General features: G+C 68.3%; 54 protein-coding genes (2 of these 54 running past the window's edge). 29 read left to right on the top strand and 25 right to left on the bottom strand.

Annotated elements, in window-relative coordinates; all coding sequences use genetic code 11:
* The 8 genes in view from O9Y01_RS10960 to O9Y01_RS10925 are tightly spaced (at most 52 nt apart) and all read left to right on the top strand, a layout consistent with a single transcriptional unit that may run on beyond the window.
* On the top strand, positions 1–1,067 hold the 3' portion of the coding sequence (locus O9Y01_RS10960) for a DegT/DnrJ/EryC1/StrS family aminotransferase (protein WP_269632117.1). It extends 31 nt beyond the left edge of the window; 1,067 of the gene's 1,098 nt are visible here — the last part of the coding sequence; its start codon lies off the left edge, out of view; its stop codon occupies positions 1,065–1,067.
* Positions 1,068–1,076: 9 nt separating this feature from the next.
* Positions 1,077–1,631, top strand: a complete 555-nt coding sequence (locus O9Y01_RS10955) for an acyltransferase (RefSeq protein ID WP_269631627.1) — start codon at positions 1,077–1,079, stop codon at positions 1,629–1,631.
* Positions 1,628–2,863 carry a DegT/DnrJ/EryC1/StrS family aminotransferase gene (locus tag O9Y01_RS10950; RefSeq protein ID WP_269631626.1) on the top strand — a complete coding sequence of 412 codons (1,236 nt, stop codon included), beginning with the start codon at positions 1,628–1,630 and terminating at the stop codon, positions 2,861–2,863. The genes O9Y01_RS10955 and O9Y01_RS10950 overlap by 4 nt, the downstream gene beginning before the upstream one ends.
* The gene (locus O9Y01_RS10945) at positions 2,860–4,161 is read left to right on the top strand and encodes a lipopolysaccharide biosynthesis protein (RefSeq protein ID WP_269631625.1); all 1,302 of its coding nucleotides are present in this window, start codon (positions 2,860–2,862) and stop codon (positions 4,159–4,161) included. The genes O9Y01_RS10950 and O9Y01_RS10945 overlap by 4 nt, the downstream gene beginning before the upstream one ends.
* Positions 4,158–5,249, top strand: a complete 1,092-nt coding sequence (locus tag O9Y01_RS10940; RefSeq protein WP_269631624.1) for a glycosyltransferase — start codon at positions 4,158–4,160, stop codon at positions 5,247–5,249. Before O9Y01_RS10945 ends, O9Y01_RS10940 begins: the two co-directional genes overlap by 4 nt.
* A 9-nt stretch (positions 5,250–5,258) precedes the next feature.
* Complete coding sequence (locus O9Y01_RS10935; RefSeq protein WP_269631623.1) at positions 5,259–6,491, top strand: glycosyltransferase family 4 protein; 1,233 nt, start codon at positions 5,259–5,261, stop codon at positions 6,489–6,491.
* A gap of 52 nt (positions 6,492–6,543) precedes the next feature.
* Complete coding sequence (locus tag O9Y01_RS10930; protein WP_269631622.1) at positions 6,544–7,722, top strand: DegT/DnrJ/EryC1/StrS family aminotransferase; 1,179 nt, start codon at positions 6,544–6,546, stop codon at positions 7,720–7,722.
* Positions 7,723–7,739: 17 nt separating this feature from the next.
* Complete coding sequence (locus O9Y01_RS10925) at positions 7,740–8,333, top strand: sugar transferase (RefSeq protein WP_269631621.1); 594 nt, start codon at positions 7,740–7,742, stop codon at positions 8,331–8,333.
* Positions 8,334–8,393: 60 nt separating this feature from the next.
* Here the strand turns inward: O9Y01_RS10925 and O9Y01_RS10920 are convergent, their stop codons facing one another.
* The 23 genes from O9Y01_RS10920 to O9Y01_RS10810 form a co-directional block, all read right to left on the bottom strand.
* Positions 8,394–9,197, bottom strand: coding sequence for a hypothetical protein (locus O9Y01_RS10920; protein WP_269631620.1), 804 nt, complete (start codon positions 9,195–9,197; stop codon positions 8,394–8,396).
* Positions 9,198–9,271: 74 nt separating this feature from the next.
* On the bottom strand, positions 9,272–10,963 hold the full coding sequence (locus O9Y01_RS10915; RefSeq protein ID WP_269631619.1) for a GspE/PulE family protein: 1,692 nt from the start codon (positions 10,961–10,963) through the stop codon (positions 9,272–9,274).
* Positions 10,964–11,071: 108 nt separating this feature from the next.
* Positions 11,072–12,790 carry a hypothetical protein gene (locus O9Y01_RS10910; protein WP_269631618.1) on the bottom strand — a complete coding sequence of 573 codons (1,719 nt, stop codon included), beginning with the start codon at positions 12,788–12,790 and terminating at the stop codon, positions 11,072–11,074.
* Positions 12,791–13,053: 263 nt separating this feature from the next.
* A complete protein-coding gene (locus tag O9Y01_RS10905) occupies positions 13,054–15,513 on the bottom strand; it encodes a secretin N-terminal domain-containing protein (protein ID WP_269631617.1) in 2,460 nt (819 codons plus the stop codon).
* Positions 15,510–15,980, bottom strand: a complete 471-nt coding sequence (locus O9Y01_RS10900) for a hypothetical protein (RefSeq protein WP_269631616.1) — start codon at positions 15,978–15,980, stop codon at positions 15,510–15,512. The genes O9Y01_RS10905 and O9Y01_RS10900 overlap by 4 nt, the downstream gene beginning before the upstream one ends.
* On the bottom strand, positions 15,977–16,636 hold the full coding sequence (locus O9Y01_RS10895; protein WP_269631615.1) for a hypothetical protein: 660 nt from the start codon (positions 16,634–16,636) through the stop codon (positions 15,977–15,979). The genes O9Y01_RS10900 and O9Y01_RS10895 overlap by 4 nt, the downstream gene beginning before the upstream one ends.
* Positions 16,633–17,775, bottom strand: coding sequence for a hypothetical protein (locus O9Y01_RS10890; RefSeq protein WP_269631614.1), 1,143 nt, complete (start codon positions 17,773–17,775; stop codon positions 16,633–16,635). Before O9Y01_RS10890 ends, O9Y01_RS10895 begins: the two co-directional genes overlap by 4 nt.
* Positions 17,772–18,767 (bottom strand): general secretion pathway protein GspK, encoded by a 996-nt coding sequence (locus tag O9Y01_RS10885; protein ID WP_269631613.1) that lies wholly within the window; start codon positions 18,765–18,767, stop codon positions 17,772–17,774. Before O9Y01_RS10885 ends, O9Y01_RS10890 begins: the two co-directional genes overlap by 4 nt.
* On the bottom strand, positions 18,764–19,414 hold the full coding sequence (locus O9Y01_RS10880) for a type II secretion system protein (RefSeq protein ID WP_269631612.1): 651 nt from the start codon (positions 19,412–19,414) through the stop codon (positions 18,764–18,766). Before O9Y01_RS10880 ends, O9Y01_RS10885 begins: the two co-directional genes overlap by 4 nt.
* Positions 19,411–19,857 carry a type II secretion system protein gene (locus O9Y01_RS10875; protein ID WP_269631611.1) on the bottom strand — a complete coding sequence of 149 codons (447 nt, stop codon included), beginning with the start codon at positions 19,855–19,857 and terminating at the stop codon, positions 19,411–19,413. Before O9Y01_RS10875 ends, O9Y01_RS10880 begins: the two co-directional genes overlap by 4 nt.
* Positions 19,854–20,315: a type II secretion system protein gene (locus O9Y01_RS10870; RefSeq protein WP_269631610.1), complete on the bottom strand. Its 462-nt coding sequence runs from the start codon at positions 20,313–20,315 to the stop codon at positions 19,854–19,856. The genes O9Y01_RS10875 and O9Y01_RS10870 overlap by 4 nt, the downstream gene beginning before the upstream one ends.
* Positions 20,299–20,757, bottom strand: a complete 459-nt coding sequence (gene gspG, locus O9Y01_RS10865) for a type II secretion system major pseudopilin GspG (RefSeq protein WP_269631609.1) — start codon at positions 20,755–20,757, stop codon at positions 20,299–20,301. The genes O9Y01_RS10870 and gspG overlap by 17 nt, the downstream gene beginning before the upstream one ends.
* A gap of 2 nt (positions 20,758–20,759) precedes the next feature.
* Entirely contained in the window at positions 20,760–21,977 is a 1,218-nt protein-coding gene (locus tag O9Y01_RS10860; protein ID WP_269631608.1) for a type II secretion system F family protein, read from the bottom strand.
* A 3-nt stretch (positions 21,978–21,980) separates the two neighbouring features.
* Positions 21,981–22,796, bottom strand: a complete 816-nt coding sequence (locus tag O9Y01_RS10855) for an FkbM family methyltransferase (RefSeq protein WP_269631607.1) — start codon at positions 22,794–22,796, stop codon at positions 21,981–21,983.
* A gap of 41 nt (positions 22,797–22,837) precedes the next feature.
* Complete coding sequence (locus tag O9Y01_RS10850; protein ID WP_269631606.1) at positions 22,838–23,899, bottom strand: DUF1972 domain-containing protein; 1,062 nt, start codon at positions 23,897–23,899, stop codon at positions 22,838–22,840.
* 3 nt (positions 23,900–23,902) lie between these two features.
* On the bottom strand, positions 23,903–25,135 hold the full coding sequence (locus O9Y01_RS10845; RefSeq protein ID WP_269631605.1) for a glycosyltransferase: 1,233 nt from the start codon (positions 25,133–25,135) through the stop codon (positions 23,903–23,905).
* Between the two features lie 33 nt (positions 25,136–25,168).
* Positions 25,169–26,419 carry a glycosyltransferase family 4 protein gene (locus O9Y01_RS10840; protein WP_269631604.1) on the bottom strand — a complete coding sequence of 417 codons (1,251 nt, stop codon included), beginning with the start codon at positions 26,417–26,419 and terminating at the stop codon, positions 25,169–25,171.
* A gap of 3 nt (positions 26,420–26,422) precedes the next feature.
* The gene (locus tag O9Y01_RS10835; RefSeq protein WP_269631603.1) at positions 26,423–27,715 is read right to left on the bottom strand and encodes a hypothetical protein; all 1,293 of its coding nucleotides are present in this window, start codon (positions 27,713–27,715) and stop codon (positions 26,423–26,425) included.
* The gene (locus O9Y01_RS10830; protein WP_269631602.1) at positions 27,715–28,746 is read right to left on the bottom strand and encodes a hypothetical protein; all 1,032 of its coding nucleotides are present in this window, start codon (positions 28,744–28,746) and stop codon (positions 27,715–27,717) included. Before O9Y01_RS10830 ends, O9Y01_RS10835 begins: the two co-directional genes overlap by 1 nt.
* 3 nt (positions 28,747–28,749) lie before the next feature.
* Positions 28,750–30,051 carry a hypothetical protein gene (locus tag O9Y01_RS10825; RefSeq protein WP_269631601.1) on the bottom strand — a complete coding sequence of 434 codons (1,302 nt, stop codon included), beginning with the start codon at positions 30,049–30,051 and terminating at the stop codon, positions 28,750–28,752.
* Entirely contained in the window at positions 30,044–31,183 is a 1,140-nt protein-coding gene (wecB, locus tag O9Y01_RS10820) for a non-hydrolyzing UDP-N-acetylglucosamine 2-epimerase (protein WP_269631600.1), read from the bottom strand. The genes O9Y01_RS10825 and wecB overlap by 8 nt, the downstream gene beginning before the upstream one ends.
* Positions 31,184–31,218: 35 nt before the next feature.
* On the bottom strand, positions 31,219–32,394 hold the full coding sequence (locus O9Y01_RS10815; protein WP_269631599.1) for a Wzz/FepE/Etk N-terminal domain-containing protein: 1,176 nt from the start codon (positions 32,392–32,394) through the stop codon (positions 31,219–31,221).
* Between the two features lie 27 nt (positions 32,395–32,421).
* On the bottom strand, positions 32,422–34,311 hold the full coding sequence (locus tag O9Y01_RS10810) for an SLBB domain-containing protein (RefSeq protein ID WP_269631598.1): 1,890 nt from the start codon (positions 34,309–34,311) through the stop codon (positions 32,422–32,424).
* 212 nt (positions 34,312–34,523) lie between these two features.
* On the opposite strand from O9Y01_RS10810, the gene O9Y01_RS10805 reads away from it, so the two are divergent.
* Together O9Y01_RS10805 and O9Y01_RS10800 are read left to right on the top strand one after the other, a co-directional pair.
* A complete protein-coding gene (locus tag O9Y01_RS10805; RefSeq protein ID WP_269631597.1) occupies positions 34,524–35,672 on the top strand; it encodes an MraY family glycosyltransferase in 1,149 nt (382 codons plus the stop codon).
* A gap of 24 nt (positions 35,673–35,696) precedes the next feature.
* Positions 35,697–37,160, top strand: a complete 1,464-nt coding sequence (locus O9Y01_RS10800; RefSeq protein WP_269631596.1) for a DEAD/DEAH box helicase — start codon at positions 35,697–35,699, stop codon at positions 37,158–37,160.
* Positions 37,161–37,221: 61 nt separating this feature from the next.
* Here the strand turns inward: O9Y01_RS10800 and O9Y01_RS10795 are convergent, their stop codons facing one another.
* Positions 37,222–38,001: an SAM-dependent methyltransferase gene (locus tag O9Y01_RS10795; RefSeq protein ID WP_269631595.1), complete on the bottom strand. Its 780-nt coding sequence runs from the start codon at positions 37,999–38,001 to the stop codon at positions 37,222–37,224.
* The gene (locus O9Y01_RS10790; protein ID WP_269631594.1) at positions 37,998–38,621 is read right to left on the bottom strand and encodes a Maf family protein; all 624 of its coding nucleotides are present in this window, start codon (positions 38,619–38,621) and stop codon (positions 37,998–38,000) included. Before O9Y01_RS10790 ends, O9Y01_RS10795 begins: the two co-directional genes overlap by 4 nt.
* A 60-nt stretch (positions 38,622–38,681) precedes the next feature.
* Here O9Y01_RS10790 and O9Y01_RS10785 point away from each other — a divergent pair, with 60 nt between their 5' ends.
* The 19 genes from O9Y01_RS10785 to acpS form a co-directional block, all read left to right on the top strand.
* Entirely contained in the window at positions 38,682–39,242 is a 561-nt protein-coding gene (locus O9Y01_RS10785) for a YceD family protein (protein WP_269631593.1), read from the top strand.
* Positions 39,243–39,592: 350 nt separating this feature from the next.
* Positions 39,593–39,775, top strand: a complete 183-nt coding sequence (gene rpmF / locus O9Y01_RS10780; RefSeq protein ID WP_183103007.1) for a 50S ribosomal protein L32 — start codon at positions 39,593–39,595, stop codon at positions 39,773–39,775.
* A 229-nt stretch (positions 39,776–40,004) separates the two neighbouring features.
* On the top strand, positions 40,005–41,150 hold the full coding sequence (gene plsX / locus O9Y01_RS10775; protein WP_269631592.1) for a phosphate acyltransferase PlsX: 1,146 nt from the start codon (positions 40,005–40,007) through the stop codon (positions 41,148–41,150).
* The gene (locus O9Y01_RS10770) at positions 41,147–42,148 is read left to right on the top strand and encodes a beta-ketoacyl-ACP synthase III (protein WP_269631591.1); all 1,002 of its coding nucleotides are present in this window, start codon (positions 41,147–41,149) and stop codon (positions 42,146–42,148) included. Before plsX ends, O9Y01_RS10770 begins: the two co-directional genes overlap by 4 nt.
* Positions 42,149–42,183: 35 nt before the next feature.
* Positions 42,184–43,125 carry an ACP S-malonyltransferase gene (gene fabD / locus O9Y01_RS10765; RefSeq protein ID WP_269631590.1) on the top strand — a complete coding sequence of 314 codons (942 nt, stop codon included), beginning with the start codon at positions 42,184–42,186 and terminating at the stop codon, positions 43,123–43,125.
* 29 nt (positions 43,126–43,154) lie between these two features.
* Positions 43,155–43,898 (top strand): 3-oxoacyl-ACP reductase FabG, encoded by a 744-nt coding sequence (gene fabG, locus O9Y01_RS10760; RefSeq protein ID WP_269631589.1) that lies wholly within the window; start codon positions 43,155–43,157, stop codon positions 43,896–43,898.
* Positions 43,899–44,089: 191 nt separating this feature from the next.
* Positions 44,090–44,329: an acyl carrier protein gene (acpP, locus tag O9Y01_RS10755; RefSeq protein ID WP_183103012.1), complete on the top strand. Its 240-nt coding sequence runs from the start codon at positions 44,090–44,092 to the stop codon at positions 44,327–44,329.
* Positions 44,330–44,407: 78 nt separating this feature from the next.
* Positions 44,408–45,652 carry a beta-ketoacyl-ACP synthase II gene (fabF, locus tag O9Y01_RS10750; protein WP_269631588.1) on the top strand — a complete coding sequence of 415 codons (1,245 nt, stop codon included), beginning with the start codon at positions 44,408–44,410 and terminating at the stop codon, positions 45,650–45,652.
* Between the two features lie 26 nt (positions 45,653–45,678).
* On the top strand, positions 45,679–46,194 hold the full coding sequence (locus O9Y01_RS10745) for a hypothetical protein (protein WP_269631587.1): 516 nt from the start codon (positions 45,679–45,681) through the stop codon (positions 46,192–46,194).
* A gap of 212 nt (positions 46,195–46,406) precedes the next feature.
* The gene (locus tag O9Y01_RS10740; protein WP_269631586.1) at positions 46,407–47,867 is read left to right on the top strand and encodes a DegQ family serine endoprotease; all 1,461 of its coding nucleotides are present in this window, start codon (positions 46,407–46,409) and stop codon (positions 47,865–47,867) included.
* A gap of 526 nt (positions 47,868–48,393) precedes the next feature.
* Entirely contained in the window at positions 48,394–50,202 is a 1,809-nt protein-coding gene (gene lepA, locus O9Y01_RS10735) for a translation elongation factor 4 (protein WP_269631585.1), read from the top strand.
* Positions 50,203–50,213: 11 nt separating this feature from the next.
* Complete coding sequence (gene lepB, locus O9Y01_RS10730; protein WP_269631584.1) at positions 50,214–51,188, top strand: signal peptidase I; 975 nt, start codon at positions 50,214–50,216, stop codon at positions 51,186–51,188.
* Between the two features lie 46 nt (positions 51,189–51,234).
* Complete coding sequence (locus O9Y01_RS10725) at positions 51,235–51,594, top strand: DUF4845 domain-containing protein (protein ID WP_269631583.1); 360 nt, start codon at positions 51,235–51,237, stop codon at positions 51,592–51,594.
* Positions 51,595–51,624: 30 nt separating this feature from the next.
* Positions 51,625–52,317 carry a ribonuclease III gene (gene rnc, locus O9Y01_RS10720; protein ID WP_269631582.1) on the top strand — a complete coding sequence of 231 codons (693 nt, stop codon included), beginning with the start codon at positions 51,625–51,627 and terminating at the stop codon, positions 52,315–52,317.
* Positions 52,318–52,447: 130 nt separating this feature from the next.
* Positions 52,448–53,356, top strand: coding sequence for a GTPase Era (gene era / locus O9Y01_RS10715; protein WP_183103020.1), 909 nt, complete (start codon positions 52,448–52,450; stop codon positions 53,354–53,356).
* Between the two features lie 19 nt (positions 53,357–53,375).
* On the top strand, positions 53,376–54,155 hold the full coding sequence (gene recO, locus O9Y01_RS10710; RefSeq protein ID WP_269631581.1) for a DNA repair protein RecO: 780 nt from the start codon (positions 53,376–53,378) through the stop codon (positions 54,153–54,155).
* A 4-nt stretch (positions 54,156–54,159) separates the two neighbouring features.
* Positions 54,160–54,942, top strand: a complete 783-nt coding sequence (locus tag O9Y01_RS10705) for a pyridoxine 5'-phosphate synthase (protein WP_269631580.1) — start codon at positions 54,160–54,162, stop codon at positions 54,940–54,942.
* Positions 54,935–55,459: a GNAT family N-acetyltransferase gene (locus O9Y01_RS10700; RefSeq protein WP_269631579.1), complete on the top strand. Its 525-nt coding sequence runs from the start codon at positions 54,935–54,937 to the stop codon at positions 55,457–55,459. Before O9Y01_RS10705 ends, O9Y01_RS10700 begins: the two co-directional genes overlap by 8 nt.
* Positions 55,456–55,465, top strand: partial view of a holo-ACP synthase gene (gene acpS / locus O9Y01_RS10695; RefSeq protein ID WP_269631578.1) — the start only. It continues 401 nt past the right edge of the window; only the first 10 of its 411 coding nucleotides appear in the window; it begins with the start codon at positions 55,456–55,458; the stop codon falls past the right edge of the window. The genes O9Y01_RS10700 and acpS overlap by 4 nt, the downstream gene beginning before the upstream one ends.

Below are 55,465 nucleotides of genomic sequence, written 5' to 3'. Positions count from 1 at the left end.
CCGCCCTGAAGGACCGCATCGCCCAGCGCATGCAGGCCGTGCTGGACCATGGCCAGTACATCATGGGCCCGGAGGTCAAGGAGCTGGAGACGAAGCTCGCGGCCTACGCGGGCGTGAAGCACTGCATCACGGTCGCCAGCGGCACCGAGGCGCTGCTCATCGCGCTGATGGCCCTGGACCTGCAGCCGGGGGACGAGGTCATCACCACGCCCTTCACCTTCGCGGCGACGGCCGAGGTCATCGTGCTGCTGGGCGGCGTGCCGGTGTTCGTGGACATCGAGCCCGACAGCTGCAATATCGACGCCCGCCTCATCGAGGCCGCCATCACGCCGCGCACCCGCGCCATCATGCCGGTGAGCCTGTACGGGCAGGTGGCGGACATGGCGGAGATCAACGCCATCGCCGCGAGGCATGGCGGCATCGCGGTCATCGAGGATGCCGCCCAGAGCTTTGGCGCCAGCTACCGGGGTCGCAAGTCGTGCGGCCTCTCCACCTGGGGTGCCACCAGCTTCTTCCCCAGCAAGCCCCTGGGCTGCTATGGCGACGGCGGCGCGCTGTTCACCGACGACGACACCCTGGCGCAGGCCGCGCGCGAGATCCGCGTCCATGGCCAGAGCCAGCGCTACACGCACACCCGCCTGGGCGTGGGCGGCCGCATGGACACGCTGCAGTGCGCCATCGTGCTGGCCAAGCTGGAACGCTTCGACTGGGAGATCGCGCAGCGCCTGGCCATCGGCGAGCGCTACCAGCAGGCGCTGGCCGGGCTGCCCGTGCAGCGTCTGGCCGTGCGTGAGGATCGCGACTGCGTCTGGGCCCAGTTCACGCTGCAGGTGGCCGATCGCGAGGGCGTGACCGCGCGCCTCAATGCCACGGGCGTGCCCACGGCCATCCACTACCCCAAGCCGCTGCACCTGCAGCCGGCCTATGCCCAGCGCTGCCGGGTGCCCGCGCCGCTGCCGCGCGCCGAGGCTGCGGCGGCCCGCGTGCTGAGCCTGCCCATGAGCGCGGACCTGCAGCCCTCGCAGCAGGACCTGGTGATCGCCGCCCTGCGCGCGGCCCTGCCCTGATCGCCGGCCATGCTGCTGGGCTACCGCCTCGATGCCCTGCGTGCCCGCGTGCGCGCCCGCTGGCTGGGCATGCTGGGCCTGGCCGTGGGCGCCGGCGCGCAGGTGCACCCGGGCGTCCGCCTGCGCCATGGCGAGGGCTGCGCGATCGGCGAACGCAGCATCCTGTACCGCGGCGTGCAGATCCTGGCCACGGCGGGCGGGCGCTTCCGCATCGGTCGTGACAGCCATCTGGCGCCGGGCGGCTATCTGCTCGTGGGCGCGCAGCAGCTGCTGATCGGCGACGACGTCGCCATCGGCCCCGGTCTGATGCTGTTCTGCGAATCCAACGACGTGCAGGGCGCAGGCCTGTTCCGCCAGCAGTACCGCCGGGCGGAGGTGCGCATTGGCAGCAATGTCTTCATCGGAGCCCGCGTGACGGTCCTGCCGGGTTCGGTGATCGAGGATCGCGTCGCCGTGGCCGCCCATGCCGTGGTCAGCGGGCGCCTGGCCTCGGGCTGGCTCTATGGCGGCGCACCGGCGCGCGCGCTGCGGCGCCTGGACGGCGCAGAAGGGCTGTCCGCATGAAGGGCCATGTCACCGGCGCGCTGCGCTGGTGGGACCTCCTCACGGCGACGCTGCAGGCCCTGCTCGACAGCGAGGCCTCGCTGCTGAAGTTCCGTACGGCCTTCGCCGCCAGCCTGGGCCTGGACGCCGCCCGCGTGACCCTCTTCGGCAGCGGGCGCAGCGCTCTGCATGCCCTGGTGGCGGGTCTTGAGCTGCCGCCGGACGCCGAGGTGCTGCTGCCGGGCTACACCTGCGTCGTCGTGCCCAACGTCTTCCTGCACCTGGGCCTGCCGGTCCGCTACGTGGACATCGCACCTGGCGGCTGGAACCCCGACGCCGAGGCCATCGCCCAGGCCATCACGCCGCGCACGGCCCTGGTGGTGCTGCCTCACAACTTCGGCCTGTGCATGGACGGCATCGAGACGCTGCGCGAGCGCTTTCCCTCGGTGGTCTTCGTGGAGGACGCGGCCCATGCCTGGGGCAGCCGCAACGCCGAAGGCCGCATGGCCGGCACCCGCGCGCAGGCGGCCTTCTTCAGCTTCGAGTACTCCAAGCCCCTCACCACGGGCATCGGCGGCGCGCTCGTGCTGAACGACGTGTCACTGCGCGCGCGCATGGCCCGGCGCCTGCCGGCCTTGCGCGTGCCGAAGCGGGGTCAGGTCTTGCGGCAAGTCCTGACCCTGGTCTGGCACCGGCTCGGGCAGTCCCTGCCGGGTGCCCTGATGCGGGGCCTGAGCGCCGTGCTGCGCCTGCCGGCCCGCGCGGCCGGCGTGGTGGCCCGCACGCCCGACAGCGAGCTCAGCGGCGCCTCGGCGCCTGACTATGCCTTGGGCCTGCACCCCTGGTCCGCCGCCCTGGGGCTGCAGCAGGCACGGCGTGCCGAGGCCCTGTGGGCCCTGCGCCGCCGCCAGGCCCGGACCTACGACGCCCTGCTGGCCGGCGCCCCGGGCTGGACGCTGCCCCAGCATGGCGAGGGCGAGGTGCTGCTGCGCTATCCCGTGCGCATCGACGATGCGGCGCAGCGTGCCGCGGTGATGCGCGGCCTCGTGGCCCTGGACATCGTGCCCGGCGTCTGGTTCGACGACGTGGTGCACCCGGCGGGCAGCCTGCGCTACGGCTACGAGGCCGGCGCCTGCCCGCAGGGCGAGGCGGCGGCCCGCGCGGTGCTGAACCTGCCGCTGGGCCTGCATGCCGATCTCTCCCCGCGCCAGCAGCAGGGCCTGCGCGCCCTGGCCCGGGGGGCGGCAGCATGAGCCTGCGTCAACGCTTCGCGCAGCTGGCTTCGGCCGCGGCCCTCAGCCAGGCCATCCCCCTGCTGATGGCGCCCCTGCTGACGCGCCAGTTCGGCCCCGAGGCCCTGGGGCACTGGGCCCTCTTCGCGGCGCTGGCGGCCAATCTGGCGACGGTGGCCAATCTGCGCTACGAGTACGCCGTGCTGCTGCCGCGCCGGATGGGCGAGGCCGCCCTGCTGCTGGAGCTGGCCCTGTGGATCGCCGGCCTGACGGGCCTGCTCTCGATGGCGGCGAGCCTGGGTCTGATCATGGGCGCCCCCGCGCTGGGCGGGCGCTGGGCCGGGCTGTCCGCGCTGAACCCAGCCCTGCTGGCCCTGGGCCCCGTGGTGGCGCTGGCCGGCCTTCAGCAGGCAATGACGCTGTGGGCCAATCGCCAGGGGCGCTTTGGTCTGATCGGGCAGTCGCGCGTCCTGCAGCAGGGCGGGCTGGCCGCCGCGCAGGGGCTGGCCATGCTGGCGGGCTGGACCACCGCCTCAGCCCTGGTCGTGGCGCAGCTGCTGAGCAGCGTGCTGGCGCCGCTGTGGCTGCAGGCCGGAGGGCTGCGCCTGCGCTGGCGGCGTTCTCGCACGCTCGTCGCCGGGCAGCGCCATGTGCGGCACCTGCGCCGCGTGGCCGAACGGCAGCGACAGTTCCCCTTGATCAACAGCCCGCATGCCTTCGTCAATGCACTGCAGGAGACCGTCGTGCTGGCCTTCATCACCGCCTGGGCGGGTGCCGCGGCGGCTGGCTACTACGCGGTGATGGTGCGCCTGGTGAAGGCGCCCGCCAGCCTGATCGGCGGGGCGCTGTCCGAGGTCCTGCTGTCCACGCTGGCGGCGGACTGGCGCAGCGGGCAGAGCCTGCGTCCGCGCCTGCGCCGCAGCCTCTGGGCCCTGGCCGGGCTGGCCCTGCCGGGCATGGTGCTGCTGATGATCACGGGCCCCGCGCTCTTCGCCTGGCTGCTGGGCGATCAGTGGCGCGTGTCCGGCGAGCTGGCCCGCTGGTTCGCGCCCTACGTGGCGGCGCATTTCATCGCGGCACCGCTGACGGTGGCCCCCATGGTGACGGGCCGCCAGGCCGGCGCGCTGGTCTTCAGCCTGGCCGGCAATGCCCTGTACATCGCGGCCCTGGGCCTAGTGCTGGGGCAGGGCGGTGCCTTGCGCGAGGCGCTGGGTGCGGTCTCGCTGCTGCTGCCCTTCTATTTCGTGGCGCTGCTGGCCTGGATCTGGCGTGGCGGCGTGCCTTCCCCGACTTCCCTGCAGCAAGGAGCCCGCGCGTGAAGCTGGTCCTGATCGGTGATGGCGAAAGCCCGCACCTGCTCAAGTGGGCGCGTGCCCTGTCCGCGGTGCCGGGCCTGCATCTGCATGCGGCCTCCTCGCGCGGCTTCACGCCGGCCTTCGAGGCCCTCGTGCCGGCCGAGTGCCGCCTGGTGCTGGGCACCGATCCGCGCCATGCCGGTGGCAATGTGGCCGTGCTCAAGACGTTGCCGCGGCTGGGCCACTGGCTGGCGCAGGTCGATGCCGACTGGCTGCTCCCGCACTACCTCACCTCGCACGGCACCCTGGCCTGGGCCGCGAAGACGGGCTGGCGCCTGCGCGCGAAGATCGCCGGATCGGCCTGGGGCAGCGACATCCTGGTGACGCCGCAGCAGGGCTGGGCCTACCGCTGGCTGACCTCGCGCGTGCTGCGGGCCTGCACGCTGTGCACCTCGGACTCGCAGCACATGAGCGCCCGCATGCACGAGCTGGGCGCGGGCGAGGTCATGACCTTCCCCTTCGGACTGGAGGCCCTGCCCAAGCAGAACGTGCGCAAGCAGCCCTGGCTGTTCTTCAGCAATCGTGGCCTGGAGCCCCTCTACCGCCCCGATCGTGTGCTGGCCACCTTCGCCGCCATCGCCCGGCTCAAGCCAGAGGCCCGACTCGTGATGGCCAATGACGGCAGCCTTCGCGGCGCGCTGGAGGCCCAGGCGAAGACCCTGGGCCTGGACGGCCGCGTGGAGTTCGTCGGCCGGCTCGAGCCCAAGGCGCAAGGCGTGCATTACGCCCGCGCCCGCTGGTTCCTGAGCCTGCCGGCGAGCGACTCGGTCTCGGTCTCGGTGCTGGAGGCCCTGGCCCACGAGTGCCTGCCCCTGCTGTCCGAGCTGCCGGCCAATCGCGAGCTGCTGGCGGATGGCCAGCGCGGCCTGGTGCTGGCCGAGGGCGCCGAAGCCGAGGGTCAGGTCTTGCTGGACCGGCTGGAGACACTGCTCGTGGAGGGCGAGTCCGTCGGGGCCGTCAACCGCGAGTGGGTGGCCCGCCATGCCCTGTTCCCGCCGGCCGTGCGCCGTTTCGTCGACCGTCTGAAGGCGCTGGACGCGCCGGCACGCTGATCTCCTTCCATGCGCATTCTCCTGATCAACCATTACGCCGGCTCGCCCGAGCACGGCATGGAATACCGGCCCTTCTATCTGGCGCGCGAATGGGTGCGCGCCGGTCACCAGGTGCTGATCCTGGCCGCCTCGCACTCGCATGTGCGCAGCACCCAGCCGCGCGTGGGGCCGCAGCAGATCGAGGGCGTCTCCTACTGCTGGTACCCCACACCGGCCTACCAGGGCAACGGCCTGGGCCGGGTGCGCAACATCTGGTCCTTCTGCCGCCAGGTCTGGAAGGACGCCGACATCCTCGCCCGCGATTTCCAGCCCGATGCGGTCATCGCGTCCAGCACCTATCCCATGGACGTCTGGGTGGCCCGCCGCGTGGCCCGCGCCGCCAAGGCCAAGCTGGTCTACGAGGTGCATGACCTCTGGCCGCTGTCTCCCATCGAGCTGTCCGGCATGTCGCCCCGCCACCCGTTCGCGATGCTGTGCCAGAAGGCCGAGGACGAGGCCTACCGCGATGCCGACGTGGTCGTCTCCATGCTGCCCAAGGTGCAGCAGCACATGGCCGCGCATGGCCTGGACCTGAAGAAGCTGCACATCGTGCCCAACGGCATCACGCTGGACGAGTGGGACGAGTCGCGCCAGGAGCCCGTGGACGCCGCCATCGCCGCCCACATCGCCACCGAGCACGCCGCGGGCCGCCAGGTGCTCGGCTATGCCGGCTCCATGGGCCTGCCCAACGCGCTGGACGTGCTGCTGGACGCCTCGCGCCTGCTGCAGTCGGCGCCGGTGTCCCTGGTGCTGGTGGGCGACGGCCATGAGCGCGAGCGCCTGCAGGCCCGTGTCGAGGCCGAGGGCCTGCGCCACGTGCGCTTCTTCCCGCCCATCCCCAAGCGCCAGATCCCCGCGCTGCTGGGCCTCTTCGACATCGCCTACATCGGCTGGCAGCGCACGCCCATCTACCGCTTCGGCATCGCGCCCAACAAGCTGATGGACTACCTGATGGCGCGCCGCGTGGTGCTGCACTCCGTGGAGGCAGGCAACGACCCGGTCGCGGAGGCCGGCGCCGGCCTCACCGTGCCGCCCGAGGACCCGGCCGCCGTGGCCGCCGGCGTGCAGCGCCTGCTGGCCCTGAGCGCTGCCGAGCGCGCGGCCATGGGCGAACGCGGCCGTGCCTTCGTGCTGGCACAGCACACCTACCCGGTGCTGGCGCAGCGCTTCATCGATGCGCTGCGCGGCGCCGGCGCGCCCTGAGTCGCGCTCGCCGACAATTCCCACCGATCCCCCGTTTCGAAAGACCGCCGCCATGTCCGCTCCCCAGGGTACCGACCTGCCATTCCTGCCCTTCGCGCTGCCCGAGATCGGCGAGGAGGAGATCGCCGAGGTCGTGGACACCCTGCGCTCCGGCTGGGTGACCACCGGCCCCAAGGCCCGCAGGTTCGAGCAGGCCTTCACCGAGTTCCTGGGCGAGCCCGAGATCGAGTGCATCGCCGTCAACTCCGCCACCGCCGGCCTGCACCTGGCGCTGGAGGCCATCGGCGTGGGCCCGGGGGACGAGGTCATCACGACCACCCACACCTTCACCGCCACCGCCGAGGTGGTGCGCTACCTGGGCGCCGACGTGGTGCTGGTGGACATCGACCCCGCCACGCTCAACATCGACCCGGCCCTCATCGAGGCCGCCATCACGCCGCGAACGAAAGCCATCGTGCCCGTGCACTATGCCGGGCTGGCGGCGGACATGCTGGCCATCCTGGACATCGCCCGCAAGCACGGCCTGCGCGTGGTGGAGGACGCCGCGCATGCCCTGCCCACCACGCTGGAGAAGGAGTTGATCGGCACCATGGGCAGTGACGCCACGGTGTTCAGCTTCTACGCCAACAAGACCATGACCACGGGCGAGGGCGGCATGCTGGTCACCCGCAACCCGAAGATCGCGGCACGCGCCAAGGTCATGCGCCTGCATGGCATCAACCGCGATGCCTTCGACCGCTTCACCGCCAAGGTGCCCAGCTGGTATTACGAGATCGTGGCGCCGGGCTTCAAGTACAACCTGACCGACATCGCCGCGGCCCTGGGCCTGCACCAGCTCAAGCGCCTGAGGGGCTTCCAGGCGCGGCGCGAGCAGATCGCCCAGGCCTACAACGAGGCCTTCGCGGACCTGCCGCTCATCCTGCCGCCTCAGCCCATCGAAGGGGACACACACTCGTGGCACCTCTATGTGCTGCGCCTGGCCGACGAATGCGCGGTGGAGCGGGACGCCTTCATCGAGCAGATGTTCGCCCGCGGCATCGGCTGCAGCGTGCACTACATCCCGCTGCACCAGCAGCCCTACTGGCGTGAGCGCTACCAGCTCACGCCGGAGCAGTTCCCGCATTCGCAGAAGGCCTACGAGCGCACCTTCAGCATCCCGCTGTACACGGCCATGACGGACGCGGACGTCCAGCGCGTGATCGCTGCCGTGCGCGAGATCGCGCTGCGCTGAAGCGGGCAGGGCAGTCCATGGCCAAGCGCCTCTTCGACATCCTGGCCTCCGCGCTGGGGCTGTTGCTGCTGTCCCCGCTGCTGCTGGGCGTGGCGCTGTGGATCAAGTGGGATTCGCCCGGCCCGGTGATGTTCCGCCAGGAGCGTGTGGGTCGCTTCGGCCGGCCCTTCTTCATCCACAAGTTCCGCAGCATGCGGGTGGATGCGCCGGCGCTGGGGCCGCAGATCACCATCGGCGAGGACCCGCGCATTACCCGTTCCGGCCGCTTCATCCGGCGCAGCAAGCTGGACGAACTGCCTCAGCTGTGGGACGTGCTGCGCGGCGCGATGAGTCTGGTCGGGCCCCGGCCCGAGGTGCCGCGCTATGTGGCCTTGTACCCAGCCGAGCTGCGCGAGCTGGTGCTCTCCGTGCGGCCGGGCATCACCGATCCGGCCTCGCTGGAATTCCGTGACGAGAGCAGCGTGCTGGCCGCGGCGGCGGATCCCGAGCGCGCGTACGTCGAGGTGCTGCTGCCACGCAAGCTGGCGCTGTCCTGCGCCTATGTGCGCGAGGCCTCGCTGGCGCGGGATCTGGCCATCATCTGGCGCACGGTCCGCTCGATCAGCGGCTGATCGCGGACGCAAAAAAGCCCGCGCTGGGCGCGGGCTTGGAAGACTGGGCTTCCGCCAGGATCAGCGGGCGGCCGAGGCCGGCGCGGCAGGCGCCGGGGCCTGCTCGGGCTCGACCTGGTAGTAGTCGGTGACTTCCTTGACGACACGGGCCCAGATGGCGGGCCATTCCTCGCGGGCCGGCGGCTCGAACTTGGGGCAGGACGCACCCGGCGGGCAGAACTCGCGGCTGCGGTCGAGGGCGGTGATCCATTTGGGGTCGTAGGCGGGCGCGAGACGTTCGCCATCGGCCAGCGCAATGCCCTGGCGCACCAGCTCGGCGGCGCGCTGCGGATGCTCCTGCAGGTACTTGCGCGAGGCGGCAGCCTGCTCCTTGCCAGCCAACGTCAGCGGACGGGGCAGAAAGCGCTCGCCATACGTCAGCTCAGTCTGACCGATATTGCTGGAGAAGCGGTAGGCGTCATAGAGTCCCAGGGCGGCTTGCGCGGCGATCAGCGGCAGCATCTTTTCCACTCCGGCCTGAGGCACGAAGACGGAGCCGATGATGTCCATGCTTTCTAGCGGCGTCAGATCGAAGGGCGACTTCTCGAACTGCCGCATGCGCATCTCGAACTCCTTGCGCGCTAAAGCATCGCCGCTCTGAAGCTTGCGGGTAAGTTCCGCATAGGCCAGGCGGCGCTTCTCCCAGGCCTGGAGCTCGACGGGCGCTTCCTTCGGGGGCGGGAGGTCGGCCTGGGGGGCGGAGACTGCAGGGCCGGGCTTGGGGCTGGGCTTTGCGGCAGCAGTGGCAGGCAGCGCGACAAGACTCGCGAGGGCGGCGCCAAGCAGCGACAGCAGGGCAGAACGACGAAAATGAAGCATGGTCATGCGTTGCACTTGGATAAGTCGAGACTGAATAAGGAAAGACGGGCCCTAGAGGCGAGGGGAACTTGAGGTGGGCCTCAGCTGATATCCGCCATCGCATGGGTACCTGCCAGCGACAGCACCTCGGCCAGACTGGTATCGCCTCGCCAAAATTTCAGCAGCGCGTCTTCCTGAAGTGTACGGAAGTTGGCCGGCGCACGTTCCCGGATCATCTGGTCGGACAGGCCAGGAGCGGTCAGCTGGTGGCGCAGTTCGGGCGTCACGCTGAGCACCTCGTGCACGGCCACGCGGCCCCGATAGCCCGTGCCGCTGCATTGCTCGCAGCCCATGGCCTGACGGCCCAGATAAGGCTCGCCGGCGTCCAGGTGCAGGCGCCGGGCCATGGCCGTCATCTGATCACCCAGCTCCACTTGCGGGAGGCTGCGGGCGCAATGCGGGCACAGGCGCCGGATCAGGCGCTGCGCGATGACCGTTCGCACGCTGGCCGCCAGCAGGAAGGGTTCCACGCCGATGTCGATCAGGCGCACGAAGGCCGAGGGCGCGTCGTTGGTGTGCAGGGTGGAGAGCACCTTGTGGCCCGTCAGCGAGGCCTGGATGGCGATGCCGGCGGTCTCGGGATCCCGGATTTCACCAATCATGATGGTGTCCGGGTCGTGGCGCAGGATGGCGCGCAGAGCCGCCGGGAAGGTGAAGCCGATGTCCGACTGCACCTGGAACTGGGTGATGCCGGGCAGCTGGTATTCGACGGGATCCTCAACGGTCAGCACGCGGGTGCTGTCGGTGTCCGTGGCGGCGAGGGCGGCGTAGAGCGTGGTGCTCTTGCCGGAGCCCGTGGGGCCCGTCACCAGGATGATGCCGTCGGGTTCCTGCAGGCTGGCCTGCAGGGCGGCCAGGTGGTCGGGCTCGAAGCCCAGGGCCTCTAGCTTGAAGCGGCGGTGAGCCGTCTTGGGCAGCAGGCGCATGACGATGGATTCGCCATGCACGCCGGGGATCACGGAAACGCGGATCTCGGTGTCGATGCCGGCCGCGCGGGTGGAGAAGCGGCCGTCCTGGGGCAGGCGGCGCTCGGCGATGTCCAGGCCGCTGACCAGCTTGATGCGGCTGACCACGGCGTCGAAGCGTTCGCGGCCATGGGTCTCGGTGGCGCGCAGATGGCCGTCGACGCGGTAGCGCACCACGAAGCCCTGTTCGGTGGGCTCCACGTGGATGTCGGAGGCGTTCTGGTCCGTCCCCCGCGAGAGCATGGTGGCCACGAATTCGACGATGGGCGCGTCCTGCGCCAGCTGCCGGAGGTCCGTGCTGAGGTTGTAGCTGCCGGCCGGCTTGGTGGCGTACAGCTGCTCCAGCGCGGCGCTGAGGTCCTGGTTGCTGGCCAGCTTCAAAGCCAGGGGCAGGGGGCCCGCCAGGCGCTGGGTGTACTCGGCCAGCTCGGGCTGCAGCGGATCGCGGGCAATGAGCTGCCAGGAGGCGCCGTCCGGCGAGGGATAGGCAAAGGCCTGCCAGCGCTTGGCCAGGGCCGCTGGGAGGGCTCTGGAGGCTTCCAGGGCCATGCGGGCGAGGGCGATGTGCTCAGGGTCGTGCGACCACAGTGGGAGGTTCAGCTGCTCGGACAGTGCCTGGTACAGGCTGGCCTCGGAGACCAGGCCCAGCCTGACCAGGATGGCCCCCAGCTTTTGCGGCGTCGGGCTGCGGGACTGCTCGGTCAGGGCCTGGGCCAGGCCGGTGTCATCGAGCAGTTGCTTCTGGATCAGGAGTTGGCCGATCTTCATGAAATCGAGAGGGAATCTGGTGGCTGACGGCTGCCGTGCAAACCGGTTCAGCCATAAAAAAAGCGGGGGTCGAAACCCCCGCTTTGTACAGCAATCTACCGAAGCAGATTACTTGTTGTCGCGATCGCGAGCACGCACGTAGTCCGGACCCTCGTCACCCTGGGCAGCGGAAGCTTCCAGGTAGTTGCCGGTGGCCGGGTTGAAGTGGTAGTTCTGCACGCGGATCGACGAAGCAGCAGCGGTGATGCGCAGGCGAGCGTTGGCATCGATGTCGTCAGCGCCGAAGGTCGGCTTGGCGGCGGTAGCCGCGGCGTTCAGCTTGGCGTCGATAGTCGCACCCGACAGGTAACGCACTTCACGGGGCTTCATGCCGGCAGCGATGACGGCGGTGGCGCCCAGCTTGCCGCTACGCAGCAGAGCGGTACCGTACACATCGACGGACGGCTGCGATTCGTCGGTGTTGATCACCCGAATCACGTTCTTCCAGCCACCAGACGGAGCCTCGACGATTGCGGGGATGTAGTTACGCACATCCACGCGAACGCCATTGGCGGTCAGGTTGTACATATTGGCCGGGCAGATCGGGGTAGCCAGTTCCTTCGAAGCGGTACCACGAGCCAGCGTGCCGCTGGTCACAGCGAACTGGGAAACCGGGATCACGGCGTCGCCAGGCACGGTGTAGCACACGTAGACCTTCTTGTTGTTGGCCAGGTGAGCTGCATCGATAGCGATGGTGGCTTCGGTCAGACCAGCGTTGAAGGTGGTGGTGTTCGCGGCGGTGTCCAGATCAGTACCGGCAGCGCAGTTAGCTGCGCTGTTCAGCGTGACCAGGCCACCAGCAACGAAGTTGCCAGCCAGCTTGAAGGTCAGGCCGTTCTGCGAGATCTTGCCGTCAGCAGCGACGTCAGTAGCGTCGAAGCCGGTAGCCACGCCGTAGATCTTGACGCCGTCGGTGTCGTACAGAGCTGCGCGGTCAGCGATTTCAACGGAGCCCACATTCAGCACTTGCTTGACCGGAGCGGTGGCGTCGGTAACGTCAGCAACGCCTTCTTCCGAAGCGGTGAAGAGCATGCCCAGCGAGCCCACCAGCACGTCAACGCGCGACGATTCGCGAGTGGCGGCAGTGGCGAACGCGCTGCTGGGGGTGATGACCGACTTGGTGGCCACGCCCGACTGCAGGATCGGGGTGTCGTTCTTCAGAGGAGCGCTGGAGAAATTGGAGTCGAATTCGACGCCAGCAGCGTTCGTCAGCTTGATCGACACGCCGATTTCAGCGGTGGTCGGGTTGCAATAGTTCGCGGTCAGGGCCGGCACTTGCAGGGTGGTGTAGACCTTCTTGATCTTGCCGTTACCCTGGGTGACTTCGTCAGCCACGACAGCGGGAGGACCGCCAACGGGCTGGTTCACGGAACCAGCGACGTTGTTGGTGCCCAGCACGATCGTCGAGCCGGTGGGGAAGGTCACGCCGTTGTTCAGAGTGAACGAGAACGTGATCTTGCGCTTGTCGGTCGGGTCGATGACGCCAGCAGCAGCATCCAGGAAGTCAGCATTGTTGGTGCTGACCAGGGTGGCGCCCGGCTTGTCGGCGGCATCCCACTCACCAGCCGTCAGGGTGTAGGTCACCACGAAGCTGTTCGGGTTGCTGGCGGTACCGGTCAGGGGCAGGGCCAGCGAGTAACCGATGGTGGGGGCCACCATGGAGATGTCCGCACCGAAGGCTTCTGCAGCGAAGTTCTTGTAGGAAGCCTGGATCACACCAGCGCTAGCGGTGGTGGCCACGCCAGCGAAAGCGCTCATCAGCAGTGCAGAAAGAAGCTTTTGTTTCATTGAATTTCCTCGAGATTGTATGAAGTTGACACCTCAACAAGCACGCCGGTGCACTGATGTTGCTTCCAGCGGCCGCTGCACCAGTGGTTGATGTGACAGCTGGGGCGCAGTATACCCATTCATTTATGGGCCGCAATCGGTGTATCGGCGTGGCTTTTGAGGTTTTGTTGCTTGGGACCTACTGAAGGTCGGGCCTGGGGCCCACGGAACGACTTACGGTTGGCTTCGATCAGCGTTGCAACGCCTTGAAGCTAGGGGCTGGGTCAACGCTTTTTGTTCAATGCATCCATAAGCTCCTTCAGTATCTGTGGATCTTCCACGGTCTTGCCGTCGCCCAGCTTGTTCTTGCCGGTCGGGGCACCGATCGCGGAACCCTGCCCCGCAACGTTATTCGATGCCGCCGCGCCTGGTGATGTAACGCTTGGTTCCAGGGGAAAGTCCGGAGGGTTTTGTTGCTTCCTGACGACGGATTGACGGGGTTTTTGACGCTCGCTCAGCGGCTGCTGCTTGACGTCAGGTGCCGGAAGCACATAAGGCTTTGCCGGGATTTGATTTGGATCATTTGACAAGCTGCCATCGACAGGGGCTTGCGGGGCCGCTTGCTCCTGTGGCGTACGCAGCTTCTGACCGCTGCCCGTGGAGTCCCAGCGGAATTGATTGCGGAAGGCTTCGGTGATGGCCTGGGCCTCGAACTCATTGGAAATCACATAGGGTGTGATCAAGATCACGAGTTCGGTGCGGTCCCGGGTATCGGTGGAATTCTTGAACAGATGGCCGGCCAACGGGATGTCCTTGAGCCAAGGCACGCCCGAGTCATCCAGCTTGTTCTCTTCCTGCATAAGGCCGCCTAGCAGCACCGTGGTGCCGTCGCTGACTGACAGCTTGGTGCTGAGCTTGCGGTTCTGGATGGTGGGTGTGCTGGTGACGCCCACCGATGTCTTGAGCACCGTGCTGACTTCCTGGTCCACGTCCACGTCGATGCGTCCGCCGGCGTGAATGACAGGCTTCACTTTCAGGATCACGCCTGTGTTGCGGTACTGGATGGTCTGCAGGATGTTCTGCTGGGCCACGCCGCCCGGGACCGTGGAGGTGGAGCCGACGCCCTGCTGTTGCTGGGTGATGATGGGCACATCCTGGCCCACCTGGATCGAGGCCTGTTCGCCGTTGCGGGCCATGACGCTGGGGTTGGCCAGGATGCGGGCCTTGTTGGTGGCGGCGAGGGCGTTGAGCAGGGCATTGGTGCTGCTGCCGTTGCTCTTGATCGTGGCCACGAAGTTGCCGGCCGTATCCGACTGGCCGGTCTTGTTTCGCAGATTGACGTTGAAGCCGCCCACAGTGAATTGCCGCAGGAGCCAGTCGAAGCCCATCTGCTCTGTATTGGTCAGACGGACTTCGGCAATGGTCACGGAGATCAGCGCCGTGCGTGCAGGGCGATCCAGCTCCTGGAGGAGCCCGAACCACTGCTGATACTCGGTTGGGTTGCCTTGGATGATCAGGGTGTTGGTGGGTGCGTTGACCACCACCCGTGAACGGACGGCATTGGCGTTGTTCGTCGCGCCCGCTGGGTTCATCACATCCTGCAGCGTCTTGGCCAGATCCGCGGCGTCCATATTGCGCACGGGGTAGGTGAAGTAGCCCGCCGTGCCTCGGCCGCTGGCCGGCTGGTCGAGCTCGGTGGCCCAGCGCAGGGCATGGTTCAGGACACCGTCGTCGGCGGCAAAGACGATGACCGAATTCAAGGGCCCGATGGGCAGGAGAACCAGAGGTGCTTGCGCCCCCGCGCTGGTCCCTACGTTGTAGCCCTGGGCCTGGAGTACTTCGGACAAGCGCTTGGCCAACTCGTCAGCCGACCAGAACAGAGGGGCTACACGCGCACTGACGCGCCCGCGCATCATGGGCTGGTCCAGGACGTCGATGGCCTCCAGCGCGGCGGCGATGTCGTCGGACGAGCCGCTCAGCAGTACGGCCTGACGCGCGACATCTTCCTGCACATTGACGCGCTGGCCAAACAGGGTGCGCAACCAGGACGACACATTGGTGGGCGAGACGCTGCTCATCTCCGCCAGGAAAAAGATGGGCCGCAAGCTCGCCGGCACGTCGGGCAGGCTGCGCCCGCGCATCAGCTCGGGCAAGTAGCCTGTGTTGCCGTTGGTGGGCGTAATTCGGACCAGGCCGTCGAATTCGGTGACGGTCAGGCCGTAGGACTTCAGCACGCCCCGCGCCGTCTGCGACAACGCCGTGGCGGACAGCGGTTTGCCGGACTTCAGCGACACCAGCTCCTTGCGCTGTGCAATCGCCGGGTCCATGGACAGGTTCTTCTTGAGAATGGTGGTGTAGACCGTCTCGATGAAGAGTGGCAGCGGCATCTGGTCCAGCGCCACTGCGCTTTCCTGCTCGGCGCCGCCGCTCACGGAGGGCGCCGGGGCGCTGGTTGCATTGCGCTCGGCCGCAGGCATGGGCGGCGTCTGGAACAGGCGGTTGGTGCCTGTACTGCGCGTGGCTGGTTTGCCGCCATCCGCGTCGCTGGCCGCAGCGCTGGGTGCGGCGGCCACGGGGGGCAGCGGCTGCGCATTGCCCGGCGCCTTGGGCAGGGCCTCGGCCGGACGGTCCGGCAGGATGGTGGGCGACCAATGCGTGCAGCCGCACAGCGCGGACACCGCGGCCACGATCAGGGGCCTGGCCAGGCGGGCCGGAGCGAAAAGCGGGGCAGGGGTTTGGATCATGGCTCGGTCAGGTAAATCGTTCGGGTCTTGCCGCGGGCGCCTTGAATCACGGCATGGGTGGGTTCAATGGCCTTGACTTTGTCGCCGTCCGGCAGCTTGTCGCCCACATTCAACTTGAGGGGCTTCTGGCCCGCGGCGGTCAGCACCAGGTAGCGCTCGGGGCCGCGGACCACCAGGGCGCCCAGGCGCCAGGTGATCAGGTCGCCACCGGCGCTGGCCGCCGCTGCACCCGGCTGGGCGGCCAGCGGCGCATTGCGGGTCAGGCCGAAGGGGTCGGCGGCGCTGATGCGGCGGGACAGGGTGTCGTCATCGTCCAGGCTGCCGAGGACCTTCTGTTCCAGCGCCTCGCCGGCCTCGGCAGGCGCGGCGCGGCCGGCCAGCGCGGCCGGCCGGCCCAGCTGCCAGCCCAGTGCGCCTGCCAGGCTGCAGCAGAGCAGGGCGATGAGGATTCTTAGGGCGATGTTCATGGCTTCTGGCTCGCGCCGCTCGGCGCGGCATCGACGATCACGGGCAGGGACACGGTCAGCTCCACCCGGCGACTGCGTCGGGAGGCGGTGAGGGTGTCTACGCTGGCCAGCTGGCCGCCGCGCTCGATTCGCTGGAGCGCAGTTTCCATGGCGCCGGGTGCCAGCTCGAAAGTCACCGTGGCGCGCACGCGGATGGCCTGCATCGCCAGGCGCAGACCCTTTCCGGCCTGGGCGGGTGACGCGTCCTTGTCCTTGTCGGGGTTCAGGGCAGAGGCGGCGGCCGCTACAGGGGGCTGCAGCGCGATGCTGACCCGCTTGAGACTCTCGTCCTTGAGCACGCTGCTGAGCCAGTCCCGCAGCATGGCCTGACCCTGGGCCTCGCTGGGGGCGTGCCACAGCTGGCCTTGCAGCGCTTCGTGCGCCGCGCCGAGGGCCTGAGTGCGCTGGGCCCAGTCGATCTTGTCAGCGGAGCTCTGCAGCAGCTGGACCCTGCCGCGCACGGTCTTGAGTTCGGCGGCGAGCTTCTGGTGGGCGTCCCAGGCGCGCAGCGAGAGCTCGCCGGCCACGGTGAGCGCGCCCGCGGCGAGGAGCCACAGGACGCGTTTGTCCAGTTTCTGCTGGCGCAGCTGCTGCCAGGCGCGGGAGAGGGCGGTCATGGTTTGCTGGCGGCTGCGGTGCCGCCGGATTTCGCAGGCTTGGCGTCGTCCACCCGCATGCTCAGGGTCAGGCTGTTGTTGCTGGACTCCAGGCCGATCTTCAGCCCGGAGATATTGGCCAGCTGCTCGATGCGGCGGGTGGTGTCCAGCATCGCGATGTCACCTTCGGGGATGTCCAGCGTCATCTTGAGCTGGGCATTGCGGTAGTCCCATTCGGCCAGGACCGGCGTGGGAACGGTCGCCGGGACGGCGCCCGGTGCCGGCGCCGTGAAGGCATTGCCCGCCGTGGGCGCTGCCGTGGCGCTGGCCTGCGAAGCCAGTCCGGCCTGGGTGACGGGCACGGCCAGCACGCCGCTGCTGATCACGCGGTCCAGCAGCTCCAGCTGGGTCAGCTGGGGGGCCAGGCTCAGCAGGGCCTCATGGTCCTCGCGCAGCTGCTCGTACTGGGAGCGTTGCGACAGCGAGGTCTCGCGCTGCTTGCGCAGATCCGCGAGCAGCTGCCTGTCGTGCTCGAGCTGGCTGCGGGTCTGCAGGTGGATGCCCAGGGCGGCGCTGATCGCCATGCCCAGTACCAGCAGGGCGGCCTGCCAGTGCCAGCCCTGCCAGGGATCAGGCTTGGGGAGGTTGTCGCCGCGCAGCCATTGCCGGGGTGGCTCAGCCTGCTGCGTGCGCTGCCTGGGGGTGGGACGGGGCTGCTCGTCCGCGTCATGGCCGGTGGCCCGGGCGAAGCGGGCCCACTCGGCCTCGGAGGGCAGATGCGGCCACCACTGGCTGCTCTGGAGCTGGCCATCAGCCCAGTGCTGGCCTTCGAAACCGGGCTGGCGCTGCAGCAGGTGCAGGCCGTTGCCGTCGGACTCCAGCAGGGTCTCGGGCCATTGCTGGCTCGGGCGGCGAGCGGTGCCGTCCTTGTCTTCCAGCGCCCAGGCCCAGACCGAGACATCGCCTGGCGCAAGTTCCCGCCAGGCGAAGGCGAAGTGGCCCTTCGGGTAGAAGCTCAGCAGCTGCAGGCGCACCGCCGCCAGCTGCTGCGCGCGCTTGAGGCCGGGCAGCTTCAGGCGCAGGGCCTGCAGCCTGGCGCGGGCGACCGGCTCTGCGGGCTGGCGCCTGGAGGGCCAGAGGTCGGAGATCTGTAGGCTCACGGGAGGCTGTTGGCAAAGGGTGAATACAGGGGCGGTGGCGGCTTGTCCGGCAACTGGTTGGGCAGCGCCTCCACATCCTTGGCGGGAGGCAGGTCCTTCGTACGCGGGAGCCGGTAGCCGTAGTCCGCATGCCAGGGACCGTTCGGACTTTCTCCGGTGCTGGTCATGCTCAGGTGCTGGCACCAGGCCCGGCCTGGCACGCAGATCCTGACCAGCAGCGTGGACGAAGGCACGATGATGTAACGCCCTTCGGCCAGGTAGCTGCCGCCTGTCTGCGAGATGGCGGATTCTATTCGCACCGGCGTACCAGGAATTCGCTGGTCGACCAGCTGCTGCGCGGCGGCAGGGTCCATCCCGCTGATGGCGGACAGCACCGGTGCCGTCACGGTGTAGCGGTTGACCGTGCGCTGGGGGCCGATATAGACATGGTCCAGCAAGGCCTGCCTGGGCCCCTCGGGCAGATCTTTCCAGCCCAGCAGGCGCTGCAGCTCGGAGGGCGTGGCCAGCCTTTCGTTGCGGGGCACGGGCATTCGGGCCTGCTGGTAGTCCGGGCGTTCGGCGCCGTTGATGTGCTGGAGATCATCCGTGTCGGTGTAGTCCAGCAGGCGATCGGCGAGCTGGTCCATCTGCAGGCCATCGGTGAAGCCCACGGCCTGGAACAGATGAAGCAGCTCGTCACGCCGCGCGCGACGCAGGTTGAAGAGCGATCCGCCGTCCTGGTAGCTGACCATCACGCCGTCCTCGGTGCGGTAGAAGCGGCCGTCCAGCTTGATGGTGCCCAGGCTGTCGAGGCGGCGGTACAGGGCGCTGCTGAGGTACAGCGCCTCGGCTCGGGTCCGCTCCACCAGCTGCACCGCCTTCTGCTCCTCGCGGGCCTCGATCACCAGCGCCCGGGTCTCGTCGCTGCGATGCGACATCAGCGCGATGCCCACGCTGACCAGGGCTAGCATGATGACGGTGACAGGCAGCACAAAGCCCTGGTCCTGCTTCATTGCAGCCCCATGCCGGTCAAGGGAGTGGACGGTTCCGCCAATTCCCAGGCGGAATTGCGCGGGGCGGCCAGCAGGAGCTGCTCCGTGCTCTCGCCGCGCAAGCGGTAGGCGAAGACCAGGAGGGCGGGCAACTGCTCGGTGTCGGTCGTGGTCGAGACCGGGCGGTCGCTGCGACGGGCCGGCGGCCAGGCCTCGTGCAGGGCGCCTGCATGATCCACATAGCGCACATCGAAGCGGTCGAATACCCAATCGAAGGCGGCGCCGGCCTGCCCCTGGTGGGTGACATTGAGCCGCGCGCCCTCCGGGCCGGTCACCAGCTTGAGCTCCATGTCCACCGGCGCATTGCCGATGGAAGGCAACAGGGAGGTCGTCGATTCCATCGCGAAACCGGTGTTGCTGCCCATGAACTTGAGCCCGCTCTGGTAGCCGGGGTTGATGGCTTCCGCGACGACCTGACGCAGCAGGGTGTTGAGGTGCTGCCGGCGCTGGATGGCGTCCGCGGCGCTGCTCAGCTGCGTCTGCGCCTTCATGGATTGATGCCAGCCGGCCATCAGCACGCCGAAGAGCATGGCGAAGATGGCGACGGTGACCATCACCTCCAGCAAGGACAGTCCGCGGTCCCGCCGCCTGGTGCGCAAGGGTTTCATGGCGTGTTGAAGCCGGGTGGGCCCGATGGGCGCACCCGCACCTGCTTGTAGCCGGCTACCCGGCGTTCGCCCTGGCCGAGCAGGCGACCGCTCTGCTTGTCCAGCACGCGCACCTTCACCGCATAGACAGAGACCTGGTAGGGGCTGATACCGGCGGGGTGGCGCACATGGTCTGCAGGGTCGCGCTCAAGCTTCGAGCTCCATTCGTAGACCTGGCTGCCCAGGTCCATGCGGCCCTGCCCGGCTACGGCGGGATTCAGGCTCACCGCAAACTCCGTGATATTGCTCTCCAGCGCGATCTCATCCAGCACCGCCATCGCCCGGCTCGCCGTCTTCAGCGTCTGCCCCGCCCACACGAACAGGGCGGCGCCGAAGCCCGAGATGACGACCAGGGCCACGATGACCTCGATCAGGGAGATGCCCCGCTGCTGCGTGTGGGTCATTGGAACTCGGTGGCGGCGAAGCTGGCGGTGCAGCTGATGGCGGCGAACTGGAGGCGCCACTGGCGCTGGGAACGCGGATCTCTGATCTGCACCTCGCCCGGTTCGCAGGCGCCCAGGCGGCCGAAGACGGGCGGGGCCTTGCTGTCCAGGGTCCACCCGGGAGGCAGATCCAGGGGCGGGCGGCCGTCGGGGAGGAGGCGGGCCTGGGACTTGGCGTCCAGCCGCAGCTCGACGCCCAGCGTGGCCAGACGCGTGGACAGCAGCTCGGCGCTGCTGCGCACCTGGGCCAGGTCGGCGGATTCGAAGGCGGACTCCAGCCGCTTGGCCAGCGCAGGGACGGCCACGGCCGTCAGCAGGCCGATGATGCTCAAGGCGATCACCACCTCCAGCAGGGTGAAGCCCCGGGATGCAGAGAGTCCGGCGGGAGCGCGAACCTGCCGCTCAGTTGCCCGCTTCACCACGCTTGCCAAGCCCGATGTCGGCGTCGTTGCCTTCACCGCCGGGCTTGCCATCGGCGCCCAGGGAGACGATGGAGAAGGGCCGGCCGTCCTCGCCGGGAATGCGGTACTGGTAGGGGTTGCCCCAGGGATCGGCGGGCACCGCCTCGTCCAGGTAGGGGCCCTTCCAGCGTTCGCGCAGCTTGGCGTCGGTTGGGGCGGTGACCAGCAGGTCCAGGCCCTGCTCGGCCGTGGGATAGGCCCCCAGATCCAGGCGCATGGACTCGATGGCGCCGCGCAGCAGCTTGATCTGCACGCCCGCCGTCTGCACCTTGGAGGAATCCACTTTGGCGAACAGGCGGGGCCCGACCAGGCCGGCGATCAGGCCGATGATGACCAGCACCACCAGCATTTCGAGAAGCGTGAAGCCGCGCGAACGCGACGGGTGACGGGAGCTACGCATGTTCAGAACTTGACCTCGGACAGGGATGTGAGGGCCAGCACCACCCCCACGATGACGAGCGCGATGATACCGCCCAGCACCAGAATTGCCGCCGGCTCGATCAGCGCCACCAGGCGGCGACGCTGCCGGCGGTTCTGCTCCAGGGCGTAGGCCGCCACATGGCCCATCATCTGGCCCAGCTGGCCGGTGCGCTCGCCGACGCGCACCATGCTCAGCGCACTGGGCGGGAGCAATCCGCGCTCCGAGAGTGAGCTGGAGATGCTTTCGCCGCGGCCGATGTCAGCCAGGGTCTGGCGCAGCTTGGTCGCGACCTCGGGCAGGGACACGGCGGCGGCCGTGAGGTCCAGCGAGGTCAGGATGGGCACCCGGCTCTGCAGCATGAGGGCCAGCATGCCGGTCCAGCGGGACAGCTCCTGCTGCTGCAGCCAGGGGCCGATCACCGGCAGCTCGGCGGCCGCACTGCGGATGCGCTCGGGCCCCAGTGCCTTGCGCAGTGCCAGGCCGCCCGCGACCAGGGCAGCGGCGGCCATCAGCAGCGCGACGCTGTGCTGGTTGACGAACTCGCCGGTGCTCATCACCGCCGCGGACAGCCAGGGCAGGTCCGCCCGCTTGCCGGCCAGCAGGGTGGAGAAGCGCGGTACCACGAAGGAGAAGACGAAGAGCACGGCGGCGGCGCCCGCCATGATCAGGATGGCGGGGTAGACCAGGGCCTCGGAGGTCTCGGCTCGGATCTGGTCGTCGAATTCCATCTGGTCGGCGGCGCGGCCCAGCGCGGCGGGCAGGTCACCGGTGGACTCGCCGGCGGACACCAGGGCCAGCACGAAGTTCGGCAGCGGCAGGCTGCCGGGCGCCGCGTGCGTGCGCAGCGCACTGGAGAAGCGCTCGCCCGCCAGGACGTCGGACAGGATGGCCGTCAGCACGGTCTCCTGGGCCGAGCCCTTGCGGCCTTCCAGCAGCGTGCGCAGCGACTCCTCCAGCGTCACCCCCGCCTGCAGCAGGGAGGCCAGCTCGCGGATGAAGAGCACGGCGGCCACACCGGGGGGGATCTTCTTCTGGCGGCGCGCACCCGAGCCCGGGGCCTTGGCGCGGCTGCGGTCCAGGCGGATGGGGGTCAGGCCTTGCCTGTTCAGCTCGGCCAGGGCCTCCGGCTCGCTGTCTTGCGGCAGGGTGCCGCTGAGCTGGCGGCCGTCAGCGTCGATGGCGGTGTAGTCGAAGGCCATGGCTCAGGCGTCCAGCTGGCGCAGACCCGCGGCGGCACGTTGGGCCTGGCGGGCCTGCAGCGAGGCGGCCAGGATGTCGGCGCGGACGAAGTGGGCGTCGAAGTCGATCATTTCGGGGAAGAGCTCGTAGTCATGCGCCGTGAACAGGGAGGGCACGTAGCCCGCCTCGTGCAGCCAGGCCAGCAGCTCGCGGTACTGCGTCTGCCCATGGTAAACGGTGGCGACGCCCAGCTCCGCCTGGATGGCCGCGACCTTGCCCAGGCTGCGGCGCGCGCCGTTGAGCACGGGCATCTCGAAGCCCTGCACATCCAGCTTGAGGTAGATGGACTGTGCCGCCTGGGCCCGGGGATCCTCGCGGAGGAAGTCGTCCAGGGTGATCAGCTCGACGTCCAGGCGGCGCCTCACCTCGCTGAACTGCGCCATCGCGCTGCTGGGATCCTGCACGGGCTCCAGCAGGGAACTCATCGGCGAGGTGCTGGTGACCTGCAGGCTGGCCCGCCCGGGCTGCTCGCCCAGGGCCTTCTCGACCACCTGCCAGCGGCCGTCGGCCTCGGCGAGGCGGCGCAGCTGCGCCGCCATGTCGGGCAGGGGTTCGAAGCTGATGATCCAGCCCTGGTAGCCGGCCGCGCGGACCAGCTGGGCGAATTGCCCGGCATTGCCGCCCACGTCGAGGACCAGGTCGATGGGTTGCCACTTCAGGAAACGCCGCAGATACCAGCGCTGCTGGTGGCTGGCCAGCCGGTTCCAGCGCACGAGCCGCCAGTCCGTCAGGCGTGACAGCCGCCTCTGCAGGGCGGTCAACAGACGTTTGATCTTCATCATGCGGTGGAGGTGCGGGTGGAGGGCAACAGGCCGCGATCTCAGGCGGACTGACCGTGCAGGATCTGCTGCAGGTACAGGCCGGCGATGTGCTGCGCACTGTACGCCCGGCGCAGGGCCTGGCGGCCGGCCTCGGGTGGGCGAGGCTGGCGCAGCAGCGCGGTCAGCGCAGGCGCGTCTGCGAAAAAGCGGGCGCAGTCCTGGGCCGTGTGGCGGTTGAAGCTGACGTCAAAGCACAGCAGCTCGCAGTCATAGAACAGCATCTCCACCAGCGAGGGGTTGGTGCCACCCACGCTGTGGCCGTGCAGGTACACAGCGCAGCGCTCGCGGTGCTGAGCCAGTGCGTGCGGGTCGTAGATGGGGTCGAGCAGGGCGAGCCGCGGCTCGTGGGCATAGCGGGCGCGCAGCTGGCGTGCATAGGGGCTGTGGTTCCAGTTGCCGATGAGGGTGTAGCGCTGCAGCGGCGAGGCGAGGAAGCCCTCGATCATCAGCTCCAGCTGGTTCTCCGGCTCGATGCGGCACACGGTCAGGGCCGTGCCCGGCTCGACGGCGGTGCCGGGCACGCGCAGGACGTGGTCGCCCGAATAGGCGATGCAATGCGACTTGCCGCGGCAGCTGGGAACGAGGAAGGGCGCAAGGCCTTCGTTGTCGTAGATGATGCGGTGGGCGAAGCGCTGGGCCAGGCTGTCCAGCACCTTGAGCAGGCGCCGCTTGCGGGGGCTGAACTTGTCTCGCCGCCACTCGATGCCGTCCACATTCACCAGCAGCCGCTTGCCCGACAGCCCGCACAGCAGGCGGAACAGCGGGAACCACAGGCCGCCCGAGACGCCCAGGACCACGATGTGGCTGCTGCGCAGGAAGACCTTGAAGAAGGCAAAGAGGTCGTGCAGCACCGAGGCCGCGCCATTGGCTGGCGTGTCCAGGAAGAGTCGGCGTACGCCGTTGAAGTCGGGCGCGCGGTCGGGGTAGAGGCGGGCGTCGCAGGTGACGATGACCTCATGCCCGGCCGCCACCATGGCGGGCGTGCAGTGCTCGGCGAAGGACTCGAAGCCGCCGTAGCGGTTGGGGATGCCGGCGGATCCGATGAAGGCAATCGTCGCCATGCCTCAAGGCTCCCGGGATGCGCGGCAGGCCGCCTGGTAGCCGTCCATGAGCAGCGCGTAGTGGTGCTCGGCCAGGTGCTGGCTGCGGATGAGGCCGCGTGCGCCCTCGGCCAGGGCCTGGCGCTCCGCGGGCGCCATGCGGCCGGCCTGGTCCAGCTGGGCGGCGAGGCCGGGCTGGTCGGAGGGCTCGAACAGCAGGCCGGTGCGGCCGGGGATGACCAGCTCGGGAATGCCACCGATGCGCGCCGCGATCACGGGCGTGCCGGCGGCAAAGCTCTCCAGGATGGCCATGGGATTGTTCTCGTACCACTCGGAGGGCGCGATGGTGAACCAGGCCTGCTCGATCTGCGCCTTCAGCGAAGGAGCGTCCAGCTTGCCGAGGAAGCGAATGTTGGGCAGCCCCGCGTAGGCCGCCCTCAGCTCCGCCTCCATGGGGCCGGCGCCTGCGATCAGGAGCTGGTCTTCGGAGCGGCGGGCGAAGGCCTGGCACAGCATGCCCAGCCCCTTCTCGCGCGAGAGCCGGCCGCAGTAGAGATAGCTGCGTGGCGTCGGCTGCCCGCTGGCGGGGCCGGGGCTGTCGACGAAGTTGTACAGCACCGAGGACTTGGCCGCGATGGCGGGGCGGTACTCGATGTGCTTGTCTCGGCAGAACTGCGAGACCATGAAGAAGTGGTCGATGTGGCTGACGTAGTCGAAGCGGCGGTCGCGCGTGCGGCATTCCAGCGCCGACAGCGAAGACGCCAGCACGCTGTTGCGATTGCAGCGGTTCAGCACGGCGTGGCGGTAGCTGCCGGTGGCGCAACGCTCGCAGACGCCCAGCTCCGGCGTGAACATCGTGGAGACCGGGCACAGCATGCGGTACTCGTGGACCGTCATCACCGTCGGCACCTGACGGCGCTTGAGCACCTCCAGGATGGCGTTGCTGAGCTGGCCGTAGAAGATGTGCAGGTGCGCCACTTCCGGCTTGAAGGCGGTGATCAGGGCGTCCAGCTGCTGCGCGGCCTCGGGCCTGTAGATGAACTCGCGGAAGTTTCGCAGCGTGGCCAGCGGATTGGGCTGGACATAGCCGTTGCGCGGCAACAGGACGGTGGTCTTGCGCGCGTCGAAGGAGGTGTCGCCGCAGGCCAGCGTTGCCAGCTCATGCCCCTGGTCCAGCAGCATCCGGGTCGTGAGCTGGTAGACGCGGTCCGAGCCCCCGCCGATATGTTCGAAGTTGTTGATCTGAAGTACGCGCATGCTCAAAGGGGGCGGGCCGGAACGGCCGGCGGTTTACAGGGACGGGGGCAGCAGGCGGCCGATGGCCAGCGCATTGCGGTCCCAGGTGAATTGACGGGCACGCTGCCGGGCGCCCGGGGCGAGCCGGGCGAGCGCCTGGCGGTCGCCGAGGAAGCCCTGCAGCACCGTGCCGATGGCGGCACGCATGCCGCCGGGCGTGCCGATGGGGATCTTGACGCCGCAGCTGTCGTCCACGATCTCGGCGTAGCCATGGTGGTCCAGGCACAGCACGGGCAGGCCGTGGGCCAGGGACTCGAAGACGACATTGGTCGTGAGGTCCTTGACGCTCAGCAGCACGAAGAGATCCGCCTGGCTGAAATGCGCCTGGGCCTGGGCGTGGCTCACCCAGCCGTGGAAGGTCGCGCGGATGCCCAGATCCTGGGCCTGGGCCTCGTAGCGGGGACGGGAGTCGCCGTCGCCCACGACGGTCAGCTCGATCTGCTCACGCGCCGCGGCTGGCAGCGCGGCGATGGCGTCCAGCAGCATGCCCAGCGGTTTGCGGTCCACCAGCGCGCCCGCCCACAGCAGGCGCAGCGAGGCGCCACCGCCCGTGGCCGTGCGCGCGAGCTGCTCCTCGGGGATGTCCTCGGCGCCGGTCTCGGGGATCCAGTGGAAGCTGCCGCCGAAGCGCCGCTGGAAGCGCTGGCCGATGTCCTGCGTGGCCGCGATGAAGGCACCGCCCGGTCGCTGCGTGGCCCGGTAGGCAGCCTTCACGCGCGGGCTCAGCCGGAACTGCAGCCGGGTGATCCATTCAGTGAGGTTCAGGAAGAGACGCATCTTCAGCGTCAGCTCCCCGAACAGGGCGCGCGGCGTGTAGACCAGCCCACCTACCGGCCCCCAGAGAAAGGGCAAGTCCAACTTCCAGAGAAAACCGGGCTCGCGGAAGCCCACGATGTTGAGGTGGTGGGCGGCGACGATGCGAAAGCGCGAGCGCAGCGTCTTCGCAAGCTGGTAGACGCGCCACTGGTAGACGATGTACGTCAGGTAGTAGCCCAGGCGCAGGCTGTTCTTGCGGCCGTCGGTGCGGCTGCCGTGCCGCACGTAGAAGTCGTGGACATCGCAGCCCTGAGCCCGCAGTGCGGCCATGCCCCGTTCCACCGCCGGTCGGAACTCGTTGTCCTGGGTGACCAGGATCAGCGGGCGCTGGCGGGCCAGCCGCGAGACCAGGTTCCAGCCGACCGCATGCTCGCTGCCCATGTCGGGCGCGCAGTGGTGGGCGGAGACGAGGAGATAGCCGTCACCCATGGCTCAGCCGCCGCGCAGGCGGGCCTCGGCGTTGCGCGCATGGCAGGCGATGGGCACCAGGCCCAGCAGCAGTGCCACGGAGAAGGAGCGCACCAGGATGATCTGGTTGATGAGACCTGCCAGGAAGATGATCAGCAGCAGCATGTTGTCCAGCCTGAAGAGATGCACGGGCCATGCACCTCCCTGGACATAGGCCCTGAAGATCTGGGCCATGCGCCACAGCAGCCAGGTGAGCATGGGCAGGCCGAATGCTAACGTCAAGGCGACCCAGAACACATCGTTGATGACGATGGCGGATTCATCGTAGGTGAAGACCAGCGGCACCTCGGGCAGGCTGCGCAGGGCGGCCAGCACCACCTCGAAGTCCCCGCCCATGCCGGTGATCAGCTTGGCCGGCTGGTAGCTGACCATCTCCGGCACGCTCACGAAGAGCAGGCCCAGGCGGCTCAGCATCATGTTGTCGACCTTGGCAACGACGCGGTCGATGAGCTGGTCGCCCATGCTGAATACCGAACCCACGACCAGCACGGCGAGGCCGCCCAGCACGGCGCGCCGGGTCGGCGGCGAGAGGGTGCGCAGGCACAGGTACAAGGCGTACAGGCCGAAGCACACGGTGGCGGCATCGCTGCCGGTGGCGTCGATGAAGAAGCCGAACAGCCCGGTCAGCAGCAGGGACGGCATGCGCACCCGCTGCCAGGCCGGCAGCGTCTGCACGACATAGGTCGCCAGCAGGAAGTAGGACAGGTCGATGGAGTTGGCGAACGTGCCGGAAACGTCACCGTCCTCCAGCGCCCAGACGGCGGAGCTGTTGTCGTTGAGGGCTGCGATGAACTCGGCGCCCGTCACCGGGTCGATGAGCTGGAGGCCGGCGATCAGCATCTGCACCGTCGCCAGCAGTGCGAAGTCCAGGCGCAACGTGGCCAGCAGGTGGGCGGGCTGGGAGCGCCGCTCCACGCGGGTCCACACGAACAGCGCCAGCATCACGAACAGGGGACGCACCAGCACGCCCACATACTTCGCGGCGTCCACCAGAGAGCCGCCATGCAGGGCGGTGATGGTCAGACCATAGGCGGCCAGTGCCAGCAGGGGCTGCAGCGAGCGGCCCAGCACCTGGCGGTCCTGCGCCATTGCCAGCTGGGGCCGCCGGTTCCAGATGTAGGCGCAGCTGACCAGCAGCAGCAGGCTGTCCATCCCGATCAGCAAGCCCGGGATCACGGGCTTGAGGCCCAGCGCCGGATGCATGAAGAGCCCCCAGAGGACGCTCCAGTAGAGATAGACGCGCAGGAAGCCGTACATCAGCGCAGGTCCGCGGCCAGGGCTTCAGCGATGCGCCGTGCATGCACCGCGTCGTTGAAGTCCGCACTGAACACCGTGGCGAAGGCGGCATGCACCTGCGCCGGCGAAGGGGCCGCCCGGGCCATGTCGAGGAGGCTGTCGGCGATCTCGCGGTGCTGCGTGGGTTCGCGGACGATGACCTTGTAGGGCACGAGCTCCAGCAGGCGGCTCAGCGCGGGCGTGGCCTCGGTCAGCACCGGGATCACACCGGCGGCCATGTAGGTGCTGAGCTTGGTGGGCGTGCTGACGCGGTTGATGGCGATGTCCTCGCGCAGGATGAAGCCGTAGCTGAAGCGCTGCAGGGCCGTCACCAGCTCCGCCGGGCTCACGGATTCCACCGTCACCTGCGTGAGGCCCATGGCCTTGCACAGGGCCCGGGCCCGCTCGACCTCGCGGGTGAACAGCGTGAGCGTGGCCTCGGGGCGGGCCTGGCTCAGCAGCTGGAAGGTCGCGAGCACGTCTTCCACGCGCTGCCACTTGTAGAGCGAGCCGGCATAGACCAGGTCCAGCGAGGCATAGCGGCCGGCCGTGCCCACGGGTGCGGGCAGCGGGTCGGCGTTGTAGCAGGGGAAGGACAGGGAGCGGCCCTTGCCGAGCCTGTCATCGCCCAGGAAGTGACGCATCTCCTCTGAGACGAAGAGCTTCAGCCGCGCCTTGCGCAGGACCAGATACTCCAGCGCCGACCAGATGACGTAGCGCCCCCAGCCCCGCCAGCCGCCGTGCAGGAAGCGGCGCTCCACGGCCTCGATGCCCTGGAACCAGTGGATCAGACGGGCCCCAGGATGCTTCCACATCACTCGCGCCGCGGGCATGCAACTGATGCTGACCACGTCGTCAGCCCGGCGCAGCGTGGCATCGGACCAGGTGATGCCCAGGTCCTCGCCGCCGGCCTCGCGCAGCCCGCGTCGAATGACCTCCACGTAGCGGAAGGTGGCATCGTTGATGTCCTCGGGCTTGCAATAGACGCAAAACTTGCGCTTCCGGGCTTCCATGGTTCAGTTCTGCGAGAAGAGAGGGACAACAGCGACGGCGAGCGTCATGACGTAGGCGATCAGCAGGGCCAGACCCACGGCCAGGGCGGTTCCCGGCAGCATCCAGGCCAGCAGCAGGTAGGCGCCCGCCCACAGCACATTGGTCAGCAGGCCGAAGGTCATCTTCTGGTGGCTGACCACGTAGTTGGAGATGGGAATGCCGGCGCAGGCGAAGGCCGATGCGGCGCAGAAGGCGTAGAGCGTCCACAGCTGCTCGGGGGCGCTGAAGAGGTAGGCCTTCTGGATGGGGCCTGAAAAGATCCACACGAGCAGCGGCGCGGCGATCGACAGCCCGAACATCAGCGCCGCCTGGCCGAGGGCGTGCTGGCGGGTCTCCGCCATGCCCTGGTGGCCGTTGTAGGCCCGGATGGTCCTTGGCAGGACGATCTTGTTCAGGACCGTGGGCACGAAGATCACGATGTTGAAGAACTGCATGGCCACGGTCAGCACGGCGATGTCGCTGTACTGCCCGGCCTTGGCCGCGGCGATGGCATTGGCACACCAGTGCGAGCCCGGCACCAGGCTGGCCGAGAGCGTGGCGGGTAGCACGAAGCGCAGGAAGGCCGGCTCGCGAATGCCGGCCCAGCGCGCGCGCAGGCCCAGCGGCGGCGTCCGGCCCATCACGCGGACCATCACCAGCCGCGAGCTCAGCAGCTGCAGCACCGTTCCCAGGGTGAAGCCGGCCAGATAGCCCTGGGGGCCGCCGATCTGCGCGCCGGTGAACTGGCAGAGACAGCTGAGCACGGCCCCGATCAGCGTGGCCACGGACAGCGCCAGCACCTTCTGGTAGCCGATCAGGCAGTTCTTGGCATGGATGTCAGCCGTGATCATGTGCAGGGCCAGGGCTACCAGGGCCCACTCGGTCAGGCCCAGCACCTCGTGCCGGCCCAGGGCCAGCAGCAGGCCGGCGCCGGTGAAGAGGGCGGCGCACAGCTGCCCGGCCAGCGCGGCGGCGCCCAGGGCCCTGCGCGTGGCGACGCCGGTGTCGTCCGTGCTGCCGACGGAGGTGGCGCGCACCACATAGAGCGCCGCGCCGGAGGCCGTGACATTGCCCAGCGCGGTGGCGGCGCTGCTGAGGATGGCGACCCGGCCGAAGGCTTCTGCGCCCAGGCTGCGGACCAGCCAGCCCGTGAGCAGCACGGTGAGCACATTGCCCAGCGTGGAGCTCAGCAGGGTGATGCCGACCTGCAGGAGCTGTCGCCGATCGCGCGCGGGCGGCTGGTCCATGTCATGCGAGCCGGCCAGGGCCTGGCTGGCCTCAGCCATGGCGGGCGAGCCGGGCGACGATGCGATCCGATGCCTGCCCGTCGCCATAGGGGTTGTGCGCGGTGGCCATGGCCGCGTAGGCCTGCGGCGAGTCCAGCAGATCGATCACCGCCTGCTCGATGGACGCGGCGCCCGTACCCACGAGTCGTGCCGTGCCGGCCTCGATGGCCTCGGGGCGTTCGGTGGTGTCGCGCATCACCAGCACCGGCTTGCCGAGCGCTGGGGCCTCTTCCTGGATGCCACCGGAATCCGTCAGCACCAGGTCCGAGCGGTTCAGCAGGTAGACGAAGGGCAGGTAGTCCTGCGGCTCGATCAGATGGACGTTCGTCAGCCCGGCCAGCAGCTCGTAGACGGGGCCCTGCACATTCGGGTTCAGGTGCACGGGGTAGACGATCTGGAGGTCGCTGCGGGCCGCCAGATTTCGCAGGGCGCGGCAGATCCCGATGAAGCCCTCACCGAAGTTCTCGCGGCGGTGCCCGGTGACCAGCACGGTGCGCAGGGCCGGGTCCAGGAAATCGAAGGAGGCCTGGATGCTGTCCGCCAGCCCCGGCGTGACCGAGAGGCGCTGCACGGCCTGCTGAAGCGCATCGATGACAGTGTTGCCGGTCACGTGGACGCGATCCGGGTCCACGCCTTCGCGCAGCAGGTTCTGGCGGGCGGTCTCCGTGGGTGCGAAATGGAGCTGGGCCAGCGCGCCGGTCAGCTTGCGGTTGGCTTCCTCGGGCCAGGGCGAGTAGAGATTGCCCGTGCGCAGGCCGGCCTCGACGTGGGCCACGGGCGTGCGCGTGTAGAAGGCGGCCAGGCTGGCGCTGAAGGTGGTGGTCGTGTCGCCGTGCACCAGGACGTAATCCGGGCGCTCGGCGCTGATGACGGCCTCGCAGGCTTGCAGCGCATCGGCGGTGAGGGTGCTCAGGGTCTGGCCCGGCCGCATCAGGGCCAGGTCATGGTCCGGCGTGATGTCGAAGACGCGCAGGACCTGGTCCAGCATCTGTCGGTGCTGGCCGGTGACGCAGACCTTGACCTCGACCCCCGGTTCCGCGCGGGCTCGCAGGACGACCGGTGCCATCTTGATGGCCTCGGGCCGGGTCCCGAAGATGAACAGAAGCTTGCGCGAAGGATTGCTGGAACTCATGGGGTCTGACAGCCGCACAGTCGGCCGTCACTCTTTCAGCGCTTGAAGGCGAGCTTGAACTGCTGCCACAGAAGGGCCTGCTCGGGGCGCTTCTGCTGCTCCTTCCACCGATGGCGGGCCAGCACGAAGCCGCCAGCAGCGAACAGGCTGATCAGGAACACCAGCGCAGCCGTCATGACACGCTTGGGCTTGGCGCGGCGGTCGGGCGGCGAGGCGGTGTCCACCACCTGGATCAGCGCGCCTTCGCGGGCTTCGTCCAGCTTGGCCAGCTCGAGCTGGCGGGCAAAGGACTCGAACAGCGCTTCCTGGTACTTGTATTCGCGGTACTTGGAGAGGTAGTCGCCGTCGGAGGGCTTGTCCTGGTCGCGCTGGGCCGTCATCTGGTTCAGCTGGGTGGTCAGTGCGTTGACCATGGCCAGGGCACTGCGCACTTCCAGGGCGTTGTCGTTGAGGCTGCTGCGCAAGGTCTGCAGCTTCACCTCTGCGGCGGTCTTCTCGGCGCGCAGCTTGGCATAGGTCTCTGCCGCGGCTTTGGGCTCGGCGTTGATGCTGCCGGCGGTGAAGCCGGCGTCCTGCAGCGCCTTCTGCGCCTTGGTCAGGGCTTCCTGGGTCGCCTTGATCTGGCGTTCGAAGAAGGCGCGGCGCTGCTGGGCCTCGGTGATGGCCAGCTCGCTGGTCAGCTTGCGCAGCTGCACGACATAGGCATTGGCCATGTCGGCCGCGCGACCGGGTTCGCTGTCATCGACGACCACGGAGATCAGGCCGTCCTTCTTGCCCAGGCTGATGCGGACGTTGCTGCCCAGCTCCTGGCGGACCTGCGAGCGCAGCTTGAGGTCGTAAACCTCGCCCAGCTTGAACTGGTCGATGATGCGATCGGCCACGGTGACGCTCTGCAGCAGGGACACATACTGGTCCGCCGGGCTCTTGAGGCCCGCGGCGCCCGCGGCCAGGCCGGCCAGCGAGCCGAGCGAGGCCAGCGCCGAGGAGGCCAGGCCCGACTGCTGCTGCGGCGGCAGGAAGGAGGTGGCGGCCGTATAGGTGGGGCTGACGACGAAGGTGATGCCCAGCGCCAGGCCGCTCGCGGCGAGGGCGCTGAGCAGGATGCTGCGCCAGCGGGAGGCCAGCACCGTGGCGCTGACGAGCATTGACGGTTCGCCGGGAACGTCGTCCGAGTGCACAGCCGGATTGCTGTCGTTGCTGATCGGGGTCACGGGAAATTGCGCTCCAAAGGCTGGCGGTCAGTTCTTGATGGTCTTCAGGGCAGCCGCACCGATGCCGAACTGGTACAGGATCTGCGTCCATTCCTTCGCGACCTGCGTGAAGGTGGTCTTGTCCAGTTCCTCGGGCACGAAGACGGTGTCGCCCGGCTCGGCCGGGGTGCCCTCGAAGCTGCTGCCAGCGGTGAACCAGCCACCGCTGCGCTGACGTGCGCTGATCACGCTGCCGTTGGCGCGCACGACGAAGGCGCTGCTGGTGTCGGCGCCACGAGTCGGGCCACCGGCCAGGCGCAGGAAGTCTGAAATGCCCAGACCGTCCTTGTAGAGGAAGCTGCCGCCGTTGAAGACGCTGCCGAAGACGCCGACGGTGGTCGGGCGCGCCGGGATCAGGATGCGGTCTCCGTTCTCCAGGGCGACCGGGGGCAGTTCGCGCGCGTCCGGCGCCAGCTGCAGCACGATGCGGCCGTTGGGGCGGACCTCGCGCAGGCGGTCGATCAGCTTGGACGAGCCCTGGGCGCGCACCGACTGGGCCGTCGCCTCGTCGGCGGTGAGGGCCTTCTGGGTGGAGGTGACGCGGGTCAGCTCGGTCTCCAGGTCGCGCAGGGCACGGTCATAGTTCTCCTGCTGGGTCTGGCGGACGCTCTCGCGGTTGAACTCCGTGCCGAAGATGTAGGCATTGGGTGCCAGGCCGCCGGCCGCGGCGACGGCATCGGTCAGGCGCGCCGAGGGCGGCAGCACGTACTCGCCGGGGCGGGCCACCTCGCCCTCGATGCGCACGCGCTTGTTCTGGTGCTGCTGGGGCTGGGCCAGCTCGATGGCGTTGTAGGCGCGGACCAGGTCGCCGTCCTGCAGGGGCGTGTTGATCTGGGCGGGCATGGTCAGCTCGAAGACACGGGCAGCGCTGCGGCTTTCCAGCTTCTCGACGCTGAGCCGGCTGCGGTCAGCCACGGCGGAAAAACCGCCTGCGTACTGCAGGAGGTCCTTCAGGGTCTCGCCCTGCTTGAGCTCGAAGATCGCTGGCTTGTTCACGCTGCCGATCAGAGCGACCTGGGTGCCCACGGCGCCGATGTGGATGACATCGCCCGCCTGGAGCTGCTTGTCGCCGGCGCTGTCGCCGCGCAGCAGGAAGCTGTAGAGGTCGAACTGGGCCACGGTGCGGCCGCCGCGCTTCAGCTCGATGTTGCGGAAGCTGCCGGCATCGGACGGGCCGCCCGCCGTCATCAGGGCCTGCGTGACGGTGGCCAGGCTGCTCACCGCGTAGGAGCCCGGGCGCTGCGTGAACCCGGTGACGTAGACGCGGATGCTGCGCAGGCGGCTGAGGCTCGCGTTGATCTTGTAGTTGCGGAAGACCTTGGATGCCTGGCGGTCGATGGTGGCGTTGAGGTCGGCGTAACGCACGCCCGCGACCTGCACGGGGCCCACGCGCGGAATGCTGATGCGGCCGGAGCGGTCGACCTCCAGCGGCAGCTCGGCCTCCACGGCGCCCCAGATCGAGACCGTGAGTTCGTCGCCGACGCTCACCAGGTAGTCACCGGGGATCTGGCTGGGCGTCTCCAGGCTGAGGGACTGGCGGCTGGGCGGGACCATCAGGTCCGCGCCGAAGCGGCGGATCTCCGGCGTGTCGGGGTCGGTGGCGGAGCCGGCGGCCTGCTGCACGAAGCGCTCGAAGTCGCTGCGCGGTGCCAGCTGGTTGCGGCGGCGGATGCGCTCGAGCTCTGACTTGTCGAGGTTGTCGTCCCGGTTGCTGTCCGTCTGGCGGCGGTCCTTGCCGTTGCGGTTGCGCAGCCGCTCGTCCTCCTCGGTACGGTTGGACGTCCGGTTGCTGCTGTTGAGGCGCACCGGGCCGGTGTCGACCGATTCCTTGCTGCTGCTGGTGCTGCTGTATTCTTGGGCCTGGCTCGCCGTTCCCAAGGTGAGCGCTCCGCAGATGGCAAGAAGGCACACGCTGCTGCCGACATGATGGAAGGGCAGACGCCTCAGAGACTTGCGAATGGTCATGGGTGCTCGCAGAACAGACAGGGTCGGCCGGGGCCGGACAGGGGGCAATGCCAAAGCAGCGGCATTCTACTCATGACTCCGGAGGAGCCCGGATGGCCAGGGCTGGGTCGTTACACTAGCGCCCCATGTTTCATGTGCTCCTGCCATTTCTAGCTGCCGCGGTCCTCACGCTGGCGGTCGTCCGTTCTGCGCGGAGCCACGGCCACATCAGTGCCGACCTCGATCTGTCCGGCCCCCAGAAGTTCCATGCTCGCCCGGTGCCGCGCATTGGTGGCGTGGGTATCTACCTGGGCCTGCTGGTTTTTGCGGGCTATGCCTGGTTCTACCAGCGCGAGGAGGTAGCACTGGGCGCCGGCCTGCTGCTGTGCGGGCTGCCGGCCTTCGTGGCCGGCCTGGTGGAAGACCTCACCAAGCGTGTCACGCCCGCCAAGCGCCTGCTGGCCACGGCGGTGTCCGCGGCGGCGGCGGTCTGGTTCCTTGGCAGCGCGCTGGTGCGCACGGACATCCCGGGCATCGACTGGGTGGTCGGGACCTTCGCCGGTGCGCTGGCGGTGACGGTGTTCGTCGTGGCTGGCGTGGCCAATGCCGTCAACATCATCGATGGCTTCAACGGCCTGTCGTCCATGTGCGTGATGCTGATGCTGCTCACCATCGCCTACGTGGCCCATGCCGTGGGCGACACCGTCCTGGTCATGTGGTCGCTGGCCGGCGTGGGCGCGGTGCTCGGCTTCTTCGTGTGGAACTTCCCGGCCGGCCTGATCTTCCTGGGCGACGGCGGGGCTTACTTCATCGGCTTCTACCTGGCCGAGCTGGCCATTCTGCTGATCCACCGCCATCCGCAGATCTCGCCACTCTTTGCCTTGATGGTGTGCATCTACCCGGTGTTCGAGACGGTGTTCTCCATCTACCGGCGCAAGTTCATCCGTTCCGTGCCGCCCGGGCTTCCGGACGGCATCCACCTGCACTCGCTGATCTACCGCCGTGTGATGCGCTGGGCCTCGGGGCAGACGGACGCCCGGCACCTGACGCGCCGCAACTCCATGACGGCCCCCTATTTGTGGTCGCTGTGCACGCTGTCCCTGATCCCGGCGCTGCTGTTCTGGGACTCGACCCGCATGCTGGCGGTCTGTATCGTGCTGTTCGGGTTCAGCTATGTCGGCATCTACTGGCGCATTGTTCGCTTCAGGACGCCGCGCTGGCTCGCGCCACATCGCCGCAGGCGCCTGTCCGGCGTGCGCGGCAGACGCCGTTTGACGGCCAAACCGACAAAATAGGCGCCTTGGCGATAATAGAGGGCTATGACCGACACCACCATGACTGCCGAAGCCGCTCCGGCGCGCTTCGATACGCTGCCCCTGGACGCCAAGCTGCTGCGCGCCGTGGCTGACCAGGGCTACGCGACGATGACGCCCATCCAGGCCAAGGCCATCCCGGTCGTGCTGGCCGGACGCGACGTGATGGGGGCGGCCCAGACCGGCACCGGCAAGACCGCCGCCTTCTCCATCCCGCTGCTGCAGCGCATGCTGCGCCACGAGAACGCCAGCGCCTCGCCGGCCCGGCATCCGGTGCGCGCGCTGTGCCTGGCGCCCACCCGCGAGCTGGCGGACCAGGTGGCCAACAACGTCAAGGCCTATGCCAAGCACAGCCAGCTGCGCGTGGCCTGCGTCTTCGGCGGCATCGACATCAAGCCGCAGATGGAAGAGCTGCGCCGCGGCGTCGAGGTGCTGATCGCCACGCCGGGCCGTCTGCTGGACCACATCGAGGCCAAGACGGCCGTGCTGAACCAGGTCGAGTACGTGGTGCTGGACGAGGCCGACCGCATGCTGGACATCGGCTTCCTGCCCGACCTGCAGCGCATCCTCAGCTACCTGCCCAAGCAGCGCCAGACCCTGCTGTTCTCGGCCACCTTCTCGCCTGAGATCAAGCGCCTGGCCCAGAGCTATCTGCAGAATCCGGAGCTGATCGAGGTGGCGCGTCCCAATGCCACGGCCTCCACGGTGGAGCAGCGCTTCTACAGCGTCGAGGACGACGACAAGCGCCGCACCGTCTGCCAGATCCTGCGCCAGCGCGAGATCAAGCAGGCCATCGTCTTCGTGAACTCCAAGCTGGGCGCCGCGCGCCTGGCCCGCTCCTTCGAGCGCGACGGCCTGCGCACCGCGGCCCTGCACGGCGACAAGTCCCAGGACGAGCGCCTGAAATCCCTGGACGCCTTCAAGCGCGGCGACGTGGACCTGCTGGTGGCCACCGACGTCGCAGCCCGCGGTCTGGACATCGCCGACCTGCCGGCAGTCTTCAACTTCGACGTGCCCTTCAACGCCGAAGACTACGTCCACCGCATCGGCCGCACCGGCCGTGCCGGAGCCTCGGGCATTGCCGTCACGCTGGTGGCCCGCTCGGACGCCCGCCTGGTGGCCGACATCGAGAAGCTCATCAAGCGCAAGCTGGACCTGGAGCCCTTCGAACTCGAGGATGACCGTCCGCGCCGCCCGCGCCGTGACTGGGAAGACCGCCGCGAAGGCGCGCCCTCCGGTGCAACTGCTGCGCCTGCGCCTGCTGCGGCCCCGCGCCCCGCACCCCGCTCGGCGCCGCGTGATGCCTTCTTCGAGAAGCCCTACGAGCCCCAGAGCACCGAGGAGCCGCCCGCCTGGGAGCGTGGCACCGCAGCGGCGCCGGTCAAGGGCCTGAGCAGCTACATCAAGCCCAAGAAGAAGGTGGCGGCCCTGTTCGGCGCCAAGCCGGCGGCCGCGCCCAGCGAGTCCTGAGCAAGACCTGACCCCCGCATCGAAGGCCCGCCGCAGCGGGCCTTTTTCATGCGGCGGCCGCTCAGGCCAGCAGGCCGAAGACGGCGGGCACCTTGTCCGGCAGGGCGGGGCGCTTCTTGCGCCATTGCGCGACCGTGCCGCTGCAGCTGAAGCCCTGGACCAGGGTCAGGCCGCAGCTGAGCGTGAGGCGGGTCTCCGGCCGCAGGCCTGCCAGCAGCGCGTCCAGCAGGGCCTCGTTGCGGTAGGGTGTCTCGATCATCAGCTGAGTCTGCTGGAAGCGCTGCGAGAGCTGCTCCAGCTCCTTCAGCCGCGCCGTGCGGGCCGCGGGCTCGACCGGCAGGTAGCCCACGAAGGCGAAGCTCTGGCCGTTCAGGCCGCTGGCCGCCAGCGCCATCAGCAGGGAGGAGGGGCCGCTCAACGGCAGCACGGGAATGCCCGCCAGGTGGGCCAGCGCCACGAGCCGCGCGCCCGGGTCGGCCACGGCCGGCAGCCCGGCCTCCGAGATCAGCCCGACGTCATGGCCGGCCAGCGCGGGGGCGAGCAGGGCCTGCCAGGCCGCGTCGTCGCCCGTGACGGGCTTGCCGCCCTTGGGGGGGCGGGGCAGCTCCTGGATCTGCAGCTCCTGAAGCGGGCGGCTCAGCGGATGCAGGGCGTCGACCCGTTTGAGGAAGGCCCGCGTGGTCTTGGCGTTCTCGGCGGCCCAGTGCTGCAGGCCTGCGGCGCAGCGCAGGACGTCGTCGGGGATGACCTGGCGCAGGTCCACGGCCTCGCCCTCGATGCCGAAGTCCAGGGTGTTGGGCACGAGGATCAGTCGGCCCTTGCGCGCAGCGGCCGCCGTCATGCGGCCACCAGCGGATTCAGTCCGCCCTCACGCAGCATGCGGGCCACACGGATCAGGGGCAGGCCGATGAGCGCCGTGGGGTCGTCGGAGTCGATGGCGTCCAGCAGGGCGATGCCCAGGCCCTCGGACTTGGCGCTGCCGGCGCAGTCGTACGGCTGCTCGGTGCGGAGGTAGTGCTCGATCTCTGCATCGTCCAGCGCCCGGAAGCGCACCGAGACGGGGGCCAGGTCTTGCGCCTCGAAGCCACGGGCCTGGCAGACCACCGCCACCGCCGTCTGGAAGACCACGGTCCTGCCGCGCATGGCGCGCAGCTGCTCGATGGCCCGTTCGTGCGTGCCGGGCTTGCCGATGGGCTGGCCGTCGAGGTCAGCGACCTGGTCGGAGCCGATCACCAGCGCCTGCGGGAAGCGCGCTGCCACCTCGCGAGCCTTGGCCAGGGCCAGGCGGCGCGCCAGGGTGGCCGGGGCTTCGCCGGGCAGGGGCGTCTCGTCGACGGCGGGCGCGCAGACCGCGAAGGGCAGGTGCAGGCGCTGCAGCAGCTCGCGCCGGTAGCGGGAGGTGGAGCCCAGGATCAAGCGGGCCTCGGCAGGGTCCTGGAGGGGGGGCAGGGTGGAACTCATGCGGCGGATTGTCCCATCGCGGCGGTGCCGCCCACGAGGGGCGCTCGTACACTTGAGCCCATGAAACAGCGTCAATTCGATCCCCTGAAGCTCGACGTCGAGGCCTTTGCCCGCGATGCGGGCGAGCTGCAAGGGGAATGGTCCATGGTCGAGCTCCCGCGCCTGGCGGAGTCGGCCTCCGAGGAATCCCCGGCCGCCAGCTGGCCGCCGCTGCGCTGGTCGGTGAGCGGCGAGCGCCTGAATCCGCGCGCCGCCGAGCCCCAGACCTGGCTGCACCTGGAAGCCGAGGCCACCGTGACCCTGGTCTGCCAGCGCTGCCTGCAGCCTTACGCCCAGCACCTGGCCGTGCAGCGCAGCCTGCGCTTCGTGCGCGATGAAGACATGGCCGCGCAACTCGATGCCGACAGCGACGAGGACGTGCTGGCCATGAGCCGTTCCCTGGACCTGCGCGAGCTGATCGAGGACGAACTGCTGCTGGAGCTGCCCCTGGTGCCCCGCCATGAGGAGTGCCCGGAGCCCCTGGTCCACGCCGACGATGACCTGCCCGAGCCTGCCCAGGACGAGAAGCCCCATCCCTTTGCGGCCCTCGCCGCACTCAAGGGCAAGGGGCGGCCGCAGTAGTGCGGGTGCGGGGCGGGTGGCGGTGTGTCTGCGGCCGTCCTGGCCGCATCCGCCTCCCCTTGCCTTGTTGCGACGTGTTTTGTAGCGGCAGGATTCTCAAGGCCCTCAAGCCATGCTAGAATCGCAGGCTTTCCCCGCTTTGCTCTTCGTGTTTGCCGGCTTTACGGACGCATGGATGGCAAAGGACGGGATGCCGAGGCGTCGGTAGCGGGTACACGCACGAGTCACGCGGTGACGGCTTTTGGGGCATTCATCTTTGAATCTCCGGATGCAGGTCAGCGATTCGTGCTGATGAGTGCCTGGACCCGCCGAGCAAGCCTCAAATCACCGAAGCCCCAGGAGAATTCACCATGGCCGTTCAGCAAAACAAGAAGTCGCCTTCCAAGCGTGGTATGCACCGTTCGCACAATGCCCTGACCAATCCGGGCACTGCCGTCGAGCCGACCACCGGTGAAGTGCATCTGCGTCACCACATCAGCCCCAACGGCTTCTATCGTGGTCGCAAGGTCCTGAAGACCAAGGCAGACGCCTGATTGAACTGCAAGGCACCTGCTGTGGTGCCTCAGTCAATGACAGTCTGTGAAAAGCCCGGCTCGCTGTTCGATGCGTCGCCGGGCTTTTGTGCTTGAGCTCTCGCAATGAGGGGCTCGCTACAGGGTGTGTCCGCTTGCTCCGTCACAGGGGCTCGCGTAAGGTGCGCGGCTTGCGCAAGCAGTGTCGACCGTGCGGTCGGCGATGCGCCCAGTTCCGGTCCGAATCCTGATGTCCTCTCCTGAATCGAATGCGCCCGTGCCCGTGGCCCCCGGCCTGATCCGCCTGGCGGTGGACTGCATGGGCGGGGACCATGGTCCCAGCATCACGCTGCCGGCCTGCCGTGCTTTCCTGGCGGCCCATCCGGAGGCCGGCCTGCTGCTCGTGGGCCAGCCCGAGGCCCTGAAGGAGGCGCGATCCTGGCCGCGCTGCGAGATCGTGCCGGCCAGCGAGGTCGTCACCATGGATGATCCCGTCGAGGTGGCCCTGCGTCGCAAGAAGGACTCCTCCATGCGTGTGGCCATCCAGCAGCTGAAGGCGGCGGAGGGCGAGCAGCCGCGGGCGCAGGCCTGCGTCTCGGCCGGCAATACCGGCGCGCTGATGGCGGTCTCGCGCTACCTGCTCAAGACGCTGGAGGGCATCGACCGTCCGGCCATCGCCAGCGTCATGCCCAACCAGACCGGCGGCTTCACCACCATGCTGGACCTCGGCGCCAATGTGGACTGCACGGCCGAACATCTGCTGCAGTTCGCCGTGATGGGCAGTGCCCTGGTCAGCGCGGTGGAAGGCAAGGCCGAGCCGCGCGTGGGCCTGCTGAACATCGGCGAGGAAATGATCAAGGGCAACGAGACCATCAAGCGCGCCGGCGAGCTGCTGCGCGCCGCCGATGCCGCCGGCCAGATCAATTTCCATGGCAATGTGGAAGGCAACGACATCTTCAAGGCCACCGCGGACGTGGTGGTCTGTGACGGCTTCGTGGGCAATGTGGCCCTCAAGACGGCCGAGGGCCTGGCCTCGATGATCTCCACCTTCATCCGCATCGAGTTCAGCCGCAACCTGCTGACCAAGCTGGTGGCCCTGCTGGCCCTGCCCATCCTGCAGCGTTTCAAGAGCCGGGTGGATCATCGCCGCCTCAATGGCGCGGCCCTGCTGGGGCTCAAGGGGCTGGTCTTCAAGAGCCACGGCTCGGCCGACGCTGTCGCCTTCGAGACAGCGCTGAACAGGGCGTATGATGCCGCCCGCAACCGGCTGCTCGACCGGGTTCACGACCGCATCATCGCCACGCTGCAGGCCATGCCCGCCACCGCGGACGCCAGCCTGCCGGGTGAGTCAGGTGGTGCAGGAGACAAGGCGGCCTCGGCCGCCCATGCTGCATGACTACAAGTTCCTCTCTGACTGCGCCCCGCTATTCCCGCATCCTGGGAACCGGAAGCTATCTCCCCGAACAGCGCCTGACCAACGCCGAACTCGCCGCCCAGCTGGCGCGCGACGGCGTCGAGACCTCCGACGAATGGATCGTCGAGCGCACCGGCATCCGTGCCCGCCACTTCGCGGCGCCCGACCAGACCTCCAGCGACCTGGCCCTGCCGGCCGCCCGTGCGGCCCTGGAAGCGGCCGGCGTGGCCGCCGAGGAGATCGACCTCATCATCGTCGCCACGTCCACGCCGGACATGGTCTTTCCCTCCACCGCCTGCCTGCTGCAGCAGAAGCTGGGCATCGCCGGCTGCGCGGCCTTTGACGTGCAGGCCGTGTGCTCTGGCTTCGTCTACGGCCTGACCGTGGCCGACGCCATGATCAAGAGCGGCGCCGCCAGCAAGGCCCTGGTGATCGGTGCCGAGACCTTCTCGCGCATCCTTGATTTCAAGGACCGCACCACCTGCGTGCTGTTCGGCGACGGCGCCGGCGCCGTGGTGCTGGGCGCCAGCGAGACCCCGGGCATCCTGGCCAGCCAGCTGCATGCCGACGGCCGCCACGTGGACATCCTCTGCACGCCGGGTACGGTGTCCGGCGGCCAGGTGCTGGGCCATCCGCTGCTGAAGATGGACGGCCAGGCCGTGTTCAAGCTGGCCGTGGGCGTGCTGGAGAAGGTGGCGCGTGCCGTGCTCGAGAAGGCCAGCAAGACCGACGCCGACATCGACTGGCTGATTCCCCACCAGGCGAATATCCGCATCATGCAGGGGACTGCCAAGAAACTGAAACTGCCGCTTGAGAAACTGGTGGTGACGGTGGATCAGCATGGCAATACCTCGGCCGCGTCCATTCCGCTGGCCCTGGATGCCGCGGTCCGTTCGGGCCAGATCAAGAAGGGTGAGACCGTCATGCTGGAAGGCGTGGGCGGCGGCTTCACCTGGGGTGCGGTCCTGCTGGACCTCTGATCACCCGTTCCACTGCACAAGAAAGAGACGAGACGATGAGCGCGAGCTTTGCATTTGTGTTTCCCGGCCAGGGTTCGCAGACCGTGGGCATGCTGGACGCCTGGGGTGACCACCCCGAAGTGCTCCGCACCCTGGAGGAGGCCTCCGCCGCCTTGGGCGAGGATGTGGGCGCCCTGATCAAGAACGGTCCCAAGGAACAGCTGGACCTGACCACCAACACCCAGCCCGTGATGCTCACCGCCGGCATCGCCTGCTACCGCGCCTGGTTGGCCGAGACCGGCCTCAAGCCCGCAGTGGTCGCCGGTCACTCCCTGGGCGAGTACACCGCCCTGGTGGCCGCCGAGGCCCTGAGCCTGGCCGAGGCCCTGCCCCTGGTGCGCTTCCGCGCCCAGGCCATGCAGGATGCCGTGCCGGTGGGCGTGGGCGCCATGGCCGCCATCCTGGGCCTGGACGCCGCCGCCGTGCGCGAGGGCTGTGCCGCCGCGGCCCAGGCCGTGGGCGAGGCCGTCGAGGCGGTCAACTTCAACGATCCCAAGCAGACCGTCATTGCCGGCACCAAGGCCGGCGTGGACAAGGCCTGCGAGGTGCTCAAGGCGGCGGGTGCCAAGCGCGCGCTGCCCCTGGCGGTGTCGGCCCCCTTCCACTCCAGTCTGATGAAGCCGGCCGCCGATCGCCTGCGCGAGCGCCTGGCTGGGGTGGACTTCAAGCCGATGGCCATCCCCGTCATCAACAACATCGACGTGGGCATCAGCGCCGATGCTGACGCCCTGCGTGACGCCCTGTACCGTCAGGCCTTCGGCCCGGTGCGCTGGGTGGAGATCGTGCAGGCCATCAAGGCGCGCGGCATCAGCCATGTGATTGAATGCGGTCCGGGCAAGGTGCTGGCCGGCCTGGCCAAGCGCGTCGATGCCGAGATCCAGAGCGCCACCGTGCTCGACCCGGCCAGCCTGGCCGAGGCACGGACCCTGCTGGGTTGAACAGAACAAGACCTGCGAGACACATCACCATGAGCGACACCATCAAGGGCCAGGTGGCCCTGGTCACCGGCGCCAGCCGCGGCATCGGCCGCGCCATCGCCCTGTCCCTGGCCGAGAAGGGCTACACCGTCATCGGCACGGCCACCAGCGAATCCGGCGCCGCCGGCATCAGCGAGGCGCTGGCGCCCCTGGGCGGCCATGGCATCGTCCTGAACGTCAATGACGCCGCCGCCTGCGACGCCGCGGTGGACGACATCGTCAAGACGAAGGGCGGCCTCCATGTGCTGGTCAACAACGCCGGCATCACCCGCGATACCCTCGCCATGCGCATGAAAGACGAGGACTGGGACGCGGTGATGGACACCAACCTCAAGGCCGTGTTCCGCATGAGCCGTGCCGTGATGCGCACCATGATGAAGGCGCGTTTCGGCCGCATCGTCAACATCACTTCGGTGGTGGGGGCTTCGGGCAATCCGGGCCAGGCCAACTATGCTGCCGCCAAGGCTGGTGTGGCCGGCATGACCCGTTCCCTGGCGCGCGAGCTGGGCAGCCGCGGTATCACCGTGAATTGCGTGGCCCCCGGCTTCATCGCCACTGACATGACCGAAGTCCTGCCCGAGGCCCAGAAGGCCGCGTTGCTGGGCCAGATTCCCGCCGGTCGCCTGGGTGAACCCCGGGAGATCGCCCATGCCGTCGCCTTCCTGGCGTCGCCCGAGGCCGCGTACATCACCGGCACCGAGCTTCACGTCAATGGCGGCATGTTCATGAGCTGACGGAGTTAGCTCCCGTTGTATTGACCCTTTTGTGGCTGCAGGCCTTCAGGCCGGCGGCCCACCGGATTCCCCCGGCCGGTGAAGGATCTTCTGAGTGCCCGGACACGCTCGTTCGGGGCCCCGCTAGGGGTGTCACTCTAGAAGCCTTAGAATCCCGGGTTGTTCCTTTGCAAACCCCTCTTGGAGGAGTCATGAGCGATATCGAAGCACGTGTCAAGAAAATCATCGCCGAGCAGCTCGGCGTGCCCGAAGCCGATGTGAGCAACGAGAAGGCCTTCGTCGCCGATCTGGGCGCTGATTCTCTGGACACCGTGGAACTGGTGATGGCACTCGAAGACGAGTTCGGCATCGAGATCCCCGACGAAGAAGCCGAGAAGATCACCACCGTCCAGCTGGCGATCGACTACGCTGTCAAGAACCAGAAGGCCTAAGGGCCACGGGGCCTCGTGCCCTCTGGACCACGGGGCCTTCGTGCCCCGCGGTTTGTCTTCAAAGAATCTGCTGATCGCATGAGCCGTCGTCGCGTTGTCGTCACCGGTCTCGGTCTGATCAGCCCCGTGGGCAACACGGTGGCTGCAGGCTGGGCCAACATCCTGGCTGGTCAATCCGGCATTGATCGCATCACCCGTTTCGATGCCAGCAACTTCGCCTGCCAGTTCGCAGGGGAGGTCAAGGGTTTCGAGGTTGGCGACTACATGTCGACCAAGGAAGCGCGGACGATGGACCGCTTCATCCACTTCGGCCTGGCTGCGTCCATCCAGGCGGTGCAGGATGCCGGTCTCCCGACCAACGATCAGCTGACTGAAGAGCAGGCCGAGCGTATCGGCGTGCTCGTGGGCTCGGGCATCGGCGGTCTGCCGATGATCGAGGAAACCCACGCCGAGCTGACGGCGCGCGGACCGCGCCGCATCTCTCCCTTCTTCGTGCCCGCCTCGATCATCAACATGATCTCGGGCCACGTCTCCATCAAGTACGGTTTCCAGGGTCCGAACCTGGGGATCGTGACCGCCTGCACCACCGGCCTGCACAGCATCGGCGAGGCCGGCCGCCTGATCGAGTACGGCGACGCCGACGTCATGATCGCCGGCGGTGCCGAGTCCACCGTCTCGCCCCTGGGTGTGGGTGGCTTTGCTGCCGCCCGTGCGCTGTCCACCCGCAACGACGACCCCAAGACCGCGTCCCGCCCCTGGGACAAGGACCGCGACGGCTTCGTGCTGGGCGAGGGCGCCGGTGTGCTGGTGCTGGAAGAGTACGAGCACGCCAAGAAGCGCGGCGCCAAGATCTATTGCGAGCTGGCCGGCTTCGGCATGGGCGCCGACGCCTATCACATGACCGCGCCCAATGTGGACGGCCCCAAGCGCTCCATGCGCGCGGCCCTGCGCAATGCCGGCATCAACCCGGACCAGGTCCAGTACATGAACGCGCACGGCACTTCCACGCCGCTGGGCGACGTCAACGAGACCAATGCCACCAAGCTGGCCTTCGGCGATCACGCCAAGCAGCTGGTCATTTCCTCGACCAAGTCCATGACCGGCCACCTGTTGGGCGGCGCGGGCGGCATCGAGTCGGTGTTCACCGTGCTGGCGGTCCACAACCAGGTCGCGCCCCCGACCATCAACATCTTCAACCAGGACCCCGAGTGCGACCTGGACTACTGCGCCAATGTGGCGCGTGAGATGAAGATCGAATACGCCGCCAAGAACAACTTCGGCTTCGGCGGCACCAATGGCACGCTGATCTTCAAGCGAGCCTGAGCCTGCGGCGGCATCCGGAGGCCGCCGTGACCGCCCGCCAGGCCCCGCGTCAACGCCAAGCGCCCGCCTTCCAGCTGGAAGTACGGGCGCCTTTTCTTTGGCGGCTGCTCACCGTGCTGTTGTGGGCCCTGGCCTGGTGTGTGTCCGCAGCAGCGGTGCTCGCCCAGGTCGCTGCGCGCCTGGGGCCTGAAGCATCGACGGCCGGCCTGTTGCTGGCCGTGCCACTGCTGCCTCTGGTCTGCTGTCTGGCCTGGCGCCATCGGGCCGGCGAGGTCTGGCAGCTGCTGTGGGATGGCCAGCAATGGGCCCTGCGGCCCGGCGCTGCGCGCCAGGCGGCGCAGGAGGCCTCGCCCTTGCAGGTCCAGTGGCTCCAGGTGTCGATGGACCTCGGCGGCTTTCTGCTCCTGCGCTGCCGTCCGACGGGCGAGGGCCGGCATGCGGCGGTCTACCTGCCCCTCTCGCGGCGCCAGCACCCGGGTCTCTGGCTGCGCTTGCGATGGGCGCTGTTCTCGGCACGAGGATTGCCGCCGGAGAGGGCCTGAATCCATGGGACTGATCGGGGGGGGTGTCCGCCCCGAGGTCCGCGCCCCTCCATGACCTTGGGCGCAGCCGGGGGGCTCATGTTTTGATACATGCCTGCCGAGCAAAGATAGTCGGCCAGCATCCATGCGCCGAGCAGAGCTGGCGGAGGCATTGCACAATGACGGCGGCCCAGGCATGCGCCCTGGGGCCGGAACCCGAGCCGAATCAACCTATGAACACAGCATCCTCGCATCAAGGCGCCGCGCGCCGGCCTCTGTCACGCTGGCCCCAGGGGCTGGGCGCCCTGGCCCTGGGGCTGAGCCTCACCCTGGCCCCTGCGCTGAGCCAGGCCCAGGCGCGGGAGCTGCCGGACTTCACCGAGCTGGTCGACCGTGTCGGTCCGGCCGTGGTCAACATCAAGACGTCCGAGAAGGCCAAGCCCAGCGAGAGTCCGGCCATGGACGAGCAGATGCAGGAGTTCCTGCGTCGCTTCGGCATCCCCGTGCCGCGCCGGGGTAGCCCCCGCAATGGCGATGAGGACGCGCCCACCCGGCGTGGCCTCGGCTCTGGCTTCATCCTGAGCAGCGACGGCTTCGTGATGACCAATGCCCATGTCGTCGAAGGCGCCGACGAGGTGCTGGTCACCCTCACCGACAAGCGCGAGTTCAAGGCCAAGGTGATCGGCCTGGACAAGCGCACCGACGTCGCCGTGGTGAAGATCGAGGCCAGTGGTCTGCCGCAGGTGAAGATCGGCGACAGCGGTCGGCTCAAGGTCGGCGAATGGGTGATGGCCATCGGCTCGCCGTTCGGCTTCGACAACAGCGTGACGGCCGGCATCGTCAGCGCCAAGCAGCGCGACACCGGCGACTTCCTCACCTTCATCCAGACCGACGTGGCCATCAACCCCGGCAACTCCGGCGGCCCGCTGCTCAATATGCGCGGCGAGGTGGTGGGCATCAATTCGCAGATCTACAGCCAGTCTGGCGGCTTCATGGGCATTTCCTTCGCGATTCCCATCGACGAAGCCATCCGTGTGTCCGAACAGCTGCGTGCGGGCGGCCGGGTGCAGCGTGGCCGCATTGGCGTGGGCATCGTGGACCTCTCCAAGGACGTGGCTGAGGCCATCGGCCTGGGCAAGCCCACGGGCGCCCTGGTGCAGCGCGTGGAGAGCGGCTCTCCGGCCGAGAAGGCTGGCATCGAAGGTGGCGATGTCATCACCAAGGTCGAGGGGAAGACCATCCAGAGCGCGGCCGAGCTGCGGCGCTCCATTGCGGCCATCAAGCCGGGCAGCAAGGCCATGGTGCAGGTGTTCCGCCGCGGCGCCACCAAGGACCTCACGCTGACGGTGGCCGAACTCGAGGCAGACAAGCCGGCCAAGAGTGCCGAGCCCGAGGCCAGGCCGGCCTCCGGCGCCGCCGCCGCCCTGGGCCTGGGCCTGGCCGAGATCAGCGAGGCGCAGCGCAAGGAACTGAAGCTGCGCGGAGGTGTGCTGGTCGAGAACGCGGAAGGTCCGGCCGCGCGCGCCGGCCTGCGCGAGGGCGACATCATCCTGTCGGTGGACAACGTCGAGGTGGCCACCGTCAAGCAGTTGCAGGCTCAACTGGCCAAGCTGGAGAAGGCCAAGCTGATCAACCTCCTCGTGCGTCGGGGCGATGCCGTGAGTTTCGTGCTGGTCAAGCCCGGCGCACGCTGAGTCCCAGCGTTCCGGCCGTCGGCACCGACGGCCGGGATGCGCAAACCGGGCAGCCGGCCAGGGCTTTTCGCCAGATGAAATGGTCGCCGCTGCTCATGCGGCGAAAAGCGAGGTTTGTACTCGCTCACTTAGGCGGTCCGGACGGGGATTGCGGTGCTTGTAGGATAGAATGCCCGTCATCTAACGTTTGTTTGAGCGTGCTGTCCGCATGAGTGGCGAGGTCGGCCAAGCTGTCCCCAGGATGCTCACAGGAGCCTGTTGATAACTTGTGCATAAAAATCCTTGTTGGCGGGTCGCAACGGCCGGAAAGCCAATGACGGTGCGGTTTCCAGGCGGGCGCTCGGCTACAATGGAAGCCCAACAAGCAGTTGCCATACGTTTTTGTTGGAAGGCGCGTCACCGTTTCGACGTGCCTTTTTTTTATGTCCGGCACGGCCTCCGAAGAGGCCTTCACATCGCTGCGTGACATGAGCCTTTCAAGCGACGGCCCAGGCCGTGGCAGCCGGCGAGTGACGCACGACAGAGCATGAATCACATCCGCAATTTCTCCATCATCGCCCACATCGACCACGGCAAGAGCACGCTGGCAGACCGCATCATCCAGCGCTGCGGCGGCCTGTCGGATCGCGAGATGGAAGCGCAGGTCCTGGACTCGATGGACATCGAGCGCGAGCGCGGCATCACCATCAAGGCGCAGACCGCGGCCCTGCAGTACAAGGCCCGTGACGGTCAGGTCTACAACCTGAACCTGATCGACACCCCGGGGCACGTGGACTTCTCCTACGAGGTGAGCCGCTCGCTGTCCGCCTGCGAGGGCGCGCTGCTGGTGGTCGATGCCTCGCAGGGCGTGGAAGCCCAGACCGTGGCCAACTGCTACACCGCCCTGGAGCTGGGCGTGGAAGTGGTGCCCGTCCTGAACAAGATGGACCTGCCGCAGGCCGACCCGGATCGCGCCAAGGCCGAGATCGAGGATGTGATCGGCATCGACGCCACCGACGGCATCCCCTGCTCGGCCAAGACCGGCATGGGCATCGATGACATCCTCGAGGCCGTGATCACCCGCATGCCGCCGCCCAAGGGCATCGTGCAGGCACCGCTGCGCGCCATGATCATCGACTCCTGGTTCGACAACTACGTCGGCGTGGTGATGCTGGTCCGCGTGGTGGACGGCACCCTGAAGAAGGGCGAGCGCATCCGCATGATGGCCACCAACGCCGTCTACCCGGCCGACCAGCTGGGCGTGTTCACGCCCAAGAGCGAGTCCCGCGACCAGCTCAACGCAGGCGAGGTGGGCTTCATCATCGCAGGCATCAAGGAGCTGGCTGCCGCCAAGGTGGGCGACACCATCACGCTGGAAAAGAAGCTGCCCAACAACCTGGGTCCCGCCGAAGAGGCCCTGCCGGGCTTCAAGGAGATCCAGCCCCAGGTGTTCGCGGGCCTGTACCCGACGGAAGCCAGCGAATACGACCAGCTGCGTGACGCGCTGGAAAAGCTCAAGCTCAACGACGCCTCGCTGCGCTTCGAGCCCGAGGTTTCGCAGGCGCTGGGCTTCGGCTTCCGCTGCGGCTTCCTGGGCCTGCTGCACATGGAGATCGTGCAGGAGCGCCTGGAGCGCGAGTTCGACCAGGACCTGATCACCACGGCCCCGAGCGTGGTCTACGAGGTGCAGCTGGGCGACGGCGAGGTCATCGAGGTGGAGAACCCCTCCAAGATGCCCGAGATCGGCAAGATCCAGGAGATCCGCGAGCCGATCGTGACCGTGCATCTGTACATGCCGCAGGAGTACGTGGGCCCGGTGATGACCCTGGCCAACGTGAAGCGCGGTGTGCAGATCAACATGGCCTACCACGGCCGCCAGGTCATGCTGACCTACGAGATCCCGCTGGCCGAGATCGTGCTGGACTTCTTCGACAAGCTGAAGTCCGTGTCGCGCGGCTATGCCTCCATGGACTACGAGTTCAAGGAGTACCGCGCCTCCGACGTCGTCAAGGTGGACATGCTGATCAACAGCGACCGCATCGATGCGCTCTCGCTGATCGTGCACCGCAGCCAGAGCCAGTACCGCGGCCGCCAGGTCTGCGCCAAGATGCGCGAGATCATCCCGCGCCAGATGTATGACGTCTCGCTGCAGGCAGCCATCGGCGCCAAGATCATCGCCCGCGAGGACATCAAGGCGCTGCGCAAGAACGTGCTGGCAAAATGCTACGGCGGCGACATCACCCGCAAGCGCAAGCTGCTGGAAAAGCAGAAGGCGGGCAAGAAGCGCATGAAGCAGATCGGCAGTGTGGAGGTGCCGCAAGAGGCCTTCCTGGCCATCCTCCAAGTCGAAGACTGAACCACATCTACATGAGTGCACTGACCGGGATTCTGTTCGCGGCGCTGATCGTCTATGGCGGCGGCTGGTACGCAGGGCAATGGACGGGCAATTTCGCCCTGCTGCTGCTGATCCTCACTTCGGTGACCGGCCTGTACTGGCTGGCCGAGCGTGTCCATTTCCGTCCGGTCCGGGAGAAGGCCGCGGCAGACCTGGAAGCCGCCGATCTCAAGCGCCGCGAGGCCCTGGCCGCCCAGGGCATTGCCCGGGTCGATGGCGACATCATCGCGGCCAAGGAAGAGGTGCTGCGCCAGCCCTGGTGGCTGGACTGGACCGCCGGCCTGTTCCCGGTGATCCTCATCGTCTTCGTGCTGCGGTCCTTCCTGTTCGAGCCCTTCAAGATCCCCTCGGGTTCCATGGTGCCGACCCTGCTGGTGGGTGACCTCATCCTGGTCAACAAGTTCCACTACGGCATCCGCCTGCCGGTGATCAACAAGAAGATCATCAGCAACCACGAGGTGCAGCGGGGCGACGTCATGGTCTTCCGCTACCCCGAGGACCCTCGCATGGACTTCATCAAGCGCGTGGTGGGCCTGCCGGGCGACGAGATCAGCTACCGCAACCAGCATCTCTACCTCAACGGCAAGCTGGTGGATGTGAAGCCGGTGGACGCCTACTACGACGAAGACAGCATGCAGATGCGCAACCGCTTCGAGGAGAAGCTGGGCGAGAAGCCGCACAAGCTGCTGGTCGACATGAACCGCCAGCAGTTCTTCCACCCGGATCGCAAGGACGGTCCCTTCCCCTTCCAGGACCATTGCACCTACAACGCTGAGGGCTTGACTTGCAAGGTGCCGGCGGGACACTACTTCATGTTGGGGGACAACCGGGACAATTCCCGTGACTCCCGGTTCTGGGGTTTCGTGCCGGACGAGAACATCGTCGGCAAGGCCTTCGCGGTCTGGATGAACTTCAGCAATCCCAAACGCATTGGATTCTTTGACTGAGCCGTCCGTGGATACTGCGGGGCTTTCTGTTCAGCGAGGAGAGGCAATGAGGCGTGCGCACCGTCACCAGTCTGGCGTCAGCTTGATGGGTCTGCTGTTCTGGGCCGTGATCCTGTCCTTCACGGGCCTGATCGCCGCCCGCACCATCCCGACCGTGATGGAGTTCTACACGATCCAGCATGCGGTGGACAAGATCGCCCGCGGCAACCCGGCCACCGTGCCCGTGGCCCGGGCCGAGTTCGAGCGCGTCAAGCAGGTGGAGTACTCCATCACCAGCATCGGCGCCGACGACCTGGTGATCACCAAGGAAGACGACCGCGTCCGCATCAGCTTTGCCTATGACAAGCAGGTGGAGCTCTTCGGTCCGGTGTCCCTGCTGATCAAGTACGAGGGTCGGTCTCACTGAGACACGGTTGCCAGCGTCATGAGCCATCCCATGGATGCCCTGCAGTCGCGGCTGGGCTACCAATTCAAGGACAGCGGCCTGCTGCAGCGGGCCGTGACCCATCGCAGCTTCGGCGCCGATCACAACGAGCGCCTGGAATTCCTCGGTGACGCGGTCCTGAGCCTGGCGGTCTCCAGCCTGCTCTACGAGCGCTATGCCGGTTCCGACGAAGGCGACCTCACCCGCATCCGCGCCCACCTGGTGCGTGAGGAAAGCCTGCACAAGCTGGCCCTGAGCCTGGACCTGCCCCAGGTGCTGCGCATGAGCGAGGGCGAGGCCCGCGGTGGTGGCGCGCAGCGCGCCTCCATCCTGGCCGATGCCACCGAGGCCATCATCGGCGCAGCCTTCGTGGATGGCGGCTATCCGGCAGCCCGCGAGATCGTGGGCCGGCTGCTCGGGGAGCTGATCAACACCTCGGCCAGCGACACCTGGGCCAAGGACGCCAAGACGGCGCTCCAGGAATGGCTGCAGGCACGCCGCCTGGCGGTGCCCAGCTACCGCATCATCGAGACCCGCGGCCAGGCGCACAACCAGACCTTCGAGGTCGAGTGCGCCGTGCCGGCCCTGGGTCTTGCCAAGCAGGGCGAAGGCCGTTCACGCCGCGCTGCCGAACAAGACGCCGCCAAGCGTATGCTTGCGGAACTGGTGGCGCGCGACAAGCCCGGGTCCGCGCTGTCCTCCTGAGGCGCGAGGGCATCCCGGTGCCGCCACGCCTCGCCATGCCACGAGGCTTGGGCCCCATTTCGATCACACTGCGCCGCGATCCGGCGCCATCCATCTGCGCCACTGACCGGGCGCACCAGAGGTCACTGACATGAACGACACCGCGCCTGAGTCCGGGCTGCCGCAACGCTGCGGCCTCATCGCCATCGTGGGCCGGCCCAATGTGGGCAAGTCCACCTTGCTGAACGCCCTCGTGGGGCAGAAGGTCAGCATCACCTCGGACAAGGCCCAGACCACGCGCCACCGCATCACCGGCGTGCGCACCCTGGAGGAGGCCCAGTTCGTGTTCGTGGACACCCCCGGCTTCCAGACCAAGCACAACGCCGCCCTGAACCGCAACCTGAACCGCACGGTGCATGGGGTGCTGGGAGACGTGGACCTGGTGCTCTTCGTGGTCGAGGCTGGCCGCTTCGGTCTGGACGACGCCAAGGTGCTGGCCCTGCTGCCCGAGAACAAGCCCGTGGTGCTGATCGCCAACAAGCTGGACGCCGTGCACCGCCGCGCCGAGCTGGCCCCCTGGCTCAAGAGCATGGCCGAGCGCCGCAACTTCGCCGAGTTCGTGCCCCTGTCGGCCCGCAAGGAAGCCGACGTCACCCGCCTCTTCAAGATCCTCAAGCCCTACCTGCCCGAGCAGGGCTGGTTCTACGACGAAGACGCCCTGACCGACCGCTCCGAGCGCTTTCTGGCCACCGAGATCATCCGCGAGAAGCTCTTCCGCCTGACCGGTGACGAGCTGCCCTACACCTCCACCGTCGTCATCGACAAATGGGAAGACGAAGGCGAGCTGCGCCGCATCTCGGCCTCCATCGTGGTCGAGCGCGACGCCCACAAGGGCATGATCATCGGCCAGGGCGGCGAGCGCCTCAAGCGCATCGGCTCCGAGGCCCGCCAGGAGCTGGAGCACCTGATGGACGGCCGCGTCTTCCTGGAGCTGTGGGTCAAGGTCCGCTCCGGCTGGGCGGACAACGAAGAGCATCTGCGCACCTATGGCTACGAGTGAGTGGCCGCGGCGGCCCTGAATGGTCACCCGCGCCCCTCGACTGCCCAGCACGCAGCCGGCCTTCGTGCTGCACCACTACGACTGGAGCGAGACCAGTCTCATCCTCGACCTCTTCACCCGCGAGCAGGGCCGCCTGGCCGTGGTCGCCAAGGGGGCGAAGCGGCCGTATTCGCAGCTGCGATCGGTGCTGCTGCCCTTTCAGCGGCTGCAGGTGGGCCTCAGCAAGCCCTCGCGCGACGAGCGCAGCGAGGGCGAGGTCCAGACCCTGCGCAGCGCCGAATGGGCCGGCGGCCACACCCTGCCCAGCGGCGCGGCCCTGTTCGCCGGCTACTACCTCAACGAACTGCTGCTGAAGCTGCTGGCCCGGCAGGACCCGCATCCGCGCCTCTTCGATGCCTACGCGGCCACCCTCCCGCTGCTGCGCGAGGATGAAGACCAGCGCAGCCAGGCCGCCCTGCGCGCCTTCGAGCTGCGCATGCTGGCCGACCTGGGCCTGCTGCCCGACCTCAGCGTGGTCACCCAGACCCAGCGTGCGCTGGACCCTGAGCGGCTCTACATGCTGAGCCCCGAGATGGGTGTCTGCGCTCTGAGCCATGAGGCGCCCGCCTTCGGGGCGATGCAGCTGGTGCAGCTGCAGGCGGCGCTGCTGCATGGTTCGCAGGCCGCCCTGCAGCAGGCCTGCGCCGATTGCCTGCCCGCGCTCAAGGCCTGCCTGCGCGGGCTGCTTCACTATCATCTGGGCCACAAGCCGCTGCGCACGCGCACGGTGATGCTGGATCTGCAAAAACTCCTGGACTGATGCCATGAACCCCCTGGTCGCTCCCGAAGCCCTGCGCCACGATGGCCGCTGCGCCTTGTCGGTCAACGTCAACAAGGTCGCGCTGCTGCGCAACACCCGGCACCTGGGCATCCCCAGCGTGACCCGCGCCGCCGAGCTGTGCCTGCAGGCCGGTGCCCAGGGCATCACCGTGCATCCGCGGCCGGACGGCCGCCACATCCGCACGGACGATGTCCATGAGCTGGCGGCCCTGCTCAAGACCTGGCCCCAGGCCGAGTACAACATCGAGGGCAACCCGACGCAGAACCTGATGGACTTCGTGCGCCAGGTCCGGCCCCATCAGGTCACCTTCGTGCCCGACGCCGAGGACCAGTTCACCTCCGACCACGGCTGGAACCTGCCGGCCGACATGGACCGCCTGCGTCCGCTGATCAGCGAATGCAAGGCCCTGGGCGTGCGCGTGAGCCTCTTCATGGACCCGATCCCGGCGGCCATGGCCCATGTCGCGGCCCTGGGGGCTGACCGCATCGAGCTCTACACCGAGACCTTCGCCAGCGCCTTCGGCACGCCGCGCGAGGCCGAAGTGCTGGCCGGCTTCACGGCCACGGCCGAGGCCGCCCTGGCCCTGGGCCTGGGCATCAACGCCGGCCATGACCTCAACCGCCCCAACCTGACCGCCTTCCTCAAGGCCGTGCCGGGCGTGCTGGAGGTCTCCATCGGCCATGCACTGATCGCGGACGCCCTGGAGCTGGGCTATGCCGAGACCGTGCGCGACTACCAGCGCAGCATCCAGCGCGCCTATGCCTGAGCTGCGCGAGGCGAGGGCGCAGGACCTGCCGGCGCTGTCGCAGCTGACCAGCTGGGTCTGGCTGCAGACCTATGCGGACCAGGGCGTGCGGCCGGCCTTCGCCGGGCATCTCCATGAGACCTTCAGCCCCGCGGCGCTGGAGGCCTGGCTGGGCCCGGGCCACCGCTGCTGGCTGGCCGAGGACCAAGGCCATCTGCAGGGCATGATCCATGTCAGCCTCGACAGCCGCTGCCCCGTGGCGTGGCAGCAGGCGCCGGAGGCCGAGGTGGGCGAGCTGTATGTCGTGCCGCCGCTGACCCGCCAGGGCCTGGGCAGGGCGCTGCTGGCCCATGCGCGCGGGCAATTGCCGGACCGGGCGCTGTGGCTGAGCGTCTGGGCCCCCAACGAGCGGGCCATCGCCTTCTACGAGCGCGAGCAGGGCCGCCGCCTGGGGGAAACCTGGTTCGAGCTCGAGCAGCAGCGGCATCTCAACTGGATCTATGGCTGGCCCGCGCTGGCCGAGGGAGCGGGGTCATGATCTACG

It is taken from the genome of Pelomonas sp. BJYL3 (assembly GCF_027257975.1).
In the GTDB taxonomy this organism is placed as follows: domain Bacteria; phylum Pseudomonadota; class Gammaproteobacteria; order Burkholderiales; family Burkholderiaceae_C; genus Roseateles_B; species Roseateles_B flavus.
This window is presented reverse-complemented; position numbering and strand designations above follow the sequence as displayed.

Excerpts from the sequence above, each read along its gene's own strand:
- O9Y01_RS10955 (WP_269631627.1), top strand. The coding sequence starts at position 1,077 with ATGCTGCTGGGCTACCGCCTCGATGCCCTGCGTGCCCGCGTGCGCGCC.
- O9Y01_RS10950 (WP_269631626.1), top strand. The coding sequence starts at position 1,628 with ATGAAGGGCCATGTCACCGGCGCGCTGCGCTGGTGGGACCTCCTCACG.
- O9Y01_RS10945 (WP_269631625.1), top strand. The coding sequence starts at position 2,860 with ATGAGCCTGCGTCAACGCTTCGCGCAGCTGGCTTCGGCCGCGGCCCTC.
- O9Y01_RS10935 (WP_269631623.1), top strand. The coding sequence starts at position 5,259 with ATGCGCATTCTCCTGATCAACCATTACGCCGGCTCGCCCGAGCACGGC.
- O9Y01_RS10930 (WP_269631622.1), top strand. The coding sequence starts at position 6,544 with ATGTCCGCTCCCCAGGGTACCGACCTGCCATTCCTGCCCTTCGCGCTG.
- O9Y01_RS10925 (WP_269631621.1), top strand. The coding sequence starts at position 7,740 with ATGGCCAAGCGCCTCTTCGACATCCTGGCCTCCGCGCTGGGGCTGTTG.
- O9Y01_RS10920 (WP_269631620.1), bottom strand. The coding sequence starts at position 9,197 with ATGACCATGCTTCATTTTCGTCGTTCTGCCCTGCTGTCGCTGCTTGGC.
- O9Y01_RS10915 (WP_269631619.1), bottom strand. The coding sequence starts at position 10,963 with ATGAAGATCGGCCAACTCCTGATCCAGAAGCAACTGCTCGATGACACC.
- O9Y01_RS10910 (WP_269631618.1), bottom strand. The coding sequence starts at position 12,790 with ATGAAACAAAAGCTTCTTTCTGCACTGCTGATGAGCGCTTTCGCTGGC.
- O9Y01_RS10905 (WP_269631617.1), bottom strand. The coding sequence starts at position 15,513 with ATGATCCAAACCCCTGCCCCGCTTTTCGCTCCGGCCCGCCTGGCCAGG.
- O9Y01_RS10900 (WP_269631616.1), bottom strand. The coding sequence starts at position 15,980 with ATGAACATCGCCCTAAGAATCCTCATCGCCCTGCTCTGCTGCAGCCTG.
- O9Y01_RS10895 (WP_269631615.1), bottom strand. The coding sequence starts at position 16,636 with ATGACCGCCCTCTCCCGCGCCTGGCAGCAGCTGCGCCAGCAGAAACTG.
- O9Y01_RS10885 (WP_269631613.1), bottom strand. The coding sequence starts at position 18,767 with ATGAAGCAGGACCAGGGCTTTGTGCTGCCTGTCACCGTCATCATGCTA.
- O9Y01_RS10880 (WP_269631612.1), bottom strand. The coding sequence starts at position 19,414 with ATGAAACCCTTGCGCACCAGGCGGCGGGACCGCGGACTGTCCTTGCTG.
- O9Y01_RS10875 (WP_269631611.1), bottom strand. The coding sequence starts at position 19,857 with ATGACCCACACGCAGCAGCGGGGCATCTCCCTGATCGAGGTCATCGTG.
- gspG (WP_269631609.1), bottom strand. The coding sequence starts at position 20,757 with ATGCGTAGCTCCCGTCACCCGTCGCGTTCGCGCGGCTTCACGCTTCTC.
- O9Y01_RS10860 (WP_269631608.1), bottom strand. The coding sequence starts at position 21,977 with ATGGCCTTCGACTACACCGCCATCGACGCTGACGGCCGCCAGCTCAGC.
- O9Y01_RS10855 (WP_269631607.1), bottom strand. The coding sequence starts at position 22,796 with ATGAAGATCAAACGTCTGTTGACCGCCCTGCAGAGGCGGCTGTCACGC.
- O9Y01_RS10850 (WP_269631606.1), bottom strand. The coding sequence starts at position 23,899 with ATGGCGACGATTGCCTTCATCGGATCCGCCGGCATCCCCAACCGCTAC.
- O9Y01_RS10845 (WP_269631605.1), bottom strand. The coding sequence starts at position 25,135 with ATGCGCGTACTTCAGATCAACAACTTCGAACATATCGGCGGGGGCTCG.
- O9Y01_RS10840 (WP_269631604.1), bottom strand. The coding sequence starts at position 26,419 with ATGGGTGACGGCTATCTCCTCGTCTCCGCCCACCACTGCGCGCCCGAC.
- O9Y01_RS10835 (WP_269631603.1), bottom strand. The coding sequence starts at position 27,715 with ATGTACGGCTTCCTGCGCGTCTATCTCTACTGGAGCGTCCTCTGGGGG.
- O9Y01_RS10830 (WP_269631602.1), bottom strand. The coding sequence starts at position 28,746 with ATGGAAGCCCGGAAGCGCAAGTTTTGCGTCTATTGCAAGCCCGAGGAC.
- O9Y01_RS10825 (WP_269631601.1), bottom strand. The coding sequence starts at position 30,051 with ATGGCTGAGGCCAGCCAGGCCCTGGCCGGCTCGCATGACATGGACCAG.
- wecB (WP_269631600.1), bottom strand. The coding sequence starts at position 31,183 with ATGAGTTCCAGCAATCCTTCGCGCAAGCTTCTGTTCATCTTCGGGACC.
- O9Y01_RS10805 (WP_269631597.1), top strand. The coding sequence starts at position 34,524 with ATGTTTCATGTGCTCCTGCCATTTCTAGCTGCCGCGGTCCTCACGCTG.
- O9Y01_RS10800 (WP_269631596.1), top strand. The coding sequence starts at position 35,697 with ATGACCGACACCACCATGACTGCCGAAGCCGCTCCGGCGCGCTTCGAT.
- O9Y01_RS10795 (WP_269631595.1), bottom strand. The coding sequence starts at position 38,001 with ATGACGGCGGCCGCTGCGCGCAAGGGCCGACTGATCCTCGTGCCCAAC.
- O9Y01_RS10790 (WP_269631594.1), bottom strand. The coding sequence starts at position 38,621 with ATGAGTTCCACCCTGCCCCCCCTCCAGGACCCTGCCGAGGCCCGCTTG.
- O9Y01_RS10785 (WP_269631593.1), top strand. The coding sequence starts at position 38,682 with ATGAAACAGCGTCAATTCGATCCCCTGAAGCTCGACGTCGAGGCCTTT.
- rpmF (WP_183103007.1), top strand. The coding sequence starts at position 39,593 with ATGGCCGTTCAGCAAAACAAGAAGTCGCCTTCCAAGCGTGGTATGCAC.
- plsX (WP_269631592.1), top strand. The coding sequence starts at position 40,005 with ATGTCCTCTCCTGAATCGAATGCGCCCGTGCCCGTGGCCCCCGGCCTG.
- O9Y01_RS10770 (WP_269631591.1), top strand. The coding sequence starts at position 41,147 with ATGACTACAAGTTCCTCTCTGACTGCGCCCCGCTATTCCCGCATCCTG.
- fabD (WP_269631590.1), top strand. The coding sequence starts at position 42,184 with ATGAGCGCGAGCTTTGCATTTGTGTTTCCCGGCCAGGGTTCGCAGACC.
- fabG (WP_269631589.1), top strand. The coding sequence starts at position 43,155 with ATGAGCGACACCATCAAGGGCCAGGTGGCCCTGGTCACCGGCGCCAGC.
- acpP (WP_183103012.1), top strand. The coding sequence starts at position 44,090 with ATGAGCGATATCGAAGCACGTGTCAAGAAAATCATCGCCGAGCAGCTC.
- fabF (WP_269631588.1), top strand. The coding sequence starts at position 44,408 with ATGAGCCGTCGTCGCGTTGTCGTCACCGGTCTCGGTCTGATCAGCCCC.
- O9Y01_RS10740 (WP_269631586.1), top strand. The coding sequence starts at position 46,407 with ATGAACACAGCATCCTCGCATCAAGGCGCCGCGCGCCGGCCTCTGTCA.
- lepA (WP_269631585.1), top strand. The coding sequence starts at position 48,394 with ATGAATCACATCCGCAATTTCTCCATCATCGCCCACATCGACCACGGC.
- lepB (WP_269631584.1), top strand. The coding sequence starts at position 50,214 with ATGAGTGCACTGACCGGGATTCTGTTCGCGGCGCTGATCGTCTATGGC.
- O9Y01_RS10725 (WP_269631583.1), top strand. The coding sequence starts at position 51,235 with ATGAGGCGTGCGCACCGTCACCAGTCTGGCGTCAGCTTGATGGGTCTG.
- rnc (WP_269631582.1), top strand. The coding sequence starts at position 51,625 with ATGGATGCCCTGCAGTCGCGGCTGGGCTACCAATTCAAGGACAGCGGC.
- era (WP_183103020.1), top strand. The coding sequence starts at position 52,448 with ATGAACGACACCGCGCCTGAGTCCGGGCTGCCGCAACGCTGCGGCCTC.
- recO (WP_269631581.1), top strand. The coding sequence starts at position 53,376 with ATGGTCACCCGCGCCCCTCGACTGCCCAGCACGCAGCCGGCCTTCGTG.
- O9Y01_RS10705 (WP_269631580.1), top strand. The coding sequence starts at position 54,160 with ATGAACCCCCTGGTCGCTCCCGAAGCCCTGCGCCACGATGGCCGCTGC.
- O9Y01_RS10700 (WP_269631579.1), top strand. The coding sequence starts at position 54,935 with ATGCCTGAGCTGCGCGAGGCGAGGGCGCAGGACCTGCCGGCGCTGTCG.